At 61.5% G+C, this 56256-nt stretch carries 54 protein-coding genes and 1 tRNA gene (1 of these 55 only partly in view); 25 read left to right on the top strand and 30 right to left on the bottom strand.

Features of this window, described 5'->3' with window-relative positions:
* The 3 genes in view from ACL9RI_RS26650 to ACL9RI_RS26640 are tightly spaced (at most 20 nt apart) and all read right to left on the bottom strand, a layout consistent with a single transcriptional unit that may run on beyond the window.
* On the bottom strand, positions 1-677 hold the 5' portion of the coding sequence (locus ACL9RI_RS26650) for a sulfite exporter TauE/SafE family protein (protein ID WP_422729478.1). The gene continues 67 nt to the left of window position 1, outside the view; the window shows 677 of its 744 coding nt (coding positions 1-677); the start codon lies at positions 675-677; its stop codon lies beyond the left edge, outside the window.
* 9 nt (positions 678-686) lie between these two features.
* A complete protein-coding gene (gene hemN, locus ACL9RI_RS26645) occupies positions 687-2135 on the bottom strand; it encodes an oxygen-independent coproporphyrinogen III oxidase (protein ID WP_422729477.1) in 1449 nt (482 codons plus the stop codon).
* A 20-nt stretch (positions 2136-2155) separates the two neighbouring features.
* Entirely contained in the window at positions 2156-3808 is a 1653-nt protein-coding gene (locus tag ACL9RI_RS26640; RefSeq protein ID WP_422729476.1) for a methyl-accepting chemotaxis protein, read from the bottom strand.
* Positions 3809-4115: 307 nt separating this feature from the next.
* Here ACL9RI_RS26640 and ACL9RI_RS26635 point away from each other — a divergent pair, with 307 nt between their 5' ends.
* Complete coding sequence (locus tag ACL9RI_RS26635; protein WP_422729475.1) at positions 4116-4370, top strand: Imm32 family immunity protein; 255 nt, start codon at positions 4116-4118, stop codon at positions 4368-4370.
* A 49-nt stretch (positions 4371-4419) separates the two neighbouring features.
* Here the strand turns inward: ACL9RI_RS26635 and ACL9RI_RS26630 are convergent, their stop codons facing one another.
* A complete protein-coding gene (locus ACL9RI_RS26630) occupies positions 4420-5367 on the bottom strand; it encodes a DUF808 domain-containing protein (RefSeq protein ID WP_422729474.1) in 948 nt (315 codons plus the stop codon).
* Positions 5368-5549: 182 nt separating this feature from the next.
* On the opposite strand from ACL9RI_RS26630, the gene ACL9RI_RS26625 reads away from it, so the two are divergent.
* From ACL9RI_RS26625 to ACL9RI_RS26615, 3 genes are all read left to right on the top strand, one after another.
* Complete coding sequence (locus ACL9RI_RS26625) at positions 5550-6191, top strand: LysE family transporter (protein ID WP_422729473.1); 642 nt, start codon at positions 5550-5552, stop codon at positions 6189-6191.
* 126 nt (positions 6192-6317) lie between these two features.
* Positions 6318-8153 carry a DUF6600 domain-containing protein gene (locus ACL9RI_RS26620; RefSeq protein WP_422729472.1) on the top strand — a complete coding sequence of 612 codons (1836 nt, stop codon included), beginning with the start codon at positions 6318-6320 and terminating at the stop codon, positions 8151-8153.
* A 368-nt stretch (positions 8154-8521) separates the two neighbouring features.
* On the top strand, positions 8522-8797 hold the full coding sequence (locus ACL9RI_RS26615) for a DUF493 family protein (protein WP_183682316.1): 276 nt from the start codon (positions 8522-8524) through the stop codon (positions 8795-8797).
* On the opposite strand, the gene ACL9RI_RS26610 is transcribed toward ACL9RI_RS26615, so the two are convergent.
* A complete protein-coding gene (locus tag ACL9RI_RS26610; protein WP_422729471.1) occupies positions 8790-9980 on the bottom strand; it encodes a multidrug effflux MFS transporter in 1191 nt (396 codons plus the stop codon). The genes ACL9RI_RS26615 and ACL9RI_RS26610 overlap by 8 nt on opposite strands.
* A gap of 109 nt (positions 9981-10089) precedes the next feature.
* On the opposite strand from ACL9RI_RS26610, the gene ACL9RI_RS26605 reads away from it, so the two are divergent.
* The 8 genes from ACL9RI_RS26605 (at position 10090) to ACL9RI_RS26570 (ending at position 18344) form a co-directional block, all read left to right on the top strand.
* Positions 10090-11547 carry a PLP-dependent aminotransferase family protein gene (locus ACL9RI_RS26605; protein ID WP_422729470.1) on the top strand — a complete coding sequence of 486 codons (1458 nt, stop codon included), beginning with the start codon at positions 10090-10092 and terminating at the stop codon, positions 11545-11547.
* A gap of 88 nt (positions 11548-11635) precedes the next feature.
* Positions 11636-12340 carry a lipoyl(octanoyl) transferase LipB gene (gene lipB / locus ACL9RI_RS26600; RefSeq protein ID WP_422729469.1) on the top strand — a complete coding sequence of 235 codons (705 nt, stop codon included), beginning with the start codon at positions 11636-11638 and terminating at the stop codon, positions 12338-12340.
* Between the two features lie 39 nt (positions 12341-12379).
* Positions 12380-13396, top strand: coding sequence for a lipoyl synthase (gene lipA, locus ACL9RI_RS26595; protein WP_422729468.1), 1017 nt, complete (start codon positions 12380-12382; stop codon positions 13394-13396).
* Between the two features lie 134 nt (positions 13397-13530).
* Positions 13531-13800 carry a type II toxin-antitoxin system Phd/YefM family antitoxin gene (locus ACL9RI_RS26590; protein ID WP_422729467.1) on the top strand — a complete coding sequence of 90 codons (270 nt, stop codon included), beginning with the start codon at positions 13531-13533 and terminating at the stop codon, positions 13798-13800.
* Positions 13781-14086 carry a Txe/YoeB family addiction module toxin gene (locus ACL9RI_RS26585; protein ID WP_422729466.1) on the top strand — a complete coding sequence of 102 codons (306 nt, stop codon included), beginning with the start codon at positions 13781-13783 and terminating at the stop codon, positions 14084-14086. The genes ACL9RI_RS26590 and ACL9RI_RS26585 overlap by 20 nt, the downstream gene beginning before the upstream one ends.
* A 25-nt stretch (positions 14087-14111) precedes the next feature.
* Positions 14112-14774, top strand: coding sequence for a uracil-DNA glycosylase (locus ACL9RI_RS26580; protein WP_422729465.1), 663 nt, complete (start codon positions 14112-14114; stop codon positions 14772-14774).
* 556 nt (positions 14775-15330) lie between these two features.
* Positions 15331-16662 carry a carbohydrate porin gene (locus ACL9RI_RS26575; protein WP_422729464.1) on the top strand — a complete coding sequence of 444 codons (1332 nt, stop codon included), beginning with the start codon at positions 15331-15333 and terminating at the stop codon, positions 16660-16662.
* An 8-nt stretch (positions 16663-16670) separates the two neighbouring features.
* Positions 16671-18344: an NRAMP family divalent metal transporter gene (locus tag ACL9RI_RS26570; protein ID WP_422729463.1), complete on the top strand. Its 1674-nt coding sequence runs from the start codon at positions 16671-16673 to the stop codon at positions 18342-18344.
* Between the two features lie 112 nt (positions 18345-18456).
* Here the strand turns inward: ACL9RI_RS26570 and ACL9RI_RS26565 are convergent, their stop codons facing one another.
* From ACL9RI_RS26565 to ACL9RI_RS26550, 4 genes are all read right to left on the bottom strand, one after another.
* Positions 18457-20658, bottom strand: coding sequence for a TonB-dependent receptor (locus ACL9RI_RS26565; RefSeq protein ID WP_422729462.1), 2202 nt, complete (start codon positions 20656-20658; stop codon positions 18457-18459).
* A 96-nt stretch (positions 20659-20754) separates the two neighbouring features.
* Positions 20755-21099 (bottom strand): hypothetical protein, encoded by a 345-nt coding sequence (locus ACL9RI_RS26560; RefSeq protein WP_422729461.1) that lies wholly within the window; start codon positions 21097-21099, stop codon positions 20755-20757.
* Between the two features lie 56 nt (positions 21100-21155).
* Positions 21156-21986, bottom strand: a complete 831-nt coding sequence (locus ACL9RI_RS26555) for a helix-turn-helix transcriptional regulator (RefSeq protein ID WP_422729460.1) — start codon at positions 21984-21986, stop codon at positions 21156-21158.
* Positions 21976-22524, bottom strand: a complete 549-nt coding sequence (locus ACL9RI_RS26550) for a YbhB/YbcL family Raf kinase inhibitor-like protein (RefSeq protein WP_422729459.1) — start codon at positions 22522-22524, stop codon at positions 21976-21978. Before ACL9RI_RS26550 ends, ACL9RI_RS26555 begins: the two co-directional genes overlap by 11 nt.
* A 244-nt stretch (positions 22525-22768) precedes the next feature.
* Between ACL9RI_RS26550 and ACL9RI_RS26545 the strand changes: the two genes are divergently transcribed.
* Positions 22769-23926 (top strand): PepSY-associated TM helix domain-containing protein, encoded by a 1158-nt coding sequence (locus ACL9RI_RS26545; protein WP_422729458.1) that lies wholly within the window; start codon positions 22769-22771, stop codon positions 23924-23926.
* 102 nt (positions 23927-24028) lie between these two features.
* Positions 24029-24451: a PaaI family thioesterase gene (locus ACL9RI_RS26540; protein ID WP_422729457.1), complete on the top strand. Its 423-nt coding sequence runs from the start codon at positions 24029-24031 to the stop codon at positions 24449-24451.
* 96 nt (positions 24452-24547) lie between these two features.
* Here ACL9RI_RS26540 and ACL9RI_RS26535 read toward each other — a convergent pair whose 3' ends face one another.
* The 7 genes from ACL9RI_RS26535 to ACL9RI_RS26505 all read right to left on the bottom strand — a co-directional run bounded on the left by ACL9RI_RS26535 (position 24548) and on the right by ACL9RI_RS26505 (position 29414).
* A complete protein-coding gene (locus ACL9RI_RS26535; RefSeq protein WP_422729456.1) occupies positions 24548-25243 on the bottom strand; it encodes an anti-sigma factor in 696 nt (231 codons plus the stop codon).
* Entirely contained in the window at positions 25240-25830 is a 591-nt protein-coding gene (locus ACL9RI_RS26530) for a sigma-70 family RNA polymerase sigma factor (RefSeq protein ID WP_422729455.1), read from the bottom strand. Before ACL9RI_RS26530 ends, ACL9RI_RS26535 begins: the two co-directional genes overlap by 4 nt.
* Before the next feature lie 94 nt (positions 25831-25924).
* Positions 25925-26446, bottom strand: coding sequence for a peroxiredoxin family protein (locus ACL9RI_RS26525; RefSeq protein ID WP_422729454.1), 522 nt, complete (start codon positions 26444-26446; stop codon positions 25925-25927).
* A 59-nt stretch (positions 26447-26505) separates the two neighbouring features.
* Complete coding sequence (locus ACL9RI_RS26520; protein ID WP_422729453.1) at positions 26506-27183, bottom strand: BON domain-containing protein; 678 nt, start codon at positions 27181-27183, stop codon at positions 26506-26508.
* Positions 27176-27772, bottom strand: a complete 597-nt coding sequence (locus ACL9RI_RS26515) for a phosphoheptose isomerase (protein ID WP_183682364.1) — start codon at positions 27770-27772, stop codon at positions 27176-27178. The genes ACL9RI_RS26520 and ACL9RI_RS26515 overlap by 8 nt, the downstream gene beginning before the upstream one ends.
* A gap of 57 nt (positions 27773-27829) precedes the next feature.
* A complete protein-coding gene (locus tag ACL9RI_RS26510; protein ID WP_422729452.1) occupies positions 27830-28192 on the bottom strand; it encodes a YraN family protein in 363 nt (120 codons plus the stop codon).
* A gap of 10 nt (positions 28193-28202) precedes the next feature.
* Entirely contained in the window at positions 28203-29414 is a 1212-nt protein-coding gene (locus ACL9RI_RS26505; protein WP_422729451.1) for a penicillin-binding protein activator, read from the bottom strand.
* A gap of 153 nt (positions 29415-29567) precedes the next feature.
* Here ACL9RI_RS26505 and rsmI point away from each other — a divergent pair, with 153 nt between their 5' ends.
* The gene (gene rsmI, locus ACL9RI_RS26500) at positions 29568-30476 is read left to right on the top strand and encodes a 16S rRNA (cytidine(1402)-2'-O)-methyltransferase (RefSeq protein ID WP_422729450.1); all 909 of its coding nucleotides are present in this window, start codon (positions 29568-29570) and stop codon (positions 30474-30476) included.
* A gap of 62 nt (positions 30477-30538) precedes the next feature.
* Here the strand turns inward: rsmI and ACL9RI_RS26495 are convergent, their stop codons facing one another.
* A complete protein-coding gene (locus tag ACL9RI_RS26495; protein ID WP_422729449.1) occupies positions 30539-31180 on the bottom strand; it encodes a hypothetical protein in 642 nt (213 codons plus the stop codon).
* Positions 31181-31344: 164 nt separating this feature from the next.
* On the opposite strand from ACL9RI_RS26495, the gene ACL9RI_RS26490 reads away from it, so the two are divergent.
* Positions 31345-31421 (top strand) — tRNA-Pro (locus ACL9RI_RS26490).
* An 80-nt stretch (positions 31422-31501) separates the two neighbouring features.
* On the opposite strand, the gene ACL9RI_RS26485 is transcribed toward ACL9RI_RS26490, so the two are convergent.
* A complete protein-coding gene (locus ACL9RI_RS26485) occupies positions 31502-31993 on the bottom strand; it encodes a cupin domain-containing protein (RefSeq protein WP_422729448.1) in 492 nt (163 codons plus the stop codon).
* Between the two features lie 102 nt (positions 31994-32095).
* Here ACL9RI_RS26485 and ACL9RI_RS26480 point away from each other — a divergent pair, with 102 nt between their 5' ends.
* On the top strand, positions 32096-33007 hold the full coding sequence (locus ACL9RI_RS26480; protein ID WP_422729447.1) for a LysR family transcriptional regulator: 912 nt from the start codon (positions 32096-32098) through the stop codon (positions 33005-33007).
* A gap of 8 nt (positions 33008-33015) precedes the next feature.
* Here ACL9RI_RS26480 and ACL9RI_RS26475 read toward each other — a convergent pair whose 3' ends face one another.
* The 11 genes from ACL9RI_RS26475 to ACL9RI_RS26425 all read right to left on the bottom strand — a co-directional run bounded on the left by ACL9RI_RS26475 (position 33016) and on the right by ACL9RI_RS26425 (position 45812).
* Entirely contained in the window at positions 33016-33936 is a 921-nt protein-coding gene (locus ACL9RI_RS26475) for a hydroxymethylglutaryl-CoA lyase (RefSeq protein WP_422729446.1), read from the bottom strand.
* Between the two features lies 1 nt (position 33937).
* Entirely contained in the window at positions 33938-34870 is a 933-nt protein-coding gene (locus ACL9RI_RS26470) for a 2-hydroxyacid dehydrogenase (RefSeq protein ID WP_422729445.1), read from the bottom strand.
* A 9-nt stretch (positions 34871-34879) separates the two neighbouring features.
* Complete coding sequence (locus ACL9RI_RS26465; protein WP_422729444.1) at positions 34880-36892, bottom strand: acetyl/propionyl/methylcrotonyl-CoA carboxylase subunit alpha; 2013 nt, start codon at positions 36890-36892, stop codon at positions 34880-34882.
* Positions 36893-37089: 197 nt separating this feature from the next.
* Positions 37090-38136, bottom strand: coding sequence for a biotin synthase BioB (bioB, locus tag ACL9RI_RS26460; protein WP_422729443.1), 1047 nt, complete (start codon positions 38134-38136; stop codon positions 37090-37092).
* A 44-nt stretch (positions 38137-38180) separates the two neighbouring features.
* Positions 38181-38963 carry a dethiobiotin synthase gene (bioD, locus tag ACL9RI_RS26455; protein WP_422729442.1) on the bottom strand — a complete coding sequence of 261 codons (783 nt, stop codon included), beginning with the start codon at positions 38961-38963 and terminating at the stop codon, positions 38181-38183.
* Positions 38953-40149 carry an 8-amino-7-oxononanoate synthase gene (gene bioF, locus ACL9RI_RS26450; protein WP_422729441.1) on the bottom strand — a complete coding sequence of 399 codons (1197 nt, stop codon included), beginning with the start codon at positions 40147-40149 and terminating at the stop codon, positions 38953-38955. The genes bioD and bioF overlap by 11 nt, the downstream gene beginning before the upstream one ends.
* 1 nt (position 40150) lies before the next feature.
* Complete coding sequence (gene bioA / locus ACL9RI_RS26445) at positions 40151-41479, bottom strand: adenosylmethionine--8-amino-7-oxononanoate transaminase (protein ID WP_422729440.1); 1329 nt, start codon at positions 41477-41479, stop codon at positions 40151-40153.
* A 20-nt stretch (positions 41480-41499) separates the two neighbouring features.
* Complete coding sequence (locus ACL9RI_RS26440) at positions 41500-42288, bottom strand: enoyl-CoA hydratase/isomerase family protein (protein WP_422729439.1); 789 nt, start codon at positions 42286-42288, stop codon at positions 41500-41502.
* A gap of 14 nt (positions 42289-42302) precedes the next feature.
* A complete protein-coding gene (locus tag ACL9RI_RS26435; protein WP_422729438.1) occupies positions 42303-43925 on the bottom strand; it encodes a carboxyl transferase domain-containing protein in 1623 nt (540 codons plus the stop codon).
* Positions 43926-43965: 40 nt separating this feature from the next.
* Complete coding sequence (locus ACL9RI_RS26430; protein WP_422729437.1) at positions 43966-44418, bottom strand: YchJ family protein; 453 nt, start codon at positions 44416-44418, stop codon at positions 43966-43968.
* Positions 44419-44534: 116 nt separating this feature from the next.
* A complete protein-coding gene (locus ACL9RI_RS26425; RefSeq protein WP_422729436.1) occupies positions 44535-45812 on the bottom strand; it encodes a D-amino acid dehydrogenase in 1278 nt (425 codons plus the stop codon).
* Between the two features lie 347 nt (positions 45813-46159).
* Between ACL9RI_RS26425 and ACL9RI_RS26420 the strand changes: the two genes are divergently transcribed.
* From ACL9RI_RS26420 to ACL9RI_RS26385, 8 genes are all read left to right on the top strand, one after another.
* Positions 46160-46900, top strand: coding sequence for a GntR family transcriptional regulator (locus tag ACL9RI_RS26420; RefSeq protein WP_422729435.1), 741 nt, complete (start codon positions 46160-46162; stop codon positions 46898-46900).
* Positions 46901-47012: 112 nt separating this feature from the next.
* Positions 47013-47894, top strand: coding sequence for an N-acetylmuramic acid 6-phosphate etherase (locus tag ACL9RI_RS26415; protein ID WP_422729434.1), 882 nt, complete (start codon positions 47013-47015; stop codon positions 47892-47894).
* 45 nt (positions 47895-47939) lie between these two features.
* Positions 47940-49235, top strand: a complete 1296-nt coding sequence (locus ACL9RI_RS26410; protein WP_422729433.1) for an MFS transporter — start codon at positions 47940-47942, stop codon at positions 49233-49235.
* Positions 49236-49341: 106 nt separating this feature from the next.
* Positions 49342-51003 (top strand): glycoside hydrolase family 10 protein, encoded by a 1662-nt coding sequence (locus ACL9RI_RS26405; RefSeq protein ID WP_422729432.1) that lies wholly within the window; start codon positions 49342-49344, stop codon positions 51001-51003.
* 94 nt (positions 51004-51097) lie between these two features.
* On the top strand, positions 51098-52018 hold the full coding sequence (locus ACL9RI_RS26400) for an N-acetylglucosamine kinase (RefSeq protein ID WP_422729431.1): 921 nt from the start codon (positions 51098-51100) through the stop codon (positions 52016-52018).
* A gap of 27 nt (positions 52019-52045) precedes the next feature.
* Positions 52046-52867 (top strand): N-acetylmuramoyl-L-alanine amidase, encoded by an 822-nt coding sequence (locus ACL9RI_RS26395; RefSeq protein WP_422729430.1) that lies wholly within the window; start codon positions 52046-52048, stop codon positions 52865-52867.
* An 82-nt stretch (positions 52868-52949) separates the two neighbouring features.
* Entirely contained in the window at positions 52950-53852 is a 903-nt protein-coding gene (locus tag ACL9RI_RS26390) for a LysR family transcriptional regulator (protein ID WP_183682427.1), read from the top strand.
* A complete protein-coding gene (locus ACL9RI_RS26385) occupies positions 53852-54466 on the top strand; it encodes a M15 family metallopeptidase (RefSeq protein WP_422729429.1) in 615 nt (204 codons plus the stop codon). Before ACL9RI_RS26390 ends, ACL9RI_RS26385 begins: the two co-directional genes overlap by 1 nt.
* Here ACL9RI_RS26385 and ACL9RI_RS26380 read toward each other — a convergent pair whose 3' ends face one another.
* The gene (locus ACL9RI_RS26380) at positions 54467-55846 is read right to left on the bottom strand and encodes a sodium-dependent transporter (RefSeq protein ID WP_422729428.1); all 1380 of its coding nucleotides are present in this window, start codon (positions 55844-55846) and stop codon (positions 54467-54469) included. It abuts the gene before it with no gap.
* Between the last annotated feature and the right edge of the window lie 410 nt (positions 55847-56256).

Genomic DNA, 56256 nt, shown 5'->3' with positions numbered 1-56256 from the left:
AAGCCCAGCAGCCCAAAGCTCAGCACCAGCAGGCCAGCCGCCAGGCGTGCGTGGCGATGCTGCATCCGCGAACGCAAACGGGCGCCCAGCAGGCCCATGCCAAACACGGTGGGCAAGGTACCGAGGCCGAAGGCGGCCATGGCGGCCGCGCCATGCAGGGCGGAACCCTGCAGCATGGCAGTGAGCAAGGCGCTATACACCATGCCGCACGGCACCCAGCCCCATAAGCCGCCCACGGCCAGCGCCTTGATGGGCGTATCCATCGGCATCACGTGTTTCAATACGGGCCGCACGCGGCGCCACAACACATTGCCCAGCGATTCCAGCCGCGCCAGGCCCGACCAGGCATTCATCAGGTACAGTCCCAGCGCGATCAACATGGCGTTGGCCAGCCAGTAGCCAGCCACTTGCAGGCTGGCAATGCGCAACATGCCGGCACCGGCCACGCTACCGGCGATGGCGCCTGCTAGCATATAGCTGGCGATGCGCCCGCCGTTGTAGGCGATCACGCGCAGAGCATTGGTCTGGAATTGTGGGCGGGCCACGGCGATGGCGATCACGGGGCGTGCCGGTGCGGAGGTGCTGACCGATAGCGCACCCACGATGCCGCCGCACATGCCGATGCAGTGCACGCTGCCGGCCAGGCCGACCAAAAATAGTGGCAGGAGCGCGTTCATGCCTGGGCGTTATACCGTCTTCGAGTAGCGCAGCGGTTGCGGCGCATCCGGCATGGCAGCGGCGCGCGCCTGCGCCAGGTGGCGGTCGAATACCATGCAGATATTGCGTATCAATAAACGCCCTTTCGGCGTCACCGTCAGCCAGTCGTCTTCGATCACTAGCAAGCCATCGTGGGCCAGCACGCGCAGCTGTTCCAGTTCGGTAGCGAAATAGCGGCGGAATTGCACCGGGTGCGCTTGCTCGATGGAGCTGATCGACAATTCGAAGTTGCACATCAGCATCTGGATGATGATGCGGCGCAAGACATCGTCCGTATCGAGCTTGATGCCGCGCGCGATCGGCAGCATGCCTTCATCGAGCTTTTCGTAATACGCGTCCAAGGTCTTTTCATTCTGGCTGTACACGGCGCCCACCGAGCTGATGGCCGACACGCCGCAGGCGATCAGGTCCGCTTCGGCGCGCGTGGAATAGCCCTGGAAATTGCGGTGCAGCCGGCCCTGGCGCTGGGCAATCGCCAGTTCATCGGTAGGTTTGGCGAAATGGTCCATGCCGATATACACGTAGCCGGCCGCCGTCAGGCGCGCAATGCACAGGCCCAGCATCGCCAGCTTGGTGGTGCTGTCGGGCATATCCGCGTCCAGGATGCGGCGCTGCGGCTTGAACAGATGCGGCATGTGCGCGTAATGGTACAGGGCGATGCGGTCGGGGCTGGCGGCGATCACCTTGCGCAGGGTTGCCGTCATCGTCTCCAGGTTTTGTTTCGGCAAGCCGTAGATCAGGTCGATGCTGATCGAGCGGAAGCCGGCGTCGCGCGCAGCCTGCATGATGGCCACCGTTTCCGCTTCGGGCTGGATGCGGTTGACGGCTTTTTGCACGTCATCGTCGAAATCCTGCACACCCAGGCTGATGCGGTTGAAACCTTGCGCGCGCAGCGAAAACACGCGTTCGCGCGTGACCGTGCGCGGATCGATTTCGATCGAATATTCGCCGTCTTCGTCAGAAGCAAAGTCGAAATGCTGGCGCAGATGGGCCATCAATTCATCCATCTGTTTTTCACTCAGATAGGTGGGCGTGCCGCCGCCGAAATGCAGTTGTTCAATCTGGTTCATGCCAGCGAACAACCTGGCTTGCATGGCGATTTCCTGCTTCAGATAACTGAGGTAAGTAGCCGCCTTGCTGCGGTCCTTGGTGATGATCTTGTTGCAGGCGCAGTAGTAGCACAGGGTGTCGCAAAACGGCACGTGCACGTACAGCGACAGCGGGCGGCGCCCGCCGCGCATGCGCAGCGCGGCCAGTGCTTCGAGGAAATTGCCGTAACCGAATTCTGCAGTAAAACGGTCGGCGGTCGGGTAAGACGTGTAGCGGGGGCCGGACTGGCTCATCTTGCCGATGATGACAGGGTCGAATTCGACCACCGCGTCCGGTTCGGCGCTAGCGTTGTTGAGTAGTGTAGGCATAGTGTGCTTCTTGAAAAGTATCAGGCGGCCAGGCGTTTCAGGGCGGCCGGTTTGGCCGTATTGGCGGCCGCGCCCACGATGGCCACACGGCGCGGCGGTGGCATCTTGCCGAAGTTAAACAGGCTGACGGCTTGCGACAGGCTGGCCGCTTCTTCGGCCAGGCGGGTGGCTGCCGCTGCCGCTTCCTCCACCAGGGCCGCGTTTTGCTGCGTCACCTGGTCCATATGGGCGATGGCCTGGTTGACCTGGTCCACGCCGATGCTTTGTTCGCGCGAGGCGATCGAAATTTCCTGCATGATGGTAGTCACTTGCTGCACCGAGCTGACCACTTGCTCCATGGTGGCGCCGGCGCGGTTCACCTGCTGCATGCCGGCGCTCACCTTGCCGACGGAAATATTGATCAGCTGTTTGATGTCTTTGGCAGCCAGCGAGGAGCGTTGCGCCAGGTTGCGCACTTCGCCGGCCACCACCGCAAACCCCTTGCCTTGTTCACCGGCGCGCGCCGCTTCCACGGCTGCGTTCAGGGCCAGGATATTGGTCTGGAAGGCGATACCTTCGATCAGGCCGATGATGTCGACAATCTTCTTCGACGAGGTGTTGATTTCATCCATGGTGGTGATCACGTCGGCGACGATTTCACCGCCCTGCACCGCCACTTTTGATGCCGCCAGCGCCAGTTCATTCGCTTGCACGGAATTGTCCGCATTCTGTTTTACGGTCGATGAGAATTCCTCGATACTCGACGCCGTTTCTTCCAGGCTGGCCGCCTGCGATTCGGTGCGGCCCGACAAGTCCATATTGCCGACGGCAATTTGCTTGGTCGCCACGGCCATGGTTTCCACATTGATGCGCACGTCGCGGATGGTGGCGATCAGATTGCTGTTCATCTGTTGCAGCGCGCGCAGCAATTGCCCCACTTCATCGGTGCTTTCCGTTTCAAAACTGCCCGACAAGTCGCCGGCGGCGATCGCCCGCGCACCATTCAAGGCCTTGCCCAGCGGCTGCAGCACCGAGCTGCGCAAGGTGTACCAGAGGAAGACGTTGATCAGGAAACCGAACAGGGTGGCGCCGAAGATGGCGTAATTAGTGACCTTGCCGCCGCTGGCAAACAGGCTGATGATGCACACCAGCAATTGCAAACAGTTGACGATGGAGGTCGCCATCCAGATGCGCAGATTAAGCGACATATGCGTGAGCTTGTGCACCAGGTGCGCCAGGCCGGGGCGCACGATCTGGCCATTCTTGATCAGGATCTTGCCACCCTGCTTGCTGCGGATGGCCGCGTAGGCTTCCTCCGCCACTTTGACCTGGTCCTTGTCGGCCGTGACGCGCACCGACATATAGCCGATGGTCTTGCCCGCTTCGCGGATCGGCGTAACGTTGGCGCGCACCCAGTAGAAATCGCCGTTCTTGCAGCGGTTCTTGACCAGGCCGGTCCATGGCGTGCCCGCCTGGAGCGAGGCCCACAGGTCGGCGAAGGCTTCGGCCGGCATGTCCGGGTGGCGTACGATGTTTTGCGGCGAACCGAGCAGCTCCGCCTCGCTGAAACCGCTGACCTGGCTGAAATAGGGATTCACATACACGATATTGCCGTTCATATCCGTTTTCGACACGATGGCCTGGTCCTCCAGCACGGGGACTTCACGGTTAGTCACTGGCAAATTTTGGCGCATGGTCGCGGCTTCCTGATCGGTTAAAGAAGTAAAGCTTGCATGATTGCAAGAACGGGGATCAGTGTAAGGAGTCGACCTGCCAAATTTATTGATGTAGATCAAAATCCTTAAAATTGGCCTGGCTAATTTGCTGCAGCCTGCGATGACTACATGGCGGATGGTTGGCCGGGTTTCCGCTTATAGTTCCAGATTACTTATTTATTTTTCCAATCGACATCCTGTAAGCACGACGCGTTGGTCGAACTTGTCGTGCAGCAGATACGCCAGCGTCGCCTGGCGCAGGAAGTCGAAAGCAAGGTTTCAATCTATGAAAAGACTCACTACATTTACCGTTCACGGAACCGCTGTCGGCAGTGATAAAAATATCCAGCTGGACGAGGTTTCCATCCTTGCTGATCCAGAGACAATCAGAAATCTTGGTGTTTTTCTTATCAGTGCTGCATCTGCGATGTCAACGAATGGCGTGGAACATATGCACCTTCAAGATGTCATTGAAGATTTTGACCATGAAGAGAATGTGGATTTCATCGCTCTCAATAGCCGCTTGATAAAAACGGTATAAGCTGACTACAGTGAATGCAGACGGTGTTCAGCAAGCTTAGTGACCAAGCTTACTGACGCGCTGTGATCTTGCGCAACAAAGCCGAGCCAGCCGTCACACCGGCCAGCACCAGCGCACCCGCGATCACACCAGCGATGGCGTTGAGCAGGCTGGGCGTGACCACCGCCAGCGCAGGCCCGATCACGGCCACGCTGGCGACCGCTACTTCTGCCTGGTGCAGCATGGCGCTGGCCCAGGGCCAACCATGCGTGAGGATGCCGCCACCGACCATGAACATGGCCACCGTACCCACCACGGAAAGCAGCTTCATTAGCTTGGGCGCGGCCGATACCAGCAGGCGGCCGAGGCCGCGCACACCATTCATCAGCTTGCCTGCGCCCTGGCGCGCAGACAGATAAAAACCTGCGTCGTCGAGCTTGACAATGCCCGCTACCAGGCCATACACGCCCACCGTCATGATCACGGCGATGCCGGCCACCACCGCCACCTGCTCGGCGAAGCTGGCGCTTGCCACCGTGCCCAGCGCGATCACGATGATTTCCGCTGACAGGATGAAATCGGTGCGGATGGCGCCCTTGATCTTGTCCTTTTCCAGCGCCACCAGGTCCACCTGCGGATTGCGCGCCGCCTGTGCCAATTCTGCCTTGCGGTTGTCGCCGGGATGCAAATAGTTGTGGGCGATTTTCTCGAAGCCTTCGAAGCACAGGTAGGCGCCACCGATCATTAGCAGCGGCGTGATGGCCCAGGGCGCCAGCGCGCTGATGGCCAGCGCGGCAGGCACCAGGATCGCCTTGTTTTTCAGCGAACCGACGGCCACCGCCCACACCACCGGCAATTCGCGCTCGGCGCGCACGCCGGACACTTGCTGCGCGTTCAGCGCCAGGTCGTCGCCCAGCACGCCGGCGGTTTTCTTGGCCGCTACCTTGGTCATCAGGGCAACGTCATCGAGTACGCTGGCGATGTCGTCGAGCAAGGCCAACAGGCTGCCGCCGGCCATCTCAGCGCGCTCCCATGTTGCCAAAGGAAAACAATAATATCTGGAAAGTGTTGTTTTTCATCATGTTATTCTTGGTTGTACTGCAAGAGAAAGCCTGGAAACGATCTTACCCCAGGGATGGCCGGCAGCCGCGCACGTAGCGGAGTAAAATTGCTGTTCGTCATTATCTTTTTGGAATCAGCATGAGCTTTGCCACCTGGATCACCTTTGTCATCGCCGCCTCCATCATCGCCGTTTCGCCCGGCTCCGGCGCCGTGCTGTCGATGTCGCACGGCTTGTCGTATGGCGTGAAAAAAACCAGCGCCACCATCCTGGGTCTGCAGATGGGCTTGCTGGTGGTGCTGTTCATTGCGGGCGCCGGTGTCGGCTCCCTGCTGCTGGCCTCGGAAGTGGCCTTCAATATCGTCAAGACGGTGGGTGCGCTGTACCTGATTTATCTGGGCCTGTCGCAATGGCGCGCCAAGGTGGCCGTGACGGGCGACCTGCATGCGCAGGCGGCGCTGCCATCGGGTGGCCGGCGCGTGCTGACGGGGTTTTTGACGAATGTGACGAATCCGAAAGGCATCATCTTCATGGTGGCGGTCTTGCCGCAGTTCATCAGCGCCGGTGCGCCCGTACTGCCGCAATTGTTGATACTGGCCGTCACCATGTGCAGCATCGACTTGATCGTCATGCATAGCTACGCCTTTTTGGCATCCTCGATGCAGCGTTTTTTCCGCGACGCCAAGGCAGTCAAAAAGCAGAACCGTTTCTTTGGCGGCTTGCTGATGGCGGTGGGTACGGCGCTGTTTTTCGTCAAACGGGGCGCTCACGTGACAAATTGAGTTTGTTCCGGCGGTGCACATCGTGCATTGCCAGATTTGCAAACATTTGTAAGCCTGCTTGTGGCGCGATGTTGATCGCGCTGTAATGCTTATCTGTCATCCGATAATCCTGCCTGGAGCGCTGCCATGCGTCCGATCTTGTTGAAAACCTTGTGCGCGCTTGCCCTGTCGTCGGTGATGAGCCTGGCGCTGGCCGATGATCCGCCCTCCCGCGTGGGCCGCATTTCCACGGTCGAGGGACAAGTGCTGGTGCGCACCGGCGATGGCGAAGCGCAAAACGCCTTGCTGAACTGGCCCGTGACCACCGATAGCCAGTTGAGCACCCTGCGTGGCGCCCAGGCGGAATTTCGCCTGGGCGCCGTGGCCGTGCGTCTCGACGGCGATTCCGAACTGGAAGTGAACCAGCTCGATGACGACAATTTCAAATTGCACCTCAGTTATGGCAGCGTCAGCGTGCGCGTGCGTAACCCCGATGCCGTGCGTGGCTTCGAACTGACGACACGGCAGGCCAGGATCACCCTGGCGCAGCCGGGCTGGGTGCGCATCGATGCCGAGCGCCAGCCAGACACCAGCGTCGTCAGCGTGCTCGAAGGCGTGGCGGACGTGGATGGTACAAGCGCCAGCATCACCTTGCTCGCAGGAAAGAGCGCCGAACTGAGGGACGATGAAGTGCGCACGGGACCGCTGCAGCGCGTGGCCTTCGACAACTGGCCGGAAGCGGTACCGGTGGCCACGCCCGCCTTGCGCTATGTGACGCAAGACATTACCGGTTATGAAGAGCTGGACCAGTATGGTTCCTGGCAGGAGGATGCCGATTATGGCCCGCTGTGGCTGCCGCGCACGGTGCCCGTGGGCTGGGCGCCGTACAGCGATGGCCGCTGGACCTGGGTCGCGCCATGGGGCTGGACCTGGGTCGACAATGCGCCCTGGGGCTATGCCCCCTCGCATTATGGCCGCTGGGTATTGGTCGGATCGCGCTGGTGCTGGGCGCCGGGCCGCGAGCGGGGACGCATTCCCTGGTCGCCTGCATTGGTAGGCTGGGTCGGCGGCAATCACTGGCAGCCGCATGGCCAGCGGCCTGAGGGGAGGCCAGGACAAGGCGGCATCGGCTGGTACCCGCTCTCGCCACGCGACCGCTACGTGCCGGGCTACCGCGTCACGCCCGAATATGAACGCCGTATCAACCGCATCGCCGATGGCCGCCGCCCGCTGCCTTACGAGCGTGAGCGCCGCGACGGCATGAGCATGCTGCCGGGCGACCGTTTTGGCGCGCACCGCACGGTGGACGTCCCGCGTGGCAGCCGCGTCGCCATGCCCGCGCCGCAACTGCACAACATGCCTTTGACGACGGCGCCGCCGCCGGCTGCCGGCTGGCAGCGGCCGCAAGTGATGCCGCGCCGCGAGATCGAGACGCGCGAGTGGAACCGGCGCCCCGCCCGCCTGCAGACGGAAGCGCTGGAGGTCGAGCAGCCACGTCCCGACTGGCGCGCCAACGCACCGGCGCCGGTGCTGAATCCGGCGGCGCCCCGCCCACCGATGGCGCGCCCGCCGCTGGTGCGTCCGCCGATCGTGACGGCGCCGCCCGCGCCTGCCGTGCCGGTTGCGCCGCCCGTACCGGCGTCGCCGCCGGCGCCGCAAATGCCTGCCGTGCCTGCCCTGCCGCCCGTGCAGAATCCGATGGCTTTCCCGCGCCGTGAACGCGAGCGTGAGTTGCGTGACGAGCGTGCGCAAGAGGCGCCGCAGCGCTGGGAGCGCGAACGTGAGCGCCGCCGCGACCCGCAGCCAGCGCCTCAGCCGCCAGCCCAGCCTCAGCCTCAGCCTCAGCCTCAGCCTCAGCCTACGCCGCGCGCCATCATGCAGGCGCCCGAGCCACGCCAGGAGGCGCGTACCGAGCGCCCGCGTGAAAACCGTGAAATGCGCCGTCCGCAGGATGGGCGTTTGCAGCCGCAGCAGGAGCGCTGAGACGCATTCTGGGCGGCGTTTTTTGACATTCAGCCGCCGATTTCGACCGTTCGTCGCAATCTGCCCTGTCGCATCGGTATGTTTTGTTAATCTGTTGTTATTGCAAAATGCAACGGAGCAATGACCGCCCCGACCGGCCTGGAAGCTGGCGCGGTGATGCGACGAGACAGCACGGCGTTTCACCCTATTTCTTTTTTTCCGATTTGAAATAGCTTTGGCCAGCCTTCGGGCTGGCCTTTTTTTACCCGCTTTCCGTGCGGAAGTGCCTGCCAAATGCAGCCGGTGCGTGATTTTGGCTACAATATCGGCATGGGCAATGCGATCGCCTTGCCAGCTCTCTTTTAATGCCGCACGTGATTGGAATGAATATGCAAACGATACCCCCCAGTGAGTCGCTGATCGAATACCCCAGCGATTTCCCGATCAAGGTCATGGGGCCGACGCATGTCGACTTCGCACCGACCATCATGGAACTGGTCATCAGCCACGATCCGACCTTCCATGCGGGCCGCCTGGAAGAACGTCCTTCCGGCAAAGGCAATTACACGGGCCTGACCGTGACCGTGCGCGCCGTCAGCCGCGAACAGCTCGACGCCCTGTACACGGCCCTGTCGGCCCACCCGATGGTCAAGATCGTCATGTAAGTACACGGGTTGGCGCCGGGCGTGCCAGCAGGCAGACGCCGGCAAAGGCTGCGCTGGCGCCTGCCGTGACCCACAGCATGGGCCGCGCGCTGCCATCGGAAAGGACCGCGATCAGTGCGCCGCAGGCGGCCGTGATCGCCATCTGGATAAAGAAGAACAGGCCCGAGGCGCTGCCTGCCTGCGCGCCATACGGCTGCAGCACGGCCAGCTGGCAGGCGGGGATGGCCATGCCCACCGACAACATCACCACCATCATGGGCCCCACCAGCGACGCCAGGTGCCAGGGCGCCAGCTTGCCAAGGAGCAGCAGGCTGGCTGCCCCCGCCAGGTTGAGCGCCACGGCCAGGCCCAGCATGCGGTCGGCGCCATGGCGCGGCCCCCATGTCTGGAACAGTTTTGAACCCGTCATATAGCCGCTGACCGTCAGGCCGAACACCAGCGCATACGCGCCCGGCGACAGGTGCATACTCCTTTGCAACAGCACCGACGATTCCGCGATAAACGGAAAATAGGTGCAATACACAAAACCGATGGCCAGCGCATACCGCATGAAATAGGCGTCGCCCAGCAGGCGGCGGTACAGCTGCAATACATTGCCTGGTAGCACTGCGCTGGCGGGCTTGGTTTCCGGCAGATAGCGGGCGATCAGCAGCAAGGACAGCAATCCCAGCGCGCACAGCACCATGAACACGGCGCGCCAGCCCAATGTCACTTCCAGCACGCTGCCCAGCAAGGGCGCGACGATGGGCGACAAACCCATGCCCATCGAAATGTGGCCCAGCATGCGCGCTTGCGTGGCGGGGTCAAAATGGTCGCGCACCATCACCCTGCAGACGATGGTGCCGCTGCAGCCGCCGAACGCTTGCAGCACGCGCGCGGCGATCAGCACGGGCGCGCTGCTGGCGCAGGCGCAAACGATGCTGGCCAGCAGGTAAATCATGGTGCCGGCCAGCAGCACGGGGCGGCGGCCATGGCGGTCGGCCAGCGGGCCGCAGACCAGCATCGAGGCGGCCGAGCCGGCCATGAACAGGCTCAGGGTCAATTGCAATTGCGCGTCGCTGGCGTGCAGTGCATCGGCCATGGCGGGCAGCGAAGGCAGATAAATATCGATGCTGATGCGCGACAGGCACACCAGCAGCATGAGGATGGCAGTCCAGGCCCAGATGGGCAGCGGTTTATGCATGGTATTCACAAAGACAGGTTCAGTGGAGCGCTGAGAATAAGATGGTTGTGGTTTAATAAGAAGCACCGGATATGGGAAATCTCATTGGACCACTTGGACGATCATCATCATGCCGCGAGGAAAATCACCACTGGCGCTGGACTTGCCCCGCCCCGCCAATTGGCTGGACCAGCAGGGCGTCAGCAAACAGACGGGCGCTTATGAAGCGCTGCGTTCTGCCATCCTGGGCAAATTGCTGCCAGCAGGCAGCCGCTTGCCGTCCAGCCGCACCCTGGCCGAACGCTGGCAAGTGTCGCGCGGCACCATCGAGGCCGTGTTCGACCGCCTGCACGCTGAAGCGTATGTGACGCGCATTCCCGGTTCGGGCACCCGCGTGTGCGCGGTGGTGCCTGAACGTTTCCTCATGGCAGGATTTGAAGATGCTACCCCGGCCGGGCCATTTTCCGAACCGGCGCCGGTGTCCGATACGGGCGTGCGCGAGGGGTTGCCGTTCGTGGCGCGGCGCGCCGACGCCAGCCTGTTCCCCATGGCGGCCTGGTCCAAAAGTGCGACGCGGGCGCTGGCTGCCGCCACGCCCGAGCAACTGTGCAGCGACGATCCGGCCGGCGATGCGGGTTTGCGCCGCCAGATCGCCGATTACCTGGGCAAGTACCGTGGCGTGCGCTGCAGTCCGCAAGACATCGTGGTGACTACCGGCATCCGCCATGGACTCGATTTATTGGCGCGCAGCATCGTGCGGGCGGGCGACAAAGTCTGTCTGGAAGACCCCGGCTACCCGGCCGCGCGCAGCCTGTTTGCCATGAGCGGCGCCGTGATCGCCGATATTGCCGTCGATGCGGAAGGTATCGATTGCGCGGTCCTGCGCCGGCATGTCGACGCCAGCCTGGTGTATGTGACGCCGGCGCACCAGTCGCCGCTGGGCGTGACCATGTCCGTCACGCGGCGCCTGGAATTGCTGGAATGGGCCAGCGATAGCGGCGCCTGGGTGGTGGAAGACGATTACGACAGCGAATTCAATTACCACAGCGCCCCGCTGCCAGCGCTGAGGGCGCTGGACCAATACCAGCGCGTGGTGTATTGCGGCAGCTTCAACAAGACTTTGTTTACGGGCTTGCGCGTGGGTTTCATGGTGCTGCCGCCCGGCCTGCTCCCCCTGCTGCTGCGCACCCTGCAGCTAACGGGCCGTTCGGTGGGCATGACGGAACAGCTGGCGCTGGCCGCCTGGATGGACGATGGCGCTTTCGTGCGCCACCTGCGCCAGGCGCGCCTTGCCTACAAGGAAAGGCGCGACATGCTGCTGGCCTGCCTGGAGCGCGAGGCACCCGGCAAATACACGATTTCCGGCCAGCAAGCGGGTTTTCATTGCATATTGTGGCTGCCGCCAGGCAGCGATGAACGGACATTTTGTGCCCAGGCGGCGCAGGCGGGGCTGGCGCTGCAGCCGCTGGGCGACTTTTGCCACGGTCTGCAACGGGCGCCGGCCGTGCTGATCGGCTATACGGCCCTGAGCCTGGCCCAGGTGCGTCATGCAGCGCAAAAACTGGCCCAATTATTAGTCATTCAATAATGGTGTGTGGCGGCGTAGCGCCTGTGGCCCTGAAGTAATCGCTGGCCTGCTTTATAATCACGGCTACGCCGCCGACTACAGAGTTGTCATGACCACCACCCACACTGAAGCTGCGCTGATCCGCGAGCTCGGTCGCGTTGATTACGAACCGACCTTCGCCGCCATGCGGACCTTTACCGATGCCCGTACCACGGAAACACGCGATGAGCTGTGGATCGTCGAGCACCCGCCCGTGTTTACGCTGGGCCTGGCGGCCGACCGCGGCCATTTGCTGGCTGGCGCGGAAAATGTACCGGTAGTGCAGACCGACCGCGGCGGCGAAGTGACTTTCCACGGTCCCGGCCAGGTGGTGATTTACCTGTTGATGGACTTGCGCCGCAACAAGCCGGGCGGCAAGCTGTATGCGCGCCAGTTCGTGCATAAAATCGAGCAAGCCATCATCAATGTGCTGGCGGCGTATAATCTTGCAGGCGAGCGCATCGATGGCGCGCCTGGCATCTATATGGCCGGCGGGCCGGACAAGGGTGCGAAGATCGCCGCGCTGGGCTTGAAAGTGCGCGGCAACGGCTGCACCTACCATGGCCTGTCGCTCAATGTGGCGATGGACCTGGCGCCGTTTTCCTGGATTAATCCCTGTGGTTATTCCGGCCTGAAGACGGTGGACATGCGCAGCATGGGCGTGGACGTGCCGCTGGCTGAGGTGCAGCGCGCGCTGGCCCGCGAATTGACCGTATTACTCGACGTACACGAAGTGAATAGCGCCGCAGGCGCGCCTCAGGCAGTCGTTGCCTGAGCAAACAAACTAAACTATGCCCGTCAAGGGCTTGCAGCCATGACTTCTGAGACCATTTCCAGCAACGCTCCTGCCGCTACCGCCGCTCCCGTCTACAACCCGAGCGAAAAGCAAAAAGGCGCCAGCAAGACCTCGCGCATTCCGATCAAGATCATCCCGATCGAACAGGTCGAGCGCCTGAAAAAGCCGGACTGGATCCGCGTCAAGGCTGCCTCCGCATCGACCCGTTTCTATGAAATCAAGGACGTGTTGCGCGAAAACAATCTGGTCACCGTCTGCGAAGAAGCCAGCTGCCCGAACATCGGCGAATGCTTCGGCAAGGGCACGGCCACCTTCATGATCATGGGCGACAAGTGCACGCGCCGCTGCCCGTTCTGCGACGTGGGCCATGGCCGTCCTGATCCGCTGGACAAGGAAGAGCCTGCGAACCTGTCGAAAACCATCGCCAAGCTGCGCCTGAACTACGTCGTCATCACCTCGGTCGACCGCGATGACCTGCGCGACGGCGGCGCCGGCCATTTCGTCGAGTGCATCCAGCAAACACGCGCCCTGTCGCCGAACACCCGCATCGAAGTGCTGGTGCCCGACTTCCGCGGCCGGCTGGAAAAAGCCTTGAACCTGTTCAAGGATGGCTTGCCTGACGTCATGAACCACAACCTGGAAACGGCGCCGCGCCTGTACAAGGAAGCGCGCCCCGGTTCGGACTACATGCACTCGCTGAAACTGCTGAAAGATTTCAAGGCCATGTATCCGGACGTAAAAACCAAGTCCGGCATCATGGTGGGCCTGGGCGAGACGGACGAGGAAATCCTGCAAGTGATGCGCGACATGCGCGAGCACGACATCGACATGCTGACCATCGGCCAATACCTGGCCCCATCGAACAGCCACTTGCCGGTGCGCCGCTACGTGCACCCGGATACGTTCAAGATGTTCGAAGCGGAAGCCTACAAAATGGGCTTCACCCACGCCGCCGTCGGCGCCATGGTGCGCAGCTCCTACCATGCAGATGAACAGGCGCATAGCGCTGGCGTGGAATCGGCGCTGAATTTTTAAGCCGATTTCGCCTCAAAAGAACCGTCCGCCGCAAGCCGGGCGGTTTTTTTTGCCTGATTGAGCGTGTGTACAACATCCTGTACAATTATTTGCGGGCGACAGTCGCCTGTGGATTTGCATAAGGACAATACGGCATGAATATCCTGACTTTCAGCGAGGCCCGCGCGGGCTTGAAAAGCGTGATGGACGACGTGTGCAACGACCACACGCCGACGGTGATCACGCGCGTCAATGGTGAACACGTGGTGATGTTGTCCTTGTCGGATTACAACAGCATCGAAGAAACCCTGTACCTGCTGGGCTCGGCAAAGAACGCCAGCCGGCTGATGGATTCCGTGGCGCAAATCAAGGCAGGCAAGGCCAAGCTGCGGGAGTTGCTGGACCATGAAAAACAAGAAGGCTGAAAACAAGCAGCAAGCCAGCTCGGCCGTGCTGGCCTGGAGCGATCACGCCTGGGAAGACTATCTGTACTGGCAAGTCACGGATATAAAAATCCTGCAAAAAATCAATGACTTGATCCAGGCATGCCTGGCCGATCCGTTCAAGGGTACGGGCAAGCCGGAACCGCTGAAAGGCGATTTGACGGGTTTCTGGTCACGCCGCATCGACCGCCAGCATCGCCTGGTCTATCTGCCCGATGCCGGCTGCATCTACATCGCCGCATGCCGCTATCATTACGACGATAAATAAGTTTTAACAGGAAGATGGGAGCAGCATGGACGTACGCATCGAAGCCTCATGGAAAGAACGGTTGCAGCCGCAGTTTGAACAGCCGTACTGGCAGCAGCTGGCGGCCTTCGTCAAGGAAGAGTACAAGGCGGGGCCATGCTTTCCGCGCGGTAAGGATATCTTCCGTGCTTTCGATACGACGCCGTTCGATGATGTCAAAGTGGTGATCCTGGGGCAAGACCCGTATCACACGCCGGGGGCGGCCATGGGTCTGTGTTTCTCGATTCCAGAGGGCAATCCTCCCCAGCCCAGCCTGCAAAATATCTTCAAGGAATTGCACAACGATCTCGGTGTGCAGCGCAGCCGCACGGATTTGTCGGACTGGGCCGAACAAGGCGTGTTCCTGCTCAACAGCGTGCTGACGGTGCGCGCCAGGGAGGCGGGCTCGCATGCGGGCAAGGGCTGGGAAAAACTGACGGACAGCGCCATCCACACCCTGTCGAACGAGCGCGACCACCTGGTCTTTATCTTGTGGGGTGGCTATGCGCAAGCCAAGCGCAGCTTGATCGATGTCCGCAAGCATCGCATCCTGGCAGCACCCCATCCATCGCCGCTGTCGGCGCACCGGGGCTTCTTTGGCAGCAAGCCGTTCAGCCAGGCGAATGACTACCTGGTCTCCCAAGGAAAAAGCCCGCTCGTTTGGGCGTGAGCCGGCGTCAACGCCAGGCCCAGCCTGCTTCGCAGGCGGTTACGGTAGCGGCCTGGACAACACTGGTCAACCAAAGATCCTGCGTATTTTCAGAAGCTTTCTTAAGCTGTCCACGCGCCGCAACGCGACAGTATCGATCTCATTTGTTTCGGCTTTTTGCGCTTGACGCAGGAAATGGCGCTGCCTACACTCGCCCTGTTTTCACTTTCATGGAGTCCTTGCGTGGGCGCTAGTTCCGATTGTAGTTGTTGCCAAACCTTGTATTTGGTCCTGTCCCGGTAAGATTCCGCAAGCACTGCCTTGCCACTATCTTGCCGTCGGCGGATGGTGGTATCCCTACCTGTGCGCAGCCTGTCGCGCCGGTTCTGCTTACTCCCACTACACATATTGATTGCCGGGTCTTCGGTGCTTGTCCGAGGCCCCGGCACGACCTGATACCGCCCGGCTTTCCCGGCTGAGCGGCTTGTGATGCGGCGCGCGCCGCAGGCACGCTGTCGGGCTGCGCGAACGGTAACCGATGCCTGGCTTTCCATGTTTATACACAGAGGAGTTAGCCATGTTTCAAAACAAAAAGAAGGTCGCCATCGCTTTTCTGCTGGGGCGGTTGATGTACATGCCACTGTCGCTGCATGCGCAGGAAGTCGTGCCCGATGAAAACTGGAACGCAAACTTCCAGAGCACGTATCTGTGGCAGCACAAGGATGCGTTTTCCGCGCCGTATTCGGGCGACAACAGCCTGATGCCCGGGCGTGAAAAATCGTATTCGCTGACCGCTACCGCGTATTTTGGCTACCGGCCATGGCATGGCACGGAGCTGTATTTCAATCCAGAAATGATCCAGGCGGTGCCGTTTTCCGAGCTGCATGGCTTGGGCGGGCTGACCAATAGCGAGCAGCAAAAGACCAGCGGCCCGACCCCGACGTTTTACCGGGCGCGCTTGTATCTGAAGCAAACCTTTGATTTTGGCGGCGGCCAGGACGCGGTCGAATCGGGCGCCAACCAGCTGGCCGGCATGGTGGACCGGCATCGCCTGGTGATTACCGTGGGCAATATGAGCATCATCGATATCTTCGACAACAATAGCTATGCGCATGACCCGCGCACGCAATTTACCAACTGGGCCTTGCTGACCCACGGCGCCTTCGATTACGCGGCCGATGCGCGCGGCTACACCTGGGGCGCCGCCGCCGAGTATTACGACGGCGACTGGGCGTTTCGTGCCGGCCGCTACCTGGTGCCGGTGATCGCCAACGGCCAGCCGCTCGATACCCGCTATGGCAGGCTGCATGGCGACCAGGTTGAAATCGAGCGCGACTATAGCCTGGGCAGCCAGTCGGGCAAGCTCAAGCTGATGGCTTTCCGCAACCATGAAATCATGGGCAATTTCAATGACGCCATTGCCGCCGCCAGCCTGAGCGGCGGGATTCCTTCCGTGGTGGACGTGCGCCGCGAGCAAAACAAGGTGGGTTATGGCCTCAGCCTGGAGCATGCGCTGCGTCCCGATGTGGGCCTGTTCGCCCGCGCCAGCTGGAACGATGGGCAGACCGAAACCTATTCCTTCACCGAGATCGAGCGTTCGGTCAGCGCTGGCCTGTCCTTCAACGGCAACCGCTGGCGCCGGCCCAGGGATACCTTCGCGCTGGCCTTTGCCCAGAATGGCCTGAGCCAGGCGCACCGCGATTATCTGGCGCTGGGCGGACTCGGTGGTTTCATCGGCGATGGACGCCTCAATTACAAGCCTGAACAGATCATGGAAGTTTATTACAACCTGAATTTGACGGGCGCTACGGCGTTGATGCTGGGCTTCCAGCACATCAACAATCCTGGCTACAACACCGACCGTGGTCCGGTGAATGTCGATACTGTCCGGCTGCATGCCGAATTCTGAGGTGCATCATGTCCAACACTGTGCTCAAGCAAGTTCCCCCCTCGCCCGCCCCTGCCCATTCCCATGCCGGCGCCGTGCTCGATGACGCCCATGTGGGCGATATCCATGGCGCCTTCGGTTCCATCGGCGCCAACGACCATGCGCCGCGCCGCACCTGGTGGGCCAAATTCAAGACCCTGCTGGCGATACTTGGCCCCGGCCTGATCGTGATGGTGGGCGACAACGACGCCGGCGCCTTCGGCACCTATACCCAGGCGGGCCAGAACTATGGCACCACCCTGCTGTGGACTCTGCTGATGCTGATTCCCGTACTGTATATCAACCAGGAAATGGTGCTGCGCCTGGGCGCGGTGACGGGCGTCGGCCATGCGCGCCTGATCTTCGAGCGCTTCGGCAAGTTCTGGGGCGCGTTCAGCGTAATCGATTTGTTCGTGCTCAATGCCTTGACCATCGTCACGGAATTCATCGGCATCAGCCTGGGCCTCGACTACCTGGGTGTGTCGAAACTGTGGGGCCTGGTGGCGGCCGCCATCATCATCATGGGCGTGGCGACTACCGGTAATTTCCGGCGCTTCGAGCGCTTCGCCATGCTGCTGGTGTTCGGCAGCCTGCTGCTGGTGCCGGTGGTGCTGATGATCCATCCGCCGGTCGGGCAAATGGCGCATGACCTGTTGATACCAGGCTTGCCGCCCGGCAGTAAATTAAGCGAAGTGATGTTGCTGATTATCGCGATTGTCGGCACCACCGTGGCGCCTTGGCAACTGTTCTTCCAGCAAAGCTATGTCATCGACAAGCGCATCACGCCCCGTTTCATCAAGTATGAACGGATCGACTTGTGGCTGGGCATTGTGATCGTCATCGTTGGCGCGGCCGCCATGATGGCGTTTTGCGCGCAGACCTTTGGCGGGCGTCCCGAGTTCGGCAACTTCGTCGATGCGGGCGCGGTGGCCCATGGCATCGAAAAATATTATGGCCGTTTGCCTGGCGTCCTGTTTGCGCTGGCCCTGATCGACGCCAGCATCATCGGCGCGTCGGCCGTATCGTTGTCGAGCGCCTATGCCTTGGGCGATATCTTGTCGCTGAAACATTCGCTGCACCGCAAGGCAGGCGACGCCAAGGGTTTTTATGCCGTGTATTGCGGCCTGATCGCGATTGCGGCGGCGCTGGTGTTGACGCCGGGTGTATCGCTGGGCCTGCTGACGAATATGGTGCAAACCCTGGCGGGCGTCTTGTTGCCGGGCGCCACCGTGTTCTTGCTGCTGCTGTGCAATGACAAGCAAGTGCTGGGCCCGTGGGTCAATTCGCGGCTGGTCAATTACGGCGCCGGCGCCATCGTCGCGGCGCTGGTCATGATGTCCATCATCCTGACGGCGTCGGTGTTGTTCCCCAGCATTTCCGGTACCCAGATCGTCTGGATACTGGTCTCCGGCAGCTTGCTCACGGCTGCGTCGGCGATCGGCGTGAAATGGCTGGAAAAGCGGCGTGGCGTGGTCCATGCGCCACACACCGTCATCGACAGGAGCTTGCGCGACACCTGGCGCATGCCGCCCATCGAACAATTGCAACCTGCCCAGATCAGCTTGCTGAACCGTTTGTGGATGGCGGCCTTGCGCGGCTATCTGATCATTGCGGCCTTGATGCTGATGTTCAAGATGTTCCAGCTGGTGTTTGGCGCCGGCTAAGCAGCTTGCTTGGATGGAAATAAAAAGGACGCCTGATGGCGTCCTTTTTATTACGGTAATCACAGTTACCAGGCGAGAGCTCCGTAGTCCCGCCTGGCGTCGCTGTTCAGGATCAGAAGCTGGTCGACAAGCCTGCGTACAGGCTGCGGCGGGCGCCGTATTGCGGTGCGCCCACGCCTACGCCGGAACCGTCGCGCAGCAGATACGATTTATCGAACAGGTTGATCAGCGCCAGACGGCCTTCGACCTTGCCCACTGGCGTGTGGTTCCAGGTGTGGGTCAGGGCCGTATTGACGGTGAAGTAGTGCGGCAGGTGGCCCGAGTTCGGTGCGCCGCCATCCGGTGTGTCGCGCAAGCCGCTGCCGTACAGGAAGTCAGCACTTACTTGCGAATCGCCGAAGTGGTAATGCGCACCACCGGACATGGTGTAGGTCTGGTCATGGTCGAGGTAGACATAGTTCTTGCTGATGTAAGCGAGCTCGTCCGCACCGAACAGCGACTGGCCCGAGATGATGTTGCGGCCTTGCGCTTTTTGCGTGCTGGCGTTCAGGAAGGCGCCCCAGTTTTTCTCGTTGTAGATGGCCGACAGTTCCAGGCCCTTGGCATAACCTTCGGCATAGTTGAATGGCGACAAGATCAGCGCCTGGCCAAACTGGCCTTCGTCCAGCAGGTTGGTGATTTTCTTGTAGTACACGTCGGCCGTCAGGGTCAGCTTGGAGTTGACTTGATGGCTGATGCCCACGTCATAGTAATGCGTGCGTTCGGCCTTGACGTTGTCCGACGTGCCGATTTCCGGCGCATTGGTGGTATTGCCGTACAGGTCGATACTGCTTTGCGCTGCCAGTTCTTGCGGTGGCGGCGTGAAGTAGCGCGAGTAGCCGGCGTGCAAGGCGGTTCCTGGTGCAAGCTGGTAGGCCAGGTTGACGCGCGGGCTCCATTGCTGTTCGCTGGTGAAGGCTGACACTTTATCGAAGCGCACGCCATAGTTCAGGGTCAGCGGCTTGCTGATATGCCATTCATCCTGCAGGTAGAAACTGGCCAGCGTGCCCGTCTTGCCGCTGTTGTCGATGATGGTGGTCGGCGTGGTCGAGTTTTGCGCGCCGTCGTCGCCGGTCGTGAATACGCCCACCGTGTTGTTGCTGACGGTTTTTTGGCGGGTATACGCCAGGCCGGTGCGCAGCGTATGGGCTGGATTGAGTTTATAGCTGAGATCGAACTGGGCGCCCGAGGCGGTGTTCGAGCGCAGCGTATCGGACGCCACGCCGTTATAGATCAGGTCGCCGATCGAGTCTGGCGTGAAGTGCAATTCCGAATACTGGTGGAAGGCCGACACCTGGTAGTTCAGGTCGCCCAGGCTCTTTTGCAGCGACAGTACCAGGAAGCGGTTCACTTCGCGCTGGTTTTCATTGAGCTGCGACGATGGCAGGGTGGACGTGCCGGCCGCGGCATCGCTTTGGCCAGCCAGCGTGAAGCCTGGCGCCTGGTCCGGATTGTTCGGGATCTGGAAACGGCCGTTGTAGGTGCCGAACATGGCGCCCAGGCGGGTGTTGTCATCGAGGAAATACGACAGGCTGCCGAACGATTTGTTCTGGCGCGTCTTGTCGTGCAATGGGCTGCGCGTCGGTTGCGGGTTTTCCACGCCGATCGAGTTGCCCAGGTAGCTGCCGGACAGGTAGTAGTTGAACTTGCCGACGCTGCCAAAGAATTCAGCACTGGGTTCGACGTAGTTGTTGCTGCCGACCAGCACGCCGACGCGGCCGCCCGGCGTCACGCCGCCTTCCTTGGTTTCAATATCGACGATGCCGGCCGTGCGCAGGCCGAACTGGGCAGGCAAGGCGCCCGTGACGAAATCCGTGTTGGCGATCAAGCGCGTATCGATCGATTGGCCGAAACCGCTGATGCTTTCTGGCAACTGTACGCCATTGATACGGTATTGCACGTTTGCATGGTCGTCGCGCACATGCAGCGCACCGGAGCCCTTGGAGTCTTGCGATACGCCCGGCAGGCGCAGCAGGACTTCATTGAATGGCGTGTTGTCGCCCTGGCCCAGCATATTCACCATGTGGCTATCGATGCTGTAGACAGTGGTGCCAACTTTGGGCGACAGCTCGATGCGGGCGCTTTTCAAATGGGCTGAAGTGACTTCGACCGTTTGCATGTCCTGTGGTGCAGCCGTGCTGCTATCGCCACTGGTATCGGCAGCGGAAGAAACATCGGCGGCCGGTGCCGGCGCAGCATCGGCTGCATAGGCGGAAACGGAAAACAGGCTGGCAAGGGCGAGCGACAGCGCGCTCAAACGTGGAGTGTGTTGCATGGAAAACCTCAAAAATAGTCAACGCCAGACGATGCCTGCGGCGCGCGTAGACGCGGCCTGGCGTTGCCTGAAAAAAAGAAAAAAACAGCGTGGGAACTACAAGGAGATTGACGGCGGGCCGCGCACGGGCGGCAGCAACAGGGGAACGGCAAGCGTTGGTGTGACAGAAACGACCGCCAGCAAGCGGTAGGGCAATAATTGGGCGACCGGTTCAAGGACGACCGGTGGCACGGTCAGATCGGCGACCTTGTCGATGACGGTGGCGCACAGCGAGCAGTCTTCTGCCGCCAGGCTGCTCTTGTGCAAATGCGTGGCGGCGGTCGACAGCAGGAACACCAGCGCCAGTGCACTGAACATGGCCAGGCACACGCGCCATGGCGCACGCGCGAAGCTGGACTTCGCGTGGCTGGCTGGTTTGCGGTGTGGCTGGCGGATAGACATGAGCGAATAGTAGCAAGAAAACCCCTATCCTGTCATCTTGTTGCAATTAACTTGCTTTAGACTGTGGCCCGCAGGTCGCGCGGCGATAGTCCATACCGCTGGCGAAAGCGCGCCGCGAAGCGCGAGGCGGAGGCGTAGCCGCAGGCGGCGGCGATGTCGCCTATCGGAGAAATACCTGCTTGCAACTCTTGCAAGGCCATCCCCAGGCGCACGTCGTCGAGGATGTCGCGGAAATGGCGATGTTCCAGGGCCAGCTGACGCCGCAGGGTAGACGCCCCCAGCTTTAACTGGGCCGCCACCCTGGGCACGCTCCAGTCGGCCGCCGGGTCCAGCAGCAGCACTTGCTGCACCCGCGCCGCCAGCGGATCGCGGCGGTCCATCAGCAGCGGACCGCAATGGCCGTTCAACGCCAGCACCAGCAGCAAACCTTCCGCCTGGTGCGCTTGCAGGGCGGGTGGCGCGCCATTGGCCAGGCTGGCCATCAATTGATCCCAGGCCAGTGCCGCGTAGGTGTCGAGCGGCACGCACAGGCTGGCGGTGGCCGCCTGGCGCAGCTGCCCATCGACCAGGCCGCCATGGCGCGCGCGAAAACGTGCTATCAGCGCCGGTGAAAAACTGAGCACTTCCGCCAGGTAACCGTGGCTGCCCGGTAAGTTGGCCACCCCCAGTTCTTGCCCGGCCGGCATCAATACCAGCTCGCCGGTGCCGGCGCGCAGGTGGCGCTCTCCCCATTCCAGCAACTTTTCACCCTGCCGTATGCGGCACAGGCTGGTCTGGAAGATGGGCACCCGGCGCAAATTTTGCGCGCGGCGCGCCTCGATGGTGCCGCGCGCGATGCGCAGCTCGCTCGAGGCGACTTCCTGTGTTCCGGTGAACTTATCGTCCATACACGGGGGTGATGCGGGCCTGGCCCAGCGCATTGGCGTTCAGCATATAGCCGAGCATGGCGGCGCTGGATTGCTGGTCCAGTGGCAACTTGTCCACTTTCAAGGCCCATACCGTGATCTGGTAGCGGTGCGGCTTGTCGCCGGCCGGCGGGCAGGCGCCGCCAAAGGCGTTGTTGCCATAATCGTTGCGGCCTTGCACTGCGCCAGCGGGCAGGGTGGCGGCGGTGGCGCCGTGCGGCAAGGATGAGGTAGTGGCCGGCAAGTTGAACACGCTCCAGTGCCACCAGCCGCTGCCGGTCGGCGCATCGGGGTCGTAGACGGTAACGGCGAGACTCTTGGTGCCGGCCGGTACGTTCTTCCATGACAGCTGTGGCGCCAGATTGCCGCCCGAGCAGCCAAAACCTTCGAAGACTTGCGCGCTGCCCATCATCTTGCCATCGGCCACATCGGCGCTGCTGACGCTGAAGGCGGGGGCGGCTTGCACGCCAGCGTGGAGAATGAGGCCGGCGATGGCGGCCAGGAGTGTGGTGTGTTTCATGGTGTTCCCTTTCGGTAAAGTATAAGGGAAAGTGTATGCCGCGCAAGAAAACCGCATGATGCCGATCCGCTCGACAATCGTGCAGAAACGCTCAAAAATCCCTGTTTTTTGTTTATTTCAGGGCGCTTGCGCACTGTTTGTCGCAAGCGGACCGCCGTTGATTGATAACGATACGCATTCGTACACTTTCATGCTATCGTTCCGCAGCCAAAAATTTCCTTTCTACCTGTCAAGAAATCGCGCCATGTCCAAACGCCTGAGCAAGCTGTTGATCGGCAAGCTGCACCTGTATGCCGGTCTGTGGTTCGGCGCCCTGTTTGTCTTGCTGGGTTTGACCGGCTCGGCGATTGCCTGGATGCCGGAACTCGATGCCTGGCTCAATCCCACCTTGCTGCAGGCCAGCAAACCGGCCCGGGGCCAGGTGTTTCAGGTCACGCCCGCAACGGTGCAGACGGTGGTCGACCGCCTGACGGCCGACCCTGCTTATGGCCGGCCCAGCCAGATCAATCCGCCATCCGACGAGCATGATGTCTACGTGGCCAGCTACCGCCAGAAAGGCAAACCCGACGCCTTCCAGGTGGCCATCGTGCGCCAGGTGATGGTCGACCCCTACACCCTGCAAGTGAAGGGCGAGCGCGAATGGGGCCGTTTCGGCCTGTCGCGTCCTTTGTTGATGTCAGGCATGTTCCATTTGCACCGCTATCTGTTAACGGGCGACGTAGGCAAGACCATCACCGGTATTTCCGGCGTGGTCTTGCTGCTGATGGCGCTGAGCGGCATCTGGCTGTGGTGGCCGCGCCTGCAGTGGAAAGCCATCCGGAGCGCCTTGACGGTGTCGCATGGCGGTTCCTGGCCCCGCTTCAATTACACGTTTCACAAGGCGGCCGGCTTTGTTGCCGCCCCGGTGCTGGCGCTGCTGGCTTTTTCCGGCATTTATTTCAATTTGCCGCAATTGATCGTGCCCGTCGTCGGCATGGTGTCGGGCGTGATCGACAAGGATAAGCTCAGCAATGTGAGCCAGCATGGCCCCGCGATCAGCGTGGCCGAGGCCATGGCGGCCGCGCAGCAACTGTATCCGCACGGGCAAGTGTCGCGCATCGCCTTGCCGGCCAAGCCGAACGTGCCCTACGACATACGTGTGCGCCAGCCTGATGAAATTGCCCAGGGCGACGGCGCCACGCGCATTACGCTCGATTCGCGCAGCGGCCAGACCTTGCGTATCAGCGACCCTTTGACGGCGTCCAAGGGTGAGCGTTTCCTGGGCTGGCAATTCCCCTTGCACTCGGGCCAGGCCTTTGGCGTGGTGGGACGCAGCATCATCATGCTGTTTGGACTGATGCCGCTGGCATTCCTGCTGACGGGCAGCATGATCTGGTGGAAGCGGCGGCGCAGCCGGAAATAAGCGTTGGCGCAAGCCTGGCGGGAAAAATTGCTATCATCGTAGTAATTTCGGCCAGCCTGGCTGTCCGGAGACTACTGACGATAACAAGCATAGAGAGAGACCATGAGCAATCCCGACATTACCCTGGAAGTACTCAATGAACGCGGCATCGGCCGCCTGCCCAGCCACCTGGGCATCGTCATCACCTCGGTCGGCGATGGCCAGCTGACGGCCGAATTGCCCGTCTTGCCGCATTTGCTGGCGCCGAATGGCTATCTGCACGCCGGCAGCGTGGTGACCCTGGCCGATACGGCTTCCGGTTATGGCTGCATCGCCAACCTGCCCGAAGGCGCCAGCAACTTCACCACCATCGAATTGAAATCGAACCACCTGGGCACGGCCCGCGACGGCACCATCATCTGCACCGCGAAGGTCGAGCACAAGGGCCGCAACACGCAAGTGTGGGATGCCGTGGTGAAAAGCAAGGAAACGGGCAAGACGATTGCCCTGTTCCGCTGCACCCAGATGATTCTGTATCCGAAGTGAGCTTAAATTTAAATGCTGGGGTCAGTCCCTGCGGGAGCGGAATTCTCTTCATTGAACAAAATTCCCCCGGCGGGTCTGACCCCGGATGTTGCTTGCCTAGATTTTGACCCAGTTACCTTTATACAAGATCGGCCCGGTCGGTCCATCCGGATTCGGCGAGCCGCCCTTCGGTTCCAGGGTCACGGCCAGCAGGGCGACATCGTTGCCGATGGCGCGCTGGTTCAGGGCCAACTTCACGCTGCCCTTGTCAGCCAGCAAGCCCAAGGAGCGAGGATTGCCGCTCTTCGGCACGGCCCACAGCTCCAGATCGCGGTCAGCAGGCACGGGCGCGTTGCCCACCATGCGCACTTCCAGCGCGCCGTGGCGGCTGTCGGCCGTCAGCAGCAGGGCCGTCTGCGCTTTCTCATCGGTCAGGCTGGCCACATAGTTGATTTGCGGCGCCTCCAGCACGCGGGTGGCCACCACGATCACCAGCAAGGCCGCGATGGCGCTGGACGCCATGCCCAGCGAGCGCCAGAACGACAGCGAATCGCGCCACAATGCCCAACCGCCTTGCGGCGCCAGGTGCAAGCGCTGTTCGATCTGCTTCCAGACTCGTTTGGGCGGCGCCACCGGCGTGGCGAATTCCGCCATCGGCTCCAGGCGCTGGCGCCATTCGGCCGTGATATTGCGCAAGTCGGCGTCATTGTGCAGCCAGCCCTCGAAACGGCGCCGCGCGCCGCCCTTCAAGGTGCCCAGCACGTATTCGGAAGCCAGTTTCTGGCGCAGCGTATCGTTGCCGCGGATATTCATGAGGCCTCCCGTTTCGCCAGGCACGTGCGCAGCCGCTCAAGGCTGCGCCGTATCCACGTCTTCACGGTGCCGATCGGCAGCGACATCTGCTGCGCCACTTCGCTATGCGACAGGTCATGGTAATACGCGAGCGCGACCACCTGCCGGTGCAGCCCTTCCAGGGCCGACATGCAAAACGCCAGCGCCTTGGCATCGCCGCTCAGCTGCAGCGACTCTATCGGCGTGGCCTGGGGATCTCGTAGTGCATTCATGACTTCGCTATCAAACTGTTCGGCATCGATTTCCACTGTGTCGTCGCTGCGCCGCAACACATCGAACGCCTTGTTGCGCACGATGGTGGCCATCCAGGTCATCGGCGCCGCCAGATGGCTCTGGTAGGAGGCAGCGTTGTTCCAGATGGCGACGAAACCCTCTTGCAAGGCTTCTTCAGCGAGCTCTTGCTTATGCAATATACGCAGCGCGAAGCCAAACAGTTTCGATGATGTGGATTGATATAGCAGACGGAACGCGGAAGCGTCCTTGTTGCCGGCGGCGAGTAGCCAGGTTTTCAGTTGTTGCGGGTCGAGTGCTTGGGCGTCGGAGGACACGGCTGGCCTTCAGAAGGTGAACGGGAATCACGCAGAGGCAGGTTATAACAATTTTGCAATGCTTAGCAACAAAGTTTTGTGCAGTGTGCCAGTGTCAGCCCGCCAGCGCGGTTTCCAGCAGTTTGTGCAATTCTGCAAACTCCGGCTTGCCCACGTAGCGCTTGAGGATCTTGCCCTGCTTGTCGAGCACGAAAGTGGTCGGCGTCAGGGCCACGTCGCCATACGCCTTGGCCACGGAGCCCGTGGCGTCCAGCGCCACCTTGAAGGGCAGCTGGCGCGTTTCAGCAAAATTGAGCACGTAGTTGGCGGGGTCGTACTGCATCGCCACGGCGACGAATTCCAGGCCTTGCCCCTTGTACTTATTGTACGTATCGACCATTTCCGGCATTTCCGCTACGCAAGTGGTGCAGGACGTGGCCCAGAAATTGACCATCACCACCTTGCCGCGCAGGCTGGCGGAGGAAATCGTCTCTCCCTTGATGGTGTGGAAGCTCACATCCGGTGCACTTTGCTTCTTGCTGACCGAGGCATAGGCGACCGCCACCACGCCAGCCACGAGGACGGCGATCAGGGCGGGCTTGATCCAGGACTTGGCGGCGGGAGTCGGTGTTGACATGGTATGTACGCAGTATGAGCTATTTCAATAATGACTAAGCAATGATTACTGAGCAATGATTACTGTTGCGGCGTATCGTTGCTGGCGCGCTGTTGCGGCGGATCTGGCTGCAACTGTTTCAGTTCGGCTTCCGTGATGTAGTCGAATACCTTGACCACTTTTTGCACGCCGCCCACGCCGCGCGCCACATCGGCGGCCACCGTGCCTTCGCGCTGGGTCACGCGGCCCATCAGGAAGACGGTGGCGTTTTCGGTCACCACCTTGAACGAGGCGGCCGAAATGGTTTTCATGTCCACCAGGCTGGCCTTGACCTTGGTGGTGATCAAGGTGTCGTTGGTGCGCGAGGTGTAGCTGGCGGGGCCGGCAATGATCAGCTCATTGTCTACCGATTGCACGCCTTCGATGCCGCGCACTTCGTTCTCGACGGCACGTTTCATCGCTTCATCGCGCACTTCGCCCGTCAGCAGGACGCGGCGGTTGAAGCTGGTGACATTCACATGGCCGATATCGCCAACGATGGCCGGGATGCGCGATTCACCTTTCAATGCGATCGACTTGTCTTCGGTCTGGGCGCCCAGGGTGCGGCGGTCTGCCGCAGCGACGCCGCCCATCACTGCGCCGCCGACCATCAGTTCGATGCAGCCGGTGAGTGAAGTCATCATGACGCCGCACAAGAGTGCGGTCGCCAGTGGGCGTTGTACGCGTTTCCAGCCTGGGCCAGTACCGAATTTAGTCATTCACATCTCCTCCGAACAAAGCAACGTCGATGCCGTCGCAAATGCAGTGTATGGTTGTCAAATGTACTTCCTGGATACGCGCCGTGCGCGAGGCAGGCACGCAGATATGCACGTCGGCGTCGGTCAGCATCTTGCCGATGGCGCCGCCGTCCTTGCCCGTCAGTGCCACCACGCGCATTTCGCGCTCAAGCGCTGCTTCCACGGCCGCCATCACGTTGGCCGAATTGCCCGACGTCGAGATGGCCAGCAGGATATCGCCGGCCTGGCCGAACGCCTGCACTTGCTTGGAGAAAATCTCGCGGTAGCTGTAATCGTTGGCGACGGCCGTCATGATCGACGTGTCCGTGGTCAGCGCCAGTGCCGGCAGCGGAAAGCGCTCGCGCTCGAAACGGCCTACCAGCTCAGCAGCAAAGTGCTGGCAGTCGGCCGCGGAACCGCCATTGCCGCAGGCGAGAATCTTGTTGCCATTCGACAATGCGGAAAACATCAGCTCGATCGCTTGTGCAATCGGTTGTGCCAGTACCGTAGCGGCCTGGATCTTGAGTTCGGCACTTTCGTGGAAGTGCGAGAGGATGCGTTGATTATTCATAGTCTGCCGATTATAGTGCAGGTGCGCGGTATGGCGAACAAGCACTGTAAAAAATGCTTACATATCCAAAATGTTTTTCAGCCAGCTGATTTGGTTGACACCTTGGATGCCATCGATGGCCACCGCGTCGAAGCGGCAGGGTGGCAGCTTTTTTTGCCCCAGCAGATAAGTCTGGGCCGCGCGCACCATGCGCCGCTGCTTGGCCGGCGTGATGCTGGCCAGGGCGCCGCCGAAGGCCGTGCTGCTGCGCCGGCGCACTTCGACAAACACGATCACCTTGCCGTCGCGCATGATCAGATCGAGTTCGCCGCCCTTGCACAGGAAATGGCGCTGCAGCAGCGCCAGGCCCTGCAGCAGCAAATACGCCAGTGCATCGTCTTCCGCCTGCCGCCCCAGTATTTGCGTATTCTGTGCAGGCATGGCGGCTGTCCTACTGTGCTGGCGGCGTGTTGGCTGGCGGCCACACGGCCACGGCGCCGTTCTGGTAGCTGGCCGCCTGTTCCGTGCGTTCAAAACGCAGCTGGCCCGCGTCGGAGCGCACCGATAAACGGCCCGTCACGCCATCGAGGGTAAACGGCGCGCCCGGCCGCAGCGCCACTTCACGCGCCACGCGGAAGGCATCGATGCCCAGCGCATACAGGCGCTCCATGTCGGCCGTCAGGCGGCGGTCGTTGGGCTGTGGCGGTTGCGGATACACCATCACTTGCGGATGATCGCGCTGTACCTGCCAGGGCAAGTCCAGCAGGCGCACGCCGTCCAGCTCGGGGCCGCTGGCGCCTCGCCCGGCGCCGGGATTCAGTGAAGACGTACCATATAAAGGCAGGTCGCTGCCGATGGCCACGCGCAGCTGGCGCGCCTGGTCGGCGTCCAGCGCGGCAAACAGCAGGCCCGGCGGCGTGGCGGCCAGGCGCGCGCGCAGCTGCACCATTTCGGCGTCGCTCAGGTAGCCATTCACGGCCGACAGTTCGACCACGTCGACCTTGCCGCCCTGGCGCAGCCATTCCTGCTTGAAGGCCGTGCTGATGCGGCGCTGCGACGGTGCGCCGGCCGACAGGATCAGCGCGCTGGCGCCCGGCTGCTCGCTGGCGGCCCAGGCAGCCACCTGGCGTGCTTCCGCTTCGATCGACAGGCCGATCACCAGCAGCTTGGCGGGCAGGCGCGCTTCGTCGCGGTTGTCGGGATGATTCAGGGCAATCGTCGGCTTGGTGACCAGGTCGCTATTGACCACGGCTGTCACGGCCGAGCGCGCCAAAGGTCCCACCACGATATCCTGCTCCCTTTGCGCCTGCGCAAAGGTGTTCAGTACGTCGCTGGTGGCGTCGCCCGTGTCGATCACGCTCACTTCAAAGCCGCTGCGGTCGCGCTCGTAGGCCGCCATGAAGCCGGCGCGCAGCAGTTCGGCGGCCGGGCCCAGGGTTTCCGAACGCAGCGGCAGCAGCAGGCCGATATGGTGCTGCTGGCCATCGGACGGCGCTGGCGCCGTGGCGGGGGGCATGTCTTGCCGGATGCCGGTGGCAGGCTTGTTCGGGATGGGCGCCACGTTGGGCGTGCCGCCCTCGTCATACGAGGTAATATTCGGCACCGCCACGGCAAACGTCACCGGCTCGGGCGCTGGCGGGCGCGGTGGCCGCGGCGGCGGCACGGGCTTCGGCGGCGGCAGCGCACTTGTGTTTGATTCAATAGGCGCGCACAATTGCCCGGGCGCGTCGCAAGGCGTGCTGCAAGCGCTCAGCATGCCGGCCGCGGCACAAACAAGCAGTAACTTCACACTATTAGCAAGCATCTGACCCCCAAAATGACCGTACAAGAAAGTAGTTTAATCGCCAACCTTCCCATCATGACAGAGGCGGCGCACCAGGTCTATCCTATAGCAACATTGTATGTAGTGGCCACGCCGATCGGCAATGTGACCGATATCAGCCTGCGCGCGCTGCATCTGCTGAGCCTGGCCGACGCCGTCGCCTGTGAAGATACCCGCAATACGGCGCACCTGATGACGCGTTTCGGCTTGAACAAGCCTTTGATTGCTGCGCATCAACATAATGAACGTGAAGTGGCGCAAACCCTGATTGCCCGCCTGCAAGCCGGCGAGCGCATCGCCCTGGTTTCCGACGCGGGCACGCCCGCCGTCTCCGACCCTGGCGCGCGCATCGTCGACGCCGTGCGCGCAGCCGGCTTGCGCGTGCTGCCCCTGCCCGGCCCATCGGCGGCGATCACGGCCATTTCCGCCAGCGGCTTGCTCAACGACCAGTTTTATTTTGTCGGCTTCCTGCCGGCCAAGGCCAAGCAGCGCGAAACCATGCTGCACAGCTTGCGCGGCGTGACCGCCACCATGGTGTTTTACGAAGCGCCGCACCGCATCCTCGATTGCGCCACGGCCCTGGTCGAAGCGTTCGAGCCGACCCGGCAAGTGGTGTTTGCGCGCGAACTGACGAAACTGTTTGAAGAAGTGCACCGCTGTCCCCTGTCGGAAGCCGAAGCCTGGATACGCGCCGACGCGCACCGTGAAAAAGGCGAATTCGTCGTCCTGCTGGAAGGCGCCACCGAAGCGCAGGATGCAGAAGACGTGGAAGCCGAGCGCATCCTCAACATCCTGCTGGCCGAATGCAGCGTGAAACAGGCCGCCAACCTGACGGCGCAAATCACGGGCCGCAAGAAAAACGCTTTATATGAGCGGGCGCTGCAGTTGAAGGGGCAGGAATAAGCGTAGTCCGTCCTACCCAGATTGGGTGGGATCGTACCCAATCTGGGTATCTTGTCAGTGTGTTACCACTTGCATCCGCTATCTTTTTTATCCAGCAACATCAGCACGGGCGCAAAGATGCCTGCACCGGAATAAGCGGTGCGGCAATCGCCGCGCCTGCCTTCGGCGATATCGCGCGCCAGCTGGGTTTCCGTTTGCAGCGGCTTGTCGGGGATCTGTCCCACCGCCGTGCCGACCTTGGACGGGTCGCGCTCACCGGCGACCTTGCGCGCCGTTTTCAGGGCGGCGTTCATGTCGAACTTTGGCGCCTCGTTGGCCAGCGCATCGGGCGCGGCTGCCGGTGCTGGTGGCGCGGCGGGCGCGATGGTGACCATATTCTGGCTGGGCGGCTGCGCCGTGATCAGGGGCGTCTCTTCCCTGCTGATGGTTTTCCTTGGCGCGCTGATCGGCTTGGGTTCGCGTTTTGGCTTCGCTTCCGCAATCGGCGGCGGCGGTGGCTTGGCGGCCAGCGGGCGTATCCAGACGGCGATCGATTCCACGCGCGGGCCGGTATCGGAAATCGCCGGTGGTTTCACCGCTCGCCAGACATAGATCAAGCCGGCGTGCAGCAGCAGCGACACGGCGACGCCCAGCGCGATGCCGCGCCGATTACGCAAGAAAGGAACAGTATCCCCTTGCGCGTGGATTTCTGTAGTGAAATGCATTGCCGTCCTCAACGTCCTTAGATCGGGAAAACCTGCAAACCCAGTGTCGCATACTTCACAAGTTTTTAAAAATACATGAGCCTATGTGCCGCCCGTAAATAATTTACATAGAGTTGCACCTGACCCTTGACCGAAATCGATACGGTCTGTATTATCTTGGTCTTCGGAGTGTGGCGCAGCCCGGTAGCGCACCTGGTTTGGGACCAGGGGGTCCAAGGTTCGAATCCTTGTACTCCGACCAAATTTGTAGAAAAAAACCCAGAAGTTTCGGCTTCTGGGTTTTTTTTCGTCCCGAGTTTTGGCAGATATTGCAGCCTTCTCTTATTCCCCTTCCCAGTAATCGAGCGAGCAATCCAGCTTGCCGATGATGCGCGCGCCTTGCCCATCCATCACGCTATATTTTCCGGAATCGGGAAATTCCGCAATCTCGGGCGCCATCTGCGTGCTGACGGCCAGATAGCGTAGTTCTGCCTCGCTGGTATTAATCAGTTGATGGGCTGTTTCCACGCCGCCCGCCGGGCAGCAGATAAAATCGCCGGCCCGTACGGCATGGCGCTGATCACCGATACGCATTTCACCGCTGCCTGCCAGGATATAAAACAGTTCTTCATTCACGCGGTGGTTGTGAAATGGGAAGGCGCGTAGTCCGGGTGCCAGGCTGATGACGTTGTAGCCCAGCTTTTGTGCTCCTAGTTGCGCTCCGACCATGGCGATACGCGGCGCATAGCGCTGTGCCGTTTCTCCGCTGGCTGCGTAGGCGGCTGGCAGGGGAGACAAAGCCAGGGTATCGAGATTGATGATAGGGCGCTGCATGGTGTTCTCCATAGTGTTGTGCTGGCAGCGATTATAGAAGTTTAAATTATCAAGAAATATATGGTTAGTTGTAATACACTGTTCATTTATCTTTGACAATAAATGCGCCATATGGTGAACCTGAATCGATTCCAGTCATTTATCAGCATCGTGGAGATGAAATCGTTTACCCGGGCAGCCGCGCACCTGGGGCTGAGCAAGGCCATGCTCAGTTTTAACCTGAAGCAGCTGGAAGCGGAGCTGGGCGTGTCGCTGCTGACGCGTACCACGCGCCGCCTGGCATTGACGCAGGCGGGTGAGCGTTTTTATGCCGATTGCGTCAGTGTCGTGCGCCAGGCCGAGGCCGCTATCGACGATGCGCGCAGCAGTCACCAGACCCTGAGCGGCACCTTGCGCGTGACGTCGACGGCAGAATATGGCGTGCGTTTTGTCGTGCCAGCCCTGGCTACTTTCGCTGCCGAACACCGTGACTTGCAGGTGGACTTTTCCGCTTCGCCGCAACCGGCCGATTTGATCGCCCAGCAGTTTGACCTGGCCATCCGCCTGGGTAGCCTGAGCGATTCCAGTTATCGCGCGGCGCGTGTAGCGCAGTTTCAGACCGTGGCAGTGGCCACGCCAGCGTATCTCGCCCGTCATCCCGCCGTGCGCGTGCCCGAGGACTTGCAGGCCATGGATGGCATTTTCCATAGCCGCTTCGAAGGCGCGCTAACGTGGACGGCAGACGATGGTGCCACGTTTGTGACGCAGCATGCGCGGCGCCGCATCGTGGCCGATAACGCGTCCGCCATGCTGGCGTTCGTGCTGGCCGATACTGGCGTGGCCGTGCTGCCCGATTGGTTGGTAGCCGACGAACTGCGCAGCGGCCGTTTGCAGCGCCTCTTATCTGGCTATCGTTTGCCGCAGCAAGGTACGTTTGCCGTATTTCCGAATACGCCGCACGTGCCGGCCAAGGTGCAACGTTTCATCGCCCATTTCCGCGAGTATGTTGCCGCCCAGCCGGCCGCCGATACATGACTATCGGATTACCCCAGCCGTTTCGCCGCAATCGCATTACCCGCGCGGCTGGAACCCTTGCGGCCCAGCTGCTGCGAGATGAACTGGCCCGCGTCCACCACCAGCTCCAGGTCGATCCCGGTGGCGATCCCCAGGCCTTGCATCATGTACAGCACGTCCTCGGTGGCCACGTTGCCGGTGGCGCCCTTGGCGTAGGGGCAGCCGCCCAGGCCGGAAACGGACGAGTGGTAAATCGCGATGCCCGTTTCCAGGCTGGCGTAGATATTGGCCAGCGCCTGGCCATAGGTATCGTGGAAGTGGCCGGACAAGCCGCCCACATGGAAGGCGCGGATGGCGCGCTCCATCACGGCCTGCGTCTTGCGCGGCGTGGCTACGCCGATGGTGTCGGCGATGTCGATTTCATCGCAACCCAGGTCGCGCATGCGCTGCACCACGTCTTCCACCGCATCGAGGGGCACCTCACCTTGATATGGGCAGCCGAACGCGCAGCTGATGCTGCCGCGCAGGCGCAGGCCATGTTGCTTGGCTGCTTTCGCCACGCCTTCGAAGCGGGCGATCGATTCGGCGATCGAGCAGTTGATATTTTTTTGCGAGAACGCTTCCGACGCCGAACCGAAAATCACCACTTCGTCGGCTTTTGCCGCCAGCGCCGCGTCGAAGCCCTGCATGTTCGGCGTCAGCGCGGAATAGATCGTGCCGGGGCGGCGCGCAATCTTTTCCATCACTTCTGCGCTGGTGGCCATCTGCGGCACCCATTTGGGCGACACGAAGGACGCCGCCTCGATATTGGCGAAACCGGCTTGCGCCAGCCGGTCGACCAGTTCGATCTTGACGGCGGCGCTGATGGTTTCCTTTTCGTTTTGCAGGCCGTCGCGAGGACCCACTTCGACGATTTTTACTTGTTTCGGCAGACTTGCGTGAGGGTTCATCTCAGTATCCTTGCAAACGGTTGACGATGCCGGCGACCATGTCGCCAGCTTGCAGGCGCCGCATCTTGGCGGCGATTTGCACCACGCTTTCGTGGCGCAGGGTGGCCGCTGAAATGTGCGGCGTGATGGTGATGCGTGGCTCTTGCCAGAACGGGTGCTGTTGCGGCAGCGGCTCGTTGCGGAACACGTCCAGGGTGGCGCCTGCGATATGGCCCGAGCGTATCAGGGTCAGCAGATCCGGTTCGGCGATATGCGCGCCGCGCGCCACGTTGATCACATAAGCGCCCGGCAGCAGCATCGACAGGCGCGTGCGGTCCAGCAGGTTATGCGTGTCGGGCGTCAGCGGCAGCATGCAGACCAAGAGGCGCGTGCCGCGCAAGAAGGATTCCAGGCCCTCCTCGCCCGCAAAGCAGTGCACGCCATCGATGTGCTTCTGGCTGCGGCTCCAGCCGCGCAGCGGAAATTCGAATTGCGCCAGCGCGTCCAGCACACGGGTGCCCAGCGCGCCCATGCCCAGCACGCCAACGGGAAAATCGGCTTTGTCAAAGGCGGGCAGCGGTTGCCAGATACCGGCGCGGGCTTGCGCCTCATAATCGTCGAAACGGCGGAAATGGCGCAGCACGGCGTGGCTCACATATTCAGCCATCTGCACGCCCATGCCCGCATCGTCCAGGCGCACCAGCGGCACCTGCGCCGGCAGCGCGTCGCCAAACTTCAGCAAGGCATCCACGCCGGCGCCCGTGTTGAAGATGGCTTTGACTTCGCTCAATGCCGGCAGCATGGCCGCTGGCGGCTGCCAGACGACCGCATAGTCGCATGGTGCGACAGCTACGCCGTCGCGCCAGAAAATGATCTCGGCCTCGGGCAGCTGGGCGTTAAAATCGGCGATCCACGCTGCTTGCTTGCCGTCCGAACGTTGTAGAAGGATGCGCATCGTACTGACTCAGGCGGCCGCCTTGAAGGCCAGCAGCGGTGCGCCGTCAGCCACCTGGTCGCCCACGGCATACAGCACGTCTTCCACCAGGCCGTCGTGCGGCGCGGCGATGGTGTGCTCCATCTTCATCGCTTCCATGATGACCAGCGGCTCGCCCTTCTTCACATCCTGCCCTTTACCCACCAGCACGGCGACCACCTTGCCCGGCATCGGCGCCGTCAGGCGTCCGCCCTCGGCCTCCACTTCGCCCGCATGCGCCATCGGGTCGTTGTAGTGCAGGGTATGGTGCGCGCCGCCCGTGAACACGTGGAACTGTTCGCCGTCGCGCAGCACCGTGCCGTGCACGGCGCGCTCGCCCAGCTTGATGTGCAGTTCCAGGCCTTGATTTGTCGTCAGGCTCACAGGCTGGCCGTTGAACTGCCAGCCATCGGCGGCGTACGTCACGCGTACCGCATACGCTTTGCTGTCGCTGGCCAGCGCAAATTCGTCAGCAAAAGACAGGCTGCGTTTCAGCGCACTGTTCAAGCGCCAGCCCTGGGCATTACCCCACGGGCCGCTGCCCTCGTTGGCGGCCGCTTCCTGCGTCAGCAGGGCCACGGATGCCAGCGCCAGGGCCGTATAGGGGGCCGCTTGCAGGGCAGGAAACAGCGCATCGTGATGGCGTTCGATCAAACCCGTATCGAGATCGGCGCTGGAAAATGCCTGGCCCAGTACCAGGCGTTTCAAAAAGGCGATATTGGTGGCCAGGCCGACGATCTGGTATTCGGACAGTGCCTGCGCCATGCGCGCCAGCGCCTCGCGGCGGTCCGCGCCCCAGACGATCAGCTTGGCGATCATCGGATCGTAGAACGGCGAAATCGTATCGCCTTCGCGCACGCCCGAATCGATGCGCACGCCGGCTGGCAGTGGCGTGCCACCCAGTTCAAACGTGACCGCTTGCGGCGCGTGCATATGGCGCAAGGTGCCGATCGACGGCAAGAATCCCTTTTCCGGATTTTCCGCGTAGATGCGCGCCTCGATGGCGTGGCCGTGGATCGCCAGTTCGCTTTGTTTTTTCGGCAGCGGCTCGCCAAAGGCGACGCGCAACTGCCATTCCACCAGGTCGGTGCCGGTGATCATTTCCGTTACCGGATGCTCCACCTGCAGGCGGGTGTTCATCTCCATGAAGTAGAACGAGCCATCCTGGTTGGCGATGAATTCCACCGTTCCCGCACCCACGTAGCCGACAGCCTTGGCGGCGGCCACGGCCGCCTCGCCCATGGCAGCACGGCGCTCGGCAGGCATGCCCGGCGCCGGCGCTTCTTCCAGCACCTTTTGATGGCGGCGCTGCACCGAGCAGTCGCGCTCGAACAGGTAGATGCAATTGCCCACAGTATCGGCAAACACCTGGATTTCGATATGGCGCGGACGCGACAGGTATTTCTCGGCCAGTACCTTGTCGTCGCCAAAAGAGCTGATCGCCTCGCGCTTGCAGGAAGCCAGCGCCGCCTTGAAGTCAGCCGAGTTTTCAATCACGCGCATGCCCTTGCCGCCGCCGCCCGCCGACGCTTTCAGCAGCACCGGATAGCCGATCTGGTCGGCTTGGGTCTGCAGGAAATCGGCATCCTGATTCTCGCCATGGTAGCCCGGCACCAGCGGCACATGGGCTTTTTCCATCAGCGACTTGGCGGCCGACTTGGAACCCATGGCGCGCATGGCCGATGCCGGCGGGCCGATAAACACCAGTCCCGCTGCCTGGCAGGCGTCGGCAAAGTCCGCGTTCTCGGACAAAAAGCCGTAGCCGGGATGGATTGCCTGTGCGCCCGTGGCCAGCGCCACGGCGATGATCTTGTCGCCGCACAGATAGCTTTCCTTGGCTGCGGCGGGCCCGATCAAGACTGCTTCATCGCACATGGCGACGTGCCTGGCCTTGGCGTCCGCTTCCGAATACACGGCGACCGTCTGGATGCCCATGCGGCGCGCGGTAGCGGCGACACGGCAAGCGATTTCGCCACGGTTGGCGATCAGGATTTTAGTAAACATGGTCTCTCTTCGGGGTCAGACCCGTTGGGTCTGACCCCAGCCTTTCTGTGGGCTAATGTTATATGTTAACGGCTGTTTTGCAGCCGTATGTCTCCGTCTTGCCAATCGCCCGATCCGATGAGTACGGGGGCGAATTTTCTAACCCAAAAGCAAAATACCGGGGTCAGACCCAAAGGGTCTGACCCCTTGATTCGTTATCAGCAGCCGCACTTCTCTTTCTGTACCGATTCGAGCATGGCGCCGCGCGTTTGCAGGCCCAGTTTGTTCAACAGGGTGCGGTCGTCTTCCGCTTCCGGGTTGTCGGTGGTGAGCAGCTTGTCGCCGTAGAAGATGGAATTGGCGCCCGCCAGGAAGCACATCGCCTGCACCGCTTCGCCCATCTGGCGGCGGCCTGCGGACAGGCGCACGCGCGCTTTTGGCATGGTGATGCGGGCCACGGCAATCGTGCGCACGAATTCGAACGGGTCCAGCGCGTCCAGGCCGTACAAGGGCGTGCCTTCGACCTGCACCAGGTGGTTCACCGGTACCGATTCAGGATATGGATTCAGGTTGGCCAGCTGGGCGATCAGGCCAGCGCGCTGCAAGCGCGTTTCGCCCATGCCGACGATACCGCCGCAGCATACTTTCAAGCCTGCTTCGCGCACGCGGCCCAGGGTGTCCAGGCGGTCCTGGTATTCACGGGTGGAGATCACGTTGTCGTAGAACTCGGGCGCCGTATCCAGGTTGTGGTTGTAGAAATCGAGGCCGGCGTTTTTCAGGCGGTCGGCCTGGCCTTCTTCCAGCATGCCCAGGGTGGCGCAGGTTTCCAGGCCCAGGGCCTTGACCTTGCTGACCATTTCCTCGACTTTTTCCATGTCGCGGTCTTTCGGGCTGCGCCAGGCGGCGCCCATGCAGAAGCGCGTGGCGCCGTTGGCCTTGGCCTGGCGTGCGGCGTCCAGCACCGTGTCGATGTCGAGGATTTTTTTCGCTTCCACGCCCGTGTCGTAGCGGGCTGCTTGCGGGCAGTAGCCGCAGTCTTCTTCGCAGCCGCCGGTCTTGATCGACAACAGGGTCGCCAGTTCCACGTCGCCGTCAGGGAAGTTGGCGCGGTGGGTTTGCTGGGCCTTGAACATCAGGTCATTGAACGGCAGGTCGAACAGGGCCAGCACATCTTCCAATGGCCAGGTGGCCGCTTCGGGCAGGGTGATGCGCGCTGCAGGGCGGTGCAGTTCGACGGTTTTTGCTGCTGCTTGAACTTGAGACATGGTGATTCCTTCGCTGATATTTTGGTATATATTGAGTGATACGTTCAATTGTTCTGGCGTTGGGCTGGCCAGTTCGGCAAGCCCGTAAAATCGAGATAGGCGGCTGCCGCTGCGGCCGAAGGCTGCGCCAGGCGCGGCACCCTGCCCAGCAGTGGCGCCGGGATGCGTTCGATCAGCGCATCGATATTTTCATCGAGGAAGCGCATTTCCACTTCCAGCGTATTGGCGACCCAGCCCACCACTTTCAGGCCGCGCGCTTCGACCGCTTCGACCGTCAGCAAGGCCTGGCTGATGCAGCCCAGGCGCATGCCGACCACCAGGATCACCGGCAGGTCCAGTTGCTGCGCCAGGTCGGCGCTATCGTAATCGGCGGACAGCGGCACGCGGAAACCGCCCACGCCTTCGACCACCACCGCATCGGAGGCGGCGGCGATTTCCAGGTAGGCGGCCAGGATGGGTACCGAATCGATGCTGACGCCTTCGAGCGCGGCGGCGATATGCGGCGCCGCCGGTTCCTTCAGCATATATGGTGTGGTCAGGCTGCGCAGCATGCTGACGTTGCCGGCGGCGATCAGACTGTCGGCGTCTTCATTATGCAGTTCGCCGTCGCGCAGTTCGGCGCCAGCGGCCACCGGCTTCATGCCGCAGGCGCGCACGCCCCGTTGGACCAGCGCGTGCAGCAGCGCCGACGAGATCAGGGTCTTGCCGATTTCCGTGTCGGTGCCGGTGACGAAACAGGCAAATGGCAGCGGCAGGCCGGCTGCGGCGGCGGCAGGGCTGGGCTGTACGGCCAATTCTTCTGCCACGATAGGGTCATCAAGGCTCATGGCGGGTCCTTTCCAGGGTGTTGACTGCGTTGATCAATTGCGCCACTTCCTGCGCCGTGTGGCCGGCCGAGAGGGTGACGCGCAGGCGGGCCGTACCCAGGGGGACGGTCGGCGGGCGGATCGCGCCCACCCACAGTCCCTGCTGGTAAAGCGCCGCTGCAATGCCCATCATCTCGGCGTTGTCGCCGATGATCACGGGCTGGATGGCGGTTTGCGAGGGCAAGGCTTGCCAGCGCTGCAGCTGCAAGCCAGTGTTCCACTGGGCGATCAGCGCCGCCAGGTGCGTGCGGCGCTGTTTTCCTTCTTCGCCAGCGATGATATCCACGCTGGCCAGCAGCGCATGCGCCAGCGCGGGTGGCGCGGCGGTGGTGAAGATGTAGGGGCGGGCCTTCTGGATCAGCGTTTCGATCACGGCTTCATGGGCCGCCACAAAAGCGCCGCCCACGCCGGCCGATTTGCCCAAAGTCCCGACATACACTAGGTAAGGCGAGCACAAATTAAAGTGTTCCAGTGCGCCACGGCCGTGCTCTCCCAGCGCGCCAAAGCCGTGCGCATCGTCGACCACCAGCCAGGCGCCATATTGTTCGCACAGGGACAGCAGCGCAGGCAGCGGCGCCAGGTCGCCATCCATGCTGAAGACGCTGTCGGTGACGACGATCTTGTTCTTTGCTTTACTTTCTGCCAGCAAGGCGGCCAGCGCGTCCAGGTCGGCGTGCGGGTACACGCGCGTCTTGACGCGGGACAGCCGCGTGCCATCGATCAGGGACGCGTGGTTCAACGCTTCCGAGAACATCTCGGTGTCCGGGTCGCCAGCGGCCAGGCCCGTCAGTACAGCCAGATTGGCCATATAACCGGTGCAGAAATACAGGGCGCGCGCGTGTTCCAGGTTGACGCCGACAAAGCTGGCCAGCCGCTCTTCCAGCTGCGCGTGGGCGCGGCTGTGGCCACTGATCAGGTGCGAAGCGCCGCTGCCGGCGCCGTACAGGTCCACGCCTTCCTGTAGTGCGCGGGCGATGGCGGGATGCGCGGCCAGGCCCAGGTAGTCATTGCTGCAAAAAGCCAGCATGGCGCGGCCATCGACCGTCAGGCGCGGCGCGCACGGCGTTTCCACGGTGCGGCGGCGGCGGATCAGGCTGCGTTCTTCCAGTCCATGCAATTGCTGTTTCAGGCGCGTGATCAGTTCCATCTCAGGCCCCCATCACGCTGTTGAAGACCGCCAGGGTTTGCTGGCCCAGGCCGGCGATTTCTTCGTCGTTCAAAATGTACGGCGGCATCAGGTAGACGGTGGGGCCGATCGGGCGCATCAACAACTCATGCTCCAGCGCCGTGCTGAAGAACCGGCGTGAAAAATCGGGTGCTGCATCGACCGCATCGAAGGCCCAGATCATGCCCTGCTGGCGGAAGTTTTTGACTTTTTCATGTTGTGCCAGCGGCGCCAGCGCCTGCGTGATTTTCGCGGCGCGCAGCCGGTTGGCCACCAGTACATCGTCTTCCTCGAAGATGGACAAGGTCGCCAGCGCGGCCCGGCACGCCAGCGGATTGCCCGTGTACGAATGCGAATGCAAAAAGCCGCGGCGCACGTCGGTGCTGTAGAACGCCTGGTAAATATCTTCGCGCGTCATTACCAGCGACAAGGGCAGGTAGCCGCCGCTGATGCCTTTCGACAGGCAGACGAAGTCGGGCCAGATGCCCGCCTGTTCGCAGGCGAAGAAGGTGCCCGTGCGGCCGCAGCCGACGGCGATTTCATCGAGGATCAGATGGACTTGATACTGGTCGCACAGCGCGCGCACCAGCGACAGGTACAGCGGGTCGTGCATGGCCATGCCGGTGGCGCACTGCACCAGCGGCTCGATGATGATGGCGGCGATCTTGTCCGCCTTTTGCTGGAACAGGTTCTCTACTTCAGCGGCGGCGCGGCGCGCCACGTCTTGCGCTGTTTCGCCCTCATTCGCCTGGCGGAAATCGGGTGACATCACGGTTTGCGTGGCGCGCAGCAGCGGGCCGTAGGCATCCTTGAACAGGGCCACGTCGGTGACGGCCAGCGCGCCGATGGTCTCGCCGTGGTAACTGCCTTTCAGGCAGACGAATTCCTGTTTTTCACCCTGGCCGCTGTTGCGCCAGGCGTGAAAACTCATCTTCAGGGCGATTTCCACGGCCGAGGCGCCGTCCGAAGCATAAAAGCTGTGACCGAGCACGCCATTGGTGAGGGCGGAGAGTTTTTCCGACAGTTCGATCACCGGTTCGTGCGTAAAACCGGCCAGCATGGCGTGTTCCAGGCGGTCCAGCTGGTCTTTCAGTTCCGCATTGATGCGCGCATTGGCGTGGCCGAACAGGTTCACCCACCAGGAGCTGATGGCGTCCAGGTAGCGCCGGCCTTCGTGGTCGTACAGCCAGGCGCCGCGGCCGTGGCTGACGGGGATGAGCGGCACAGTCTCATGATGCTGCATTTGCGTGCAGGGGTGCCACACGCTGCGCAGACTGCGTTCGACCCAGCCCGATTGTTTTTCTGCTTTCAAAACTGCTCCAATAGAGATTGCTAGCCCATGAGCCAACTCGGCCTGCGCTTGTCCAGGAACGACTGCACGCCTTCGCGCCCCTGTTCCGAGGCGCGGATCTGCGCGATGCGTTCGGCGGTATCCAGCAGTAATGCGTCGTCGACAGGCTGGCCGGCGATCTCGCGCACCAGCGCCTTCGCCTGCCCCACTGCGTGCGGGCTATTGCCGGTCAGCGCTTTCAGCACTTCCGCGGTTTTCGCGTCCAGTGTCTCGGCGGCGACGACGTCGTGGACAAAGCCCATCCGCAGCGCTTCCTGCGCGGAGAATCGCTCCGCCGTCAGGAAGTAGCGGCGCGCCGCGTTTTCGCCCATGGCCTTGATGACATACGGTGAAATAGTGGCCGGGATCAGTCCCAGCCGCACTTCGCTCAGGCAGAAATGCACGTCTTCCGCAGCCAGAATGATATCGCATGCGGCCACCAGGCCCATGCCGCCGGCATAACAGTCGCCCTGCACCTTGGCCACCACGGGCTTCGGGCACAGGTAAATCGTGCGCAGCATCTGCGCCAGCTGCAGCGCGTCGGCCTGGTTTTCGGCATGCGTATAGCCGGCCATTTTCTTCATCCAGTTCAAGTCCGCACCGGCGCAAAAGGCCGCGCCATTGGCGGCCAAGACGATGGCGCGCACCATCTCGCTGCGGCCCAGGCCTTCGAAAGCGCGCGCCAGTTCGGCGATGGTGGTTTCATTGAAGGCGTTGCGCACATCCGGGCGGTTCAGGGTTACGGTGGCGACATTGCCCTCGATGACGATTTTCAGTGTCTCGAATTCCATATTCTCTCTCCCGGTCACATGCGGAAAACGCCGAACTTGGTGTCCGGGATCTCGGCGTTGAGCGCAGCCGACAGGCCCAGGCCCAGCACCATGCGGGTATCGGCCGGGTCGATCACGCCATCGTCCCACAGGCGCGCGGTGGCGTAGTATGGGTGGCCCTGGTGTTCATACTGTTCCTTGACGGGCTGCTTGAAGGCGGCTTCTTCTTCCGCGCTCCACTGCCCGCCCCGGCTTTCGATGCCGTCGCGCTTGACGGTCGCCAGCACGGACGCGGCCTGGTCGCCGCCCATCACGGAGATGCGCGCATTGGGCCACATCCACATGAAGCGCGGAGAAAACGCGCGGCCGCACATGCCGTAATTACCGGCGCCGAAGCTGCCGCCGATAATCACCGTAAACTTCGGCACGGCAGCCGTGGCCACGGCAGTGACCATCTTGGCGCCATTGCGGGCGATGCCCTCGTTTTCGTATTTGCGGCCCACCATGAAGCCGGTGATGTTTTGCAAAAATACCAATGGAATCTTGCGCTGGCAGCACAGTTCGATGAAATGCGTGCCTTTCAGGGCCGATTCGGAAAACAGAATGCCGTTGTTGGCGATGATGCCGACTTTCATGCCATGGATGTGCGCGAAGCCGCAGATCAGGGTAGTGCCGTAGCGCGCCTTGAATTCATCGAATTCGCTGCCATCGACGATACGGGCGATCACCTCCCGCACATCGAACGGCTTGCGCGTATCGACCGGGATCACGCCATACAGTTCCTGCGGTGCGTATTTCGGTTCGACCGGCTCGCGCAGCGCCATCTGCTGCGGCTTGACACGGTTCAGGTTTGAAACGATGGTGCGCGCCAGCGACAGCGCATGCAAATCGTTCTGCGCCAGGTGGTCCACCACGCCGGACAAGCGCGTATGCACGTCGCCGCCGCCCAGGTCTTCGGCCGTCACCACTTCGCCGGTGGCCGCTTTGACCAATGGCGGGCCGCCGAGGAAAATCGTGCCCTGTTCCTTGACGATGATCGATTCATCGCTCATGGCCGGCACATACGCGCCGCCGGCCGTGCAAGAACCCATCACCACGGCGATTTGCGGGATGCCCTTGGCCGACAGGTTGGCCTGGTTATAAAAGATGCGGCCGAAATGGTCGCGGTCGGGGAACACGTCGTCCTGGTTCGGCAGGTTGGCGCCGCCCGAGTCGACCAGGTAGATGCAGGGCAGGTTGTTCTGGTCGGCGATTTCCTGGGCGCGCAAGTGCTTCTTGACGGTCATCGGGTAATACGTGCCGCCCTTGACTGTCGCGTCGTTACAGACGATCACGCATTCCTGGCCCGAGACGCGGCCGATGCCGGTAATGATGCCGGCGGCGGGCGCCGCATCGACGCCGTTGGCGTCCTGGTACATGGCGTAGGCCGCCATCTGCGAAAACTCGAGGAAAGGCGTGCCGGGATCGAGCAGCATCTGTACGCGGTCGCGCGGCAGCAGCTTGCCGCGCGCCAGGTGCTTGGCAGCTGCCGCCTCGCCGCCGCCAGCGGCGATTTTTTCCACCTTGTCGCGCAAATCGTCGACGATGGCTTGCATGGCGGCGGCATTGGCCTTGAAATCTTCACTGCGCGGATTGAGTTTGCTTTCGATGTGCGGCATTGCGGTTCCTTTTTATTATCGCCCGGTCTCTCGGGTCGCGCTATTCGGGAAAACTGCCGTCGAGATAAAACCAGCGCAAGCCGCCTTCACCCTGCTCGCGCACGAAACGGCTGACTTCATGCAGGCGGTACGCGCGGCCGCTGACTTTGTAGCGGGCCACGAATTCGACGGTGTCGCGGTTACTCTCTTCGGTTTGATCTGCTGAGTTTTCTGATTCTGCTTTACGTTGACGTAAACGTAAAGCAGATTTTACCTCAAGTCCCAGCCAGTGCACCTTTTCTTCCTCGGCAAACAAAGGGTCGCCGGGACGGGTGCTGGCGTGCCAGGTGGCGCGCAGATAGGGCTCGTCGCGCAGGGTAAACGCCGTGTAGCGCGAGCGCATCAGGGTTTCGGCCGTGGGCGGCAAGGCGGCGCCGGTGATATACGGGCCGCAGCAAGTGGCATAGGCTGGGCCGCCACACGGGCAGACAGCGGTTTTCGGGGATGTGGACATACGGTCTTATCGACGTGGAAACAGGAAAGTCCCGCAATTATCCGCCATATCGCTGCTACCGGTTGCCGGTTGCCGCTAGCCTGCTTATCTGCTTATCTGCTTATCTGCTTATCTGCTTATCTGCCGGGACTGAGGAAATCGAGGGCAAATGGCGGCGCCTGGCCGGTCATCAGGTCGGCCAGGATACGCGCCGTGCCGGCCGCAAAGGTAAAGCCCAGCGGGCCGTGGCCCACATTCAGCCATAGATTGCTGTATTTGCTGGGGCCGACCAGCGGCGCGCTGTTCGGCGTGGCGGGCCGCAAGCCGGCCCAGGCCGTGGCCTGCTCATAGTCGGCCGCCTGCGGCATGGTTGCCCGCGCCAGCCGGGTCAGGCCGGCGATGCGGCCCGCATCGATGCGGGTGTCGGCGCCCACCATGTCGACCATGGCGGCCACCCGCAGGTTGCCGCCGATGCGCGCATACAGCACCTTGCGCTCGAAATCGGTGATGCTGATCTCGGGCGCCCGGTCTTGCGCGCGGATCGGTGCAGTCAGGCTATAGCCTTTCAGTGGATACAGCGGCAGATAAATGCCGGCGCTGGCGGCCAGGTCGCGGCTCTGGATGCCGGCCGCCAGCACGTAGTGGTCCGCTTCCAGCAGGCCCAGGCTGGTGTCGATGCCGGTGATCTTGCCGCGGTTCGTCATGAACCGTCGCGCTTCGCCCTTGAGCAGCAAGGCAAAGTTGGGATGCTCCAGCAGCCGCGCTTCCAGTACCTGGCAAAAGGCGTGGCAATCGGCTACCGCTTCGCCCTGGGTAAAGATGCCGCCTGCCAATGCACCCTGCAGCGCGGCCAGCGCTGGTTCGCGCTGCACGGCTTGTGCGGGCGTCAGTACGATGCGGGCCTCTTCCGATTCCGGCCTGGCCACGGCGCGCTGGAAAATCGCGGGCGAGCGGTAGACGATCAACTTGCCTGCATCGCGCCAGGCGTAGGCTTCCGGTGGCACGGATAATTCCAGCTGGGCCATGCCGGTGCGGCTCAGTTCGCCCAATTCCAGCAGCTTGGCCGTGGTGCGGGCATTGCTGGCGGTGTTGCAGTTGCGCAAAAAACTGGCCAGCCAGCGCCACTGGCGCCAGTCCGCCTCGGGCCGGAAACGCAGCGGCCCATCTTTTTGCAACATCCAGGCCAGCGCTTTCAGGGGTATGCCCGCGTCCGCCAGCGGCGCCACATAGCGATAGCTGAGCTGGCCGCCATTGCGATAACTTGCGGCAATGGCCACTTGCTCGTTGCGTTCCAGCACCGTGACCTTGTAGCCGGCTTCGGCCAGCCACCAGGCCGAGGTCAGGCCGACGATGCCGGCACCGATGATGATGACTTGCTGTCCTGCTCCTGGGTGCCGCCGGGTTTCTTGCATCATGCCTCGCCTGTATTGCCTTCGTTGCACTCCCATGGTGCGGGAGCAGTCGATGAAAGCTTAGAGGCTGGGAAACAAGCGAGCCAATGAAACATCATGGTGCAGCCATAACTTCCAGGAATGCGTAGGCCGTCATTTCCGCGTGATGGCATGGAAAACCGCTGCCACAATCTGGTGCGTGATTATTTTAAATATTATCTATTTATTCATGAATGTTGACGTTTGGCACACCGAAACATTGTTTTTTTCACTTTATAACCGTTATTTATGCCCATTTTCTATTTATTCATGGTTCGATGGGATACACGCAAGCGCCTTCGCTATTACACTAGTCATACAAGGAGAACTGTATGAGCCGGACCAGTGTAGAACTCAAGGTCGATTTAAATGACAATTCGCCTTTATATATGCAGATCGCCCGCAAGCTGAGCGATGATGTACGCAACGGCCGTTACCAGGTCGACCAGGCTTTGCCATCTGAACGGACCCTGTCCGAATTGCTCGACGTGTCGCGCGTAACGGCGCGCAAGGCCATCGACCAGCTGGTCGAGCAGGGTCTCGTCGTGCGCCGCCGTGGATCGGGCAACTATATTGCCCCGCGCATCGAGCAGCCGCTATCGAACCTGTCGAGCTTTTCCGAACAATTGCAGCAGCGCGGCTACCGTCCCGGTTCGCGCTGGCTCAAGCGCGAAGTGGTGATTGCCAGCAGCGACGATCAATTGAGCCTGGGCCTGCCCCAGAATACCAAGGTAGCGCGCCTGGAGCGCTTGCGCCTGGCCGATGACGTGGTGATGGCGTATGAAGTGAGCGTCTTGCCGTTCAGCGTGGTGCCGGACCCGGCAGCCGTGGGCGATTCGCTGTATGCCTATTTAAACAGCATCCGCAAGGCGCCCGTGCGCGCCCTGCAACACATCCGCGCGATGAACGCGACCGCCATGCTGGCCGAACAGCTGGGCGTGCCCGATGGCCAGGCCGTGCTGTTCATCACGCGTATCGCCTACCTGGAAACGGGCGAGGCGGTGGAACTGACGCATTCCTACTGCCGCAGCGATCACTACGACTTCGTCGCCGAAATGCGGCGTTCTCCATAAACGCCCATAAACTCCCGTTATGCCCGCCTGACATCCTTTCATGGCTGACTGGCTGTCGTGCTACTGAGCTTGGTATTAAACTGGTTTTATCGTTTAACCCTGTTCGGACGTCATGCTGAAAACTGAAACCCCGAGCCGGCGGCATCCGGAGTTGGATACCTATCCGGTCGAGCAACTGGTGGCTGCCTTTGTCGATGATCAATTCTGGGCCGTCGAGGCGGCGCGGCTGGCGTCGCCGCAGATCCGTGCGGCCGTCACCGCCGCCCTGCCCCGTATCGCCGCTGGCGGGCGCCTGCTGTATGTGGGCGCGGGCACGTCGGGCCGGCTTGGCGTGCTCGACAGTGTAGAACTGAATCCCACCTTTTCCTGGCCGCCCGAGCGGGCGGTCGCCATCCTGGCGGGCGGCCAGGGCGCCATGTTTACCGCCGTCGAAGGCGCGGAAGATGATCTGGAGCAAGGTGCTAGCGACTTGCTGGCCCTGCGGCCGCAGGTGGATGACGTGGTGATCCTGCTGGCCGCGTCCGGCGCCACGCCGTATGTGCTGGGTGCGCTGCGGGCGGCGCGCGAGCTTGGCGCCTTGACGATAGGCATCGCCAATAATCCCGGCGCGCCGGTGGCGCTCGAGTCGGAATGCGGCATCGTGCTCGACACGGGCGCGGAAGTCATTTCCGGCAGCACCCGGTTGAAGGCGGGCACGGCGCAAAAAATTACCCTGAATACGCTTTCCAGCGCGCTGATGGTCGGTTTGCATAAAACCTATGGAAACTTGATGGTAGACTTGAAGCCGACCAACGCCAAGCTACTGTTGCGGGCGCTGCGGTTGACCATGCACGCCACGGGCGCCGATGAAGCGCAGGCCAGGGAAGTGCTGGAGCAATGCCAGTTTCACGTCAAGGTGGCGATAGTTGCCTTGTTAAAAAAAATCACCACAGACCAGGCACAGGCATTGTTGGCCGGAGCGAACGGCAGTGTGCGGGCAGCACTGGCGGCGTGATCCGATGGCGCATCATTCTTTTGTCCGGTCGGAGACGAAGGATGTATGGAGCTTGTGAAACACAGCGCGCCAGCGCGCGCGACTAATCCGTGGCGGTGGATCCCCACCCTGTATTTTGGCCAGGGCATTCCCTATGTTGTTGTCATGACACTGTCCGTGATCATGTACAAGAACTACGGTTTTTCCAATACCGATATCGCGCTCTACACGAGCTGGCTGTACCTGCCATGGGTGATCAAGCCGTTATGGTCGCCCTTCATCGATATGTACCGCACCAAGCGTTTCTGGATTATCGGCTTGCAGCTGGTGATCGGTGCGGCGCTGGCGCTGGTCGCCCTGACCACCGCCCTGCCCCATTTTTTCCAGATCAGCCTGGCGATCTTCTGGTTGATGGCCTTCAGTTCGGCCACGCATGATATTGCTGCCGACGGCTTTTATATGCTGGGCCTGGAGCAACACCAGCAAGCAGCCTTTGTCGGCGTGCGCAGCACTTTTTATCGCCTGGCGATGATTGCCGGCCAGGGTGGCCTGGTGTATCTGGCCGGCTACCTGACGCATGTCACGGGCAATGTGCAACTGGCCTGGTCCAGCGTGTTCGCCATCCTGGCGGGCTTGTTCATCGCCCTCTTCGCCTACCATTATTTTGTGTTGCCCAAGCCGGCCGGCGACCAGCCCAGCATCGCGCAGGTGGGCGCCTCGCCGCTGCAGGAGTTCCTCGCCACCTTTGCCGCCTTCTTCAAAAAGAAAGACATATTCCTCATCCTCGGCTTTTTGCTGCTGTTCCGCCTGGGCGAAGCGCAATTGCTGAAACTGGCTGCACCGTTCCTGCTGGACCCAGTGAGCAAGGGCGGCCTGGGACTTTCCACGGAAGAAGTCGGCCTGGTCTACGGCACTATCGGCGTGATCGCCCTGACCGTGGGTGGCTTGCTGGGCGGTTACGTGATTTCCCGCTTCGGCTTGAAGCGTATGCTGTGGATCATGGTGCTGGCCGTGCACCTGCCCGACCTGGTGTTTGTGTATCTGGCGACGGCCTTGCCCAGCAATATTTATCTGATCGCCGGCAGCATCGCACTGGAGCAATTCGGTTACGGCTTCGGTTTTGCTTCTTATATGTTGTACATGATCATGGTGTCCGACGGCGCCCATAAAACCGCCCATTACGCTATTTGCACGGGCTTCATGGCCCTGGGCATGATGCTGCCTGGCATGGCCAGCGGCTGGATACAGCAATGGCTCGGTTACCAGCATTTCTTCATCTGGGTCTGCATCGCCACCGTGCCGGCTTTCATCATGGCGGCGCTGGTCAAGATCGATCCTGAATTCGGCAAGAAGGCCGCCTGACGTCCATCAGCGCCGTGCGTGGCTTCACCGAATGCCCACGCACAGTAAAATGCCCCGCTTAGCTGCGTGATCATCGATCTGGACCCTATTTCTGCAAGGAATTGTTTTGCTTTCTACATTGAAAAAACGGCTGGGCGCCGCCGCCAGTGCGATCGCCGCGCTGGCCGTGGCCGGCTTGCTCAGCAGCTGTACCAGCACCAAAATGCCCTCCGATACCACGCCGGAACTGGGTGGTTTCCCCGGAGCCGCGCCGGTCGAGCACATCACGGGCGAAGTGCCGCCGCCGGCGCCGCGCGAATTTCGCGCCGCCTGGGTATCGACTGTCGCCAATATCGACTGGCCCAGCCGCAGCAACTTGCCGGTGGCCAGGCAGCAGGCGGAAGCCATCGCTATCCTCGATCGCGCCAAGTCCTTGAATCTGAACGCGATCGTGCTGCAGGTGCGCCCCAGCGCCGATGCCATTTACCCATCGCAGCTGGAACCGTGGTCCGAATATCTGACCGGCAAGCAAGGCCAGCCGCCATTGCCCATGTATGACCCGCTGGCATTCTGGGTAACCCAGGCGCATGCGCGCGGCCTGGAATTGCACGCCTGGTTCAATCCCTACCGCGCCCGCCACGCGACGGCCAAGTCGCCGCTGGCGCGCGACAGTTTTGCCGTCACCAACCCTGATTCCGTCAAGCAATACGGCCGCTACCTGTGGATGGACCCGGGCGACGCCGCCGCCTCCAGGCACACCACCGACGTGGTGCTTGACGTGGTGCGCCGCTACGACATCGATGGCGTGCATATCGACGATTATTTCTATCCCTACCCTATCGACGCGCCTGGCGCCGGCAGCAATGCAGGCGCCGGGGCAGAGACCGCCGCGCTCGATGCAGGCACGGGCGGGAGCAAGCGCGAACTGCCCTTCCCCGATGAACCATCGTGGCAGCAATATCTGCTGGGCGGCGGCCAGCTGGACCGTGCTTCCTGGCGCCGCCAGAATGTGAACCAGCTGATCGAGGCTTTGTATACCGGCATCCACCGCGAAAAGAGCTGGGTGCGTTTCGGCATCAGCCCCTTCGGTATCGGCCGGCCAGACCGTCGTCCGCCCGGTATCGTCGGTTTCAGCCAGTACGATAAATTGTATGCGGATGCGGAACTGTGGCTGTCCAAGGGTTGGCTCGATTATCTGTCGCCGCAACTGTACTGGCCGGTCGGCCAGGCGCCGCAGGCGTTTGGCGTGTTGCTCGACTATTGGCTGGCGCAAAATCCATATGGCCGCCATATATGGCCGGGCCTGTACACCAGCCGCATCGACAATTCGGCCAAGTCTTACACGCCGCAAGAAATCATCAAGCAGATCGAATTGACGCGCACGCGCCCCGGCGCGAATGGGCAAGTGCATTTCAGCATGATTCCCCTGATGCAAAACCGCAAGGGCATCAGCGATCAATTGAAAGCCACGGTGTATCAGAGCCCTGCCCTGATTCCCGCCACGCCATGGCTGGGCACGGAAGCGCCAGGCACGCCGACGGTCATCATGCGCCGCGATACGACCAGCGTGAACCTGAAATTCACGGCAGGTTCCGGCAAGCCCGTGACCCAGTACGCGGTCTGGGCCCGTTACGGCGCAGACTGGCGTTTCACGGTGGTCTCTGGTCTGCAAGGCGAATTGACCCTGGTGGACGACGCCACCGGTCAAGTCAATGCCGTGGTGGTCAGCGCCGTGGATCGCCTCGGCAATGAAAGCCCGCGCGTCACTTTACGCCAGCCAGCCCAGTAACCGTCCAGTAAAGACGGCCCACCTATAACCTGCAGGCATGAAACATGCGCAAGCTTTCATGCCTGCAGGGCTTGCTTGGCTTTACACTGATGTGATGACTTCTTTCTCTACAGACAGGCTGGGCCTGGGCATCGATGCCGGCGGCACGCAGACGCGCTGGGCGCTGGCCCGCGTGGATGGCAGCATCGTCGCCGAAGGTGCGGTAGAGGGACTATCCGCCTTGCAAATGGGCAGCGAAACGGGCCGTGCCGCCTTGCAGGCCACCTTTGCTACCCTGTGCCGGGAAGTATTGTCTATCGCACAACCTTCCCAGGTCCTGGCTGGTTTGACGGGTTTTGGCGGCGATGGCGCCGAGTTGACCGGCTTGTTGGCGCAATTGCTGGCGCTGGACGTGACAAACGTGAGCCTGGGCAACGATATCGACATCGCGTATCGCGACAGTTTTGAACCCGGTGCAGGATATCTGGTCTACGCAGGGACGGGTTCGATTGCCGCCTGGATCGACCGTGATGGCGGCTTTCACCGCGCGGGCGGGCGTGGCGTGCTGCTCGATGATGGCGGCGGCGGTTACTGGATTGCACGGGAAGCCTTGCGCCAGATCTGGCGCCGCGAAGATGCATCTCCGGGCAGCTGGCAAGTTTCCCCTATGGCCGAAGCCGTGTTTGGGCATCTCGGCGGCAGCGACTGGTCGGTGTCGCGCAACTTTATGTATGGACAAGATCGCGGTACGATAGGCCGTTTGGCGCTGGCCGTGGCCGCGGCTGCCGACACCGATCCGCTGGCGCTCGATATCTTGCAGCGGGCCGGCCAGGAACTGGCGCGGCTGGCGCTGGCCTTGATCGACCGCTATGGCCCGCGTCCCGTGGTCTTGGCGGGCCGTGCGGCGCAATTGCATCCAGCCATTTTTGCCGCGATGCAGGCCGCGTTGCCTGCATCGCTGGCGCTGCAGCAAAAAGTGGCGCGCGCGCATCTGGCGGCGGCGCGTTTAGCCGCCAGGTCACAGCCGATTAGCTAATTTCTACACTCAGATGATGGATTACTCATGAAAATACTCGTACTCGCCCTGTTCATGGCCTTGTTGTCCGCCTGTACCACGACGCCAGCACCCCACATCGACCATAGCCTGACGGCGCGCGGCCAGAGTCCACGCGTGAAATTCATCATCATCCACTACACGGTCAGCAACCTGCCCCGCTCGATCCAGATCCTCACGCAACAGGAAGTGAGCAGCCACTACTTGCTGACCGACACGGCCACGCCGAAGTTTTATGCGCTGGTCGATGAGTCGCGCCAGGCCAACCATGCGGGTGTGAGTAACTGGAAGACTTATACCCAGTTGAATGTCAGTTCGATCGGTATCGAGATCGTCAATCCCGGCTACACGGACTCGCCGGAAGGCCGTATCTGGTATCCCTTCCCGCAGGCGCAGATCGATGAGCTGATTCCGCTGCTGAAAGATATCGTGGCCCGCTACAATATTTCGCCAGAAAATATCCTGGGCCATAACGAAATCGCGCCGCAACGCAAGCAAGATCCGGGACCGCTGTTCCCATGGCGCCAGCTGGCCGATGCAGGCCTGATCGTCTGGCCGGATGCCAACCGGGTTGCCGAGCAACGATTGATTTTTGACCAGCAAGTGCCGGACGCCGTCTGGTTCCAGAAAAAGCTGGCCCAGCACGGTTATGCCACGCCGCAGACGGGCATCTTTGACGAAGCCACGCGCAATGTCCTGATCGCCTTCCAGATGAAGTACCGCAATACCCGCTTCGATGGCATGCCCGATGGCGAAACGGCGGCCTTGCTGGAAGTATTGACGACGCCGGCCGCCAAGGCCGTGCCCGTGCCAGCTGTTGCAACAAAGTAGCATGCGGTTCCAGCCCATGACTTTTTCTTATATGCTTAATTCTTACGGCCTCCAGGGCTGAAGCGCGATAAAGGAATAAGTCATGCGGCTGCGTCATATCGAGGTGTTTCACGCCATCATGCAAGTTGGCACTATCAGCGGCGCGGCCCAGGTGCTGCATATTTCGCAGCCGGCCGTGACCAAGGTCTTGCAGCATTGCGAGTTGCAACTGGGCATGCCGCTGTTCGAGCGCGTGCGGGGCAAGCTCTATCCGAAACCCGAGGCCCACCGCTTATTTATCGAAACGGAAAAACTCAACCGCGATTTGCTGGGCATCCGCCGCCTGGCCGCCAGCCTGAAAAGCCATGCGGTGGAAACCATCCGCCTGGTGTCGACACCGACCATCGCCATCAGCGTCCTGCCTTTTGCCATGACCGCCTGGCGTCGCGACTTTCCCCACACGCGTTGCCAGCTGGCTACCCATCACACGGGCGAGATCGTCAATACCTTGCGCCTGGGCGAGGCGGACCTGGCCCTGTCGCTGCAAGACCCGCGTCATCCCGGCATCGTGGCGGAACCGATCGCGCAAGGCGTGATGACGGTCATCGCCCCGGCCGGTACCTGGCACGCTGCCGATTGCGGCACGCCGCTGACGGCGCATGGCTTGTCTGGCGAACTGATCGGCCACGCCGATAATGATCCGCTGGGCGAACTGGTGATCGCCGCCTGCGAAGCGCAGGATATCCACCCCGTCTTCAGTACCGTGGTGCAAACCTATCAAATCGCCCGCTCGCTGGTAGAAGCGGGCGCGGGCATGGCCGTGGTCGACCCATTCACGGCCGCCTCCGGTTCGCCCGAGCGTTTGCAGCGCCGACCATGGGCGCCGATGATCCCGATACAACTGTATTTATTGACGGCCAGCCATTCGCCGTTGTCGCATGGCGCGCGCCGCCTGGCTGACAGCATCGGCGTGGCCGCGCGCAATTGCCTGGAAAGAGGAGTGTAATGTCTGTTGCAAGTCTGCCATTGGAAGCGGTGGCCGGTGATCCGCAATTTCGCCACTTGAGTAGCATCGCCGGCATTGCTGTCGACTTGCGCTACGCCACGCCCGATAATTTCGTCGGCCGAGATTTATACAGCCCCATCGATTGCGCCTGGCTGCACCGCGATGCGGCTGCCGCGCTGGAAAAGGCGGTCGCCTGGTTAGATGAAGAACGGCCCGACCATCATCTGCTGGTGCTGGACGCCCTGCGCCCGCAGCGGGTACAGCAGCAACTGTGGGATGCGCTGCAAGGCACGGAATTGCTCGGTTATATCGCCGAACCCAGCCGCGGCTCCATTCACTCGTTCGGTATGGCGCTCGACATTACCATCGTGGGTCCCGATGGGCTGGAACTCGATATGGGGACGGGGTTTGATGATCTTAGTGAGCGCTCACATCCAGCGCTGGAACTGATATTACTGGAGCGGGGAGAAATTACGGAACAGCAGGTAGAGCATCGTCGGCTCTTGCGCGGCGCCATGTTCCAGGCTGGTTTCTTTGGCATCAACAGCGAATGGTGGCATTTCGATTGCGGCGACCGGGTGCTGGTGCGCCAGACCTACACCCGGGTACTCTAGCTAGAAGACCTGCAAGCCTTTCAGCATCACCAGCAGTATTAATACGGGCGACACATACCGCAGCAGGAACAGCAGCACCGTCGCCAGCCTGCGGTTCTGTAACAGGCCTTGATTGCCGATCGCCTCGATAAAGTGATCCTTGCCCCAGGCCCAGCCTGTAAACAAGGCAATCGCAATACCGCCCGCGGGCAAAAAGATATTCGACGAAACAAAGTCGAACAGATCAAACATATTCATATTAAACAGCTTGAAGTCGGCCAGGCTGCTGTGACTCAGCGCGCAAGCCGAACCCAGCAAGGCCAGCAACAGCATCGTCACCACCGTGGCCTTGTTGCGCGACCAGCCCAGGCGCTCGTGAAAGATCACCACCGGCACTTCCATCAGCGACAGCATCGCCCCCGTCGCGGCCACGGCGGCCAGGATAAAAAACGCCACCATCAGGAATTGCCCCATCGGAATTTGCGAAAACACGGCCGGAATGGTGATGAAGACCAGCGATGGTCCCGCACTGGGGGCGAAGCCAAAGGTGAACACGGCCGGGAAGATGGCGATGCCAGCCAGCATGGAGACGCCGAGGTCGGCTGCCATCACGCGCAAGGTCGTCAGCGGAATATCCTGGTCATCACGGAAATAGCTGCCGTAGGTCATCATCGTCCCCATGCCGACGGATAATTTAAAGAAAGCCAGGCCCATGGCGGTCAGTACCACCGATGCTGTCAACTTGCTGAAGTCGGGGTGGAATAAAAAAGCCAGGCCATCGCTGGCCTTGTCCAGCGACAAGCTGACCGCGCATAGCAGCAGTAGTAATAGAAAGAGCAGCGGCATCAGTTTCTTGGCGATCGCTTCGATGCCCTTGGTCACGCCCAGCATCAAGATGCCGCCGATAAACAGCAGCACGCCCCATTGCCACAACAGCGATTGCAGCGGGTTGCTGATCAGCGAGGTAAACGCCGCTTCCGTGACGTGCTTGTCGCTGCTGAGAATCGAGCCGTTGATGGCCTTGGCGATATAGGCAAACACCCAACCCACCACTTCTGAATAGAAGGCAACGATCAAAAAGGCGGCCAGCATGCCGATCACGCCAACCAGCCACCAGGGCTTGCCCGTGGTGGCCAGTTTTTCCATGGTCGAGATGGGATTGAGCTTGGCCCGCCGTCCCAGGGTGATTTCGGCAATCATCACGGGCAGGCCCACCAATAAGGTGGCCAGCAGATAGACCAGCAAAAAACCGGCGCCGCCATTGGCGCCAGTCAGATAGGGGAACTTCCAGATATTGCCGAGGCCGACTGCCGAACCTAAGGTGGCGGCGAGTACGCCAAAGCTGGAGCTAAAGCCTGCCCGTTTCAGGGTAAGGCCTGATCCTTGCGCTTGTTGTTTCATGGTGCTTCTTCTGTGTGTAGGCGCTGTTTTGCGTGGAGGGGCCGAAATTGTAGCAGTTCACCTCCGCCGCCCCTGAAAAAGCCTTGCTTCCAGAGGGAGGCTTTGCTATAGTTCGCCCCCTCGCAGAACAATGCATGTAAATGCAGAGTGAAGCAGAGAAAAAAGAAGGTTGACGAAATGTGCGAAACGCTTCATACTCTTCCTTCTTCGCAGCTGACAAACACAACGCTTTGTCGATAGCGCGAAAGTAGCACCGAATACAGTTCTTTAACAATTAACAGTCGATAAGTGTGGGCATTTGATGGAAGTGCAGCGCTGCGCAAGCAGCGTAAAACTTAAAATATCAAATGTTCACAAGAAATAATGAAATAGGACGCTACGAAAGTAGTGGCCTGTCAGTTTTTTGAGTG

The sequence above is a fragment of the Janthinobacterium sp. Mn2066 genome, from assembly GCF_049319705.1.
Taxonomy (GTDB): domain Bacteria; phylum Pseudomonadota; class Gammaproteobacteria; order Burkholderiales; family Burkholderiaceae_D; genus Janthinobacterium.
This window is presented reverse-complemented; position numbering and strand designations above follow the sequence as displayed.

Coding starts and splice junctions, on each gene's coding strand:
- ACL9RI_RS26425 (WP_422729436.1), bottom strand. CDS start 45,812: ATGATGCAAGAAACCCGGCGGCACCCAGGAGCAGGACAGCAAGTCATC.
- rsmI (WP_422729450.1), top strand. CDS start 29,568: ATGACCGTACAAGAAAGTAGTTTAATCGCCAACCTTCCCATCATGACA.
- ACL9RI_RS26550 (WP_422729459.1), bottom strand. CDS start 22,524: ATGAAACACACCACACTCCTGGCCGCCATCGCCGGCCTCATTCTCCAC.
- ACL9RI_RS26605 (WP_422729470.1), top strand. CDS start 10,090: ATGCCGCGAGGAAAATCACCACTGGCGCTGGACTTGCCCCGCCCCGCC.
- ACL9RI_RS26590 (WP_422729467.1), top strand. CDS start 13,531: ATGAATATCCTGACTTTCAGCGAGGCCCGCGCGGGCTTGAAAAGCGTG.
- ACL9RI_RS26610 (WP_422729471.1), bottom strand. CDS start 9,980: ATGCATAAACCGCTGCCCATCTGGGCCTGGACTGCCATCCTCATGCTG.
- ACL9RI_RS26395 (WP_422729430.1), top strand. CDS start 52,046: ATGAAAATACTCGTACTCGCCCTGTTCATGGCCTTGTTGTCCGCCTGT.
- ACL9RI_RS26385 (WP_422729429.1), top strand. CDS start 53,852: ATGTCTGTTGCAAGTCTGCCATTGGAAGCGGTGGCCGGTGATCCGCAA.
- ACL9RI_RS26380 (WP_422729428.1), bottom strand. CDS start 55,846: ATGAAACAACAAGCGCAAGGATCAGGCCTTACCCTGAAACGGGCAGGC.
- bioF (WP_422729441.1), bottom strand. CDS start 40,149: ATGGAACTGATCACGCGCCTGAAACAGCAATTGCATGGACTGGAAGAA.
- ACL9RI_RS26575 (WP_422729464.1), top strand. CDS start 15,331: ATGTTTCAAAACAAAAAGAAGGTCGCCATCGCTTTTCTGCTGGGGCGG.
- ACL9RI_RS26545 (WP_422729458.1), top strand. CDS start 22,769: ATGTCCAAACGCCTGAGCAAGCTGTTGATCGGCAAGCTGCACCTGTAT.
- ACL9RI_RS26515 (WP_183682364.1), bottom strand. CDS start 27,772: ATGAATAATCAACGCATCCTCTCGCACTTCCACGAAAGTGCCGAACTC.
- ACL9RI_RS26580 (WP_422729465.1), top strand. CDS start 14,112: ATGGACGTACGCATCGAAGCCTCATGGAAAGAACGGTTGCAGCCGCAG.
- lipA (WP_422729468.1), top strand. CDS start 12,380: ATGACTTCTGAGACCATTTCCAGCAACGCTCCTGCCGCTACCGCCGCT.
- hemN (WP_422729477.1), bottom strand. CDS start 2,135: ATGCCTACACTACTCAACAACGCTAGCGCCGAACCGGACGCGGTGGTC.
- ACL9RI_RS26535 (WP_422729456.1), bottom strand. CDS start 25,243: ATGAATATCCGCGGCAACGATACGCTGCGCCAGAAACTGGCTTCCGAA.
- ACL9RI_RS26475 (WP_422729446.1), bottom strand. CDS start 33,936: ATGAACCCTCACGCAAGTCTGCCGAAACAAGTAAAAATCGTCGAAGTG.
- ACL9RI_RS26570 (WP_422729463.1), top strand. CDS start 16,671: ATGTCCAACACTGTGCTCAAGCAAGTTCCCCCCTCGCCCGCCCCTGCC.
- ACL9RI_RS26640 (WP_422729476.1), bottom strand. CDS start 3,808: ATGCGCCAAAATTTGCCAGTGACTAACCGTGAAGTCCCCGTGCTGGAG.
- ACL9RI_RS26635 (WP_422729475.1), top strand. CDS start 4,116: ATGAAAAGACTCACTACATTTACCGTTCACGGAACCGCTGTCGGCAGT.
- ACL9RI_RS26420 (WP_422729435.1), top strand. CDS start 46,160: ATGAGCCGGACCAGTGTAGAACTCAAGGTCGATTTAAATGACAATTCG.
- ACL9RI_RS26565 (WP_422729462.1), bottom strand. CDS start 20,658: ATGCAACACACTCCACGTTTGAGCGCGCTGTCGCTCGCCCTTGCCAGC.
- ACL9RI_RS26510 (WP_422729452.1), bottom strand. CDS start 28,192: ATGCCTGCACAGAATACGCAAATACTGGGGCGGCAGGCGGAAGACGAT.
- ACL9RI_RS26465 (WP_422729444.1), bottom strand. CDS start 36,892: ATGTTTACTAAAATCCTGATCGCCAACCGTGGCGAAATCGCTTGCCGT.
- ACL9RI_RS26435 (WP_422729438.1), bottom strand. CDS start 43,925: ATGCCGCACATCGAAAGCAAACTCAATCCGCGCAGTGAAGATTTCAAG.
- ACL9RI_RS26495 (WP_422729449.1), bottom strand. CDS start 31,180: ATGCATTTCACTACAGAAATCCACGCGCAAGGGGATACTGTTCCTTTC.
- ACL9RI_RS26585 (WP_422729466.1), top strand. CDS start 13,781: ATGAAAAACAAGAAGGCTGAAAACAAGCAGCAAGCCAGCTCGGCCGTG.
- bioB (WP_422729443.1), bottom strand. CDS start 38,136: ATGTCTCAAGTTCAAGCAGCAGCAAAAACCGTCGAACTGCACCGCCCT.
- ACL9RI_RS26555 (WP_422729460.1), bottom strand. CDS start 21,986: ATGGACGATAAGTTCACCGGAACACAGGAAGTCGCCTCGAGCGAGCTG.
- ACL9RI_RS26415 (WP_422729434.1), top strand. CDS start 47,013: ATGCTGAAAACTGAAACCCCGAGCCGGCGGCATCCGGAGTTGGATACC.
- ACL9RI_RS26520 (WP_422729453.1), bottom strand. CDS start 27,183: ATGACTAAATTCGGTACTGGCCCAGGCTGGAAACGCGTACAACGCCCA.
- ACL9RI_RS26560 (WP_422729461.1), bottom strand. CDS start 21,099: ATGTCTATCCGCCAGCCACACCGCAAACCAGCCAGCCACGCGAAGTCC.
- ACL9RI_RS26525 (WP_422729454.1), bottom strand. CDS start 26,446: ATGTCAACACCGACTCCCGCCGCCAAGTCCTGGATCAAGCCCGCCCTG.
- ACL9RI_RS26615 (WP_183682316.1), top strand. CDS start 8,522: ATGCAAACGATACCCCCCAGTGAGTCGCTGATCGAATACCCCAGCGAT.
- ACL9RI_RS26470 (WP_422729445.1), bottom strand. CDS start 34,870: ATGCGCATCCTTCTACAACGTTCGGACGGCAAGCAAGCAGCGTGGATC.
- ACL9RI_RS26480 (WP_422729447.1), top strand. CDS start 32,096: ATGCGCCATATGGTGAACCTGAATCGATTCCAGTCATTTATCAGCATC.
- ACL9RI_RS26400 (WP_422729431.1), top strand. CDS start 51,098: ATGACTTCTTTCTCTACAGACAGGCTGGGCCTGGGCATCGATGCCGGC.
- lipB (WP_422729469.1), top strand. CDS start 11,636: ATGACCACCACCCACACTGAAGCTGCGCTGATCCGCGAGCTCGGTCGC.
- ACL9RI_RS26390 (WP_183682427.1), top strand. CDS start 52,950: ATGCGGCTGCGTCATATCGAGGTGTTTCACGCCATCATGCAAGTTGGC.
- ACL9RI_RS26440 (WP_422729439.1), bottom strand. CDS start 42,288: ATGGAATTCGAGACACTGAAAATCGTCATCGAGGGCAATGTCGCCACC.
- ACL9RI_RS26540 (WP_422729457.1), top strand. CDS start 24,029: ATGAGCAATCCCGACATTACCCTGGAAGTACTCAATGAACGCGGCATC.
- ACL9RI_RS26430 (WP_422729437.1), bottom strand. CDS start 44,418: ATGTCCACATCCCCGAAAACCGCTGTCTGCCCGTGTGGCGGCCCAGCC.
- ACL9RI_RS26410 (WP_422729433.1), top strand. CDS start 47,940: ATGGAGCTTGTGAAACACAGCGCGCCAGCGCGCGCGACTAATCCGTGG.
- ACL9RI_RS26625 (WP_422729473.1), top strand. CDS start 5,550: ATGAGCTTTGCCACCTGGATCACCTTTGTCATCGCCGCCTCCATCATC.
- ACL9RI_RS26630 (WP_422729474.1), bottom strand. CDS start 5,367: ATGGCCGGCGGCAGCCTGTTGGCCTTGCTCGACGACATCGCCAGCGTA.
- ACL9RI_RS26485 (WP_422729448.1), bottom strand. CDS start 31,993: ATGCAGCGCCCTATCATCAATCTCGATACCCTGGCTTTGTCTCCCCTG.
- bioD (WP_422729442.1), bottom strand. CDS start 38,963: ATGAGCCTTGATGACCCTATCGTGGCAGAAGAATTGGCCGTACAGCCC.
- ACL9RI_RS26620 (WP_422729472.1), top strand. CDS start 6,318: ATGCGTCCGATCTTGTTGAAAACCTTGTGCGCGCTTGCCCTGTCGTCG.